Consider the following 57,671-nt stretch of genomic DNA (forward strand, 5'->3'; position numbering starts at 1 on the left):
GGTTGATAGGCCAGATGTGGAAGCCTAGTAATGGGTGAAGCTGACTGGTACTAATAGGCCGAGGGCTTGTCCTCAGTTGCTCGCGTCCACTGTGTTGGTTCTGAAACCACGAACAACCGTCGTAGCTATGCCACGGCTCCGGTTGAAAAGTTTCATAGTGTTTCGGTGGTCATAGCGTGAGGGAAACGCCCGGTTACATTCCGAACCCGGAAGCTAAGCCTCACAGCGCCGATGGTACTGCAGGGGGGACCCTGTGGGAGAGTAGGACGCCGCCGAACTAAACTTCAGAGAGCTGGTCCCCGAACTTCGGTTCGGGGACCAGCTCTTTTTTGTTTTGCGTCACTCGCAGTTCACGTTGCGCGACCACCATCCGAGGCATGGGTACTGCCGCAATGCTCAGGGCCGCGGGCGTCGGAGCCGGTGACGAGGTCATCGTGCCGGCGTTCGGGAACGCCGAGGTCGCCGAGGCCGCCTCCCAGGCCGGCGCGACCGTCGTGTTCGCCGACATCGACCCGATGACGTACTGCCTCGACGCCGACGCGGTCGAGTCCGTCGTGACCGCGCGGACGGCGGCCCTCGTCGTCGTACACCGCTTCGGGCGGTCGGCGGACGTGGCGCGACTACGGGAACTCGGGCAGCGACGCGGGCTCCTCGTACTGGAGCAGGGTGAGTCCGAGGCGCCGTACGACGAGATCGCGCAGCGCAGGACCCGGGCCGCCTACCTCGACGCGCGGCTGCGTGGGGTACGGACGCCGGACGGTGGTGCCGGGCACACGTATCAGCAGTACGTCGTGCGGGTGCCGGGCAATGGCAGGCCGGATCGCGATGCCTTCGCCCGCGCCGTACGGGCCAGGGGAGTTGAGTGCTGGGTGCCGGTGAAGACGCCCGTGCACCGCATGGCCGGATTCCGTCGGGACGTACGTCTGCCGGCGACCGAGCTGGCCGCGGACGACACTCTCGCGCTGCCCGTGGACGGGGAGTTGACCAAGCGGGAGATGCAGCGGATCGTGTCCGCGTGCAACGCGCTCGGCGGACTGCTTCAGCCCGCGTCCTGACCGAGGGCTGAATGACCGGGACTTGTTGGGCGCATCCCTCTGTTCGGGGTATGATCTATCTCGTTGCCGCGAGGGAAACCTCGAAAAGGTGACTGGCCCCCCTAGCTCAGTCGGTAGAGCGTCTCCATGGTAAGGAGAAGGTCAACGGTTCGATTCCGTTGGGGGGCTCGGCGAGACAAAGGCCTCCGCCCATACGGGCGGAGGCCCTTGTCGTATCCCGAAGCCGTGCCTCAGTCCTTCTGGAGTCCCGGAACCCGCATCGCCAGAATCGCCATGTCGTCGGACGGGGCGTCGGAGGCGAAGCGTTCGACCGCGCGCATGATGCGGGCGGCCACCGCGCCCGCGGTGAGGCCCGTGCAGGTGGTGAGGACGTCCGTGAGGCCGTCGTCGCCGAGCATGCGGGTGCCCTCGCGGCGTTCGGTGACGCCGTCCGTGACGCAGAGGAGGACGTCGCCCGGGTCGAGCGTGACCGTCTGCTCGTAGAGCTCCAGGTCGTCCATGACGCCGAGGAGGGGCTGCGGATCGGCGGCCGGTTCGACCGTGCCGTCCTGGCGCAGGCGGAGCGGGAGCGGATGGCCGGCGCAGACCACCTTCAGGAGCGCCGAGCCGTCCTCCTGGGGCCACAACTCGCCGTACAGGAGCGTGAGGAAGCGGCTGCGGGCGCCCTCATCGAGAATGGCGGAGTTCAGCCGCTCCAGGACAGCGGGGCCGGTGAATCCCTCGCGGGCCAGCAGCCTGAGTGCGTGCCGGGCCAGGCCGGTCACCGCCGCCGCCTCCGGACCCGTACCGCAGACGTCGCCGATGGCGAAGCCGTACGCGCCGTCGCGGATCGGGAAGAGGTCGTAGAAGTCGCCGCCGACTTCGTTGCCCTCGCCGGCCGCTCGGTAGATGACCTCGACCTCGACGCCGTCGATGTGGGGGAGTTCCGGGGGGAGAAGGCTGCGCTGGAGGGACTGGCTGATGGCCGTGCGCTCCGAGTACAGGCGGGCGTTGTCGAGGGCGAGGGCGGCCCTGCGGCTCAAGTCCTCGGCGAGTTCCAGGATCTCCTGGCGGAAGTGTTCGTCGGAGGGCTTGCCCAGCGTCAGCATGCCGATGACGCGGTTGCGGGCCACCAGGGGGAGAACGACCGTCTCGCCGCCAACAGCGGCCGCCGTGGCGAGAGTTGTGCCGATGCCCGAGCTGAGCATCGCGCGTTCGGCCATGCTGCGCACGGAGCTGCGCAGGGCTTCCGCGTGGGCCGCCTTGGCGGGCGCGGCCCAGACGCGGGCGCCAGGAGTGGGGACCGGGTCCGGTGGGGCGATCGTGGACAGCAGGGCCTTGAGGCCGTCGATGCGTTCCTCGTCCTCGTGCAGGACGTAGGAGAGATACGGCTCCGAGGCCTGGTCGGCGATCGTGTAGACGGCGCACCACGTGGCCAGGGTCGGGACCGTCATCTGGGCCATGAGGGCCAGTGTCTGGTCGCGGTCCAGGGTGCCGGCGAGGAGGTCGGAGGCCTCCACGAGGAAGGACAGCGAGCCGCGGCGCAGGCGTTCCAGCTCTCCCAGGCGGGCGGATTCCACGGCCAGCGCGATGCGGTCGGCGGCGAACTGGAGGCGCAGGGCCTCTTCGTTGGAGTACTTGCCCTGCGCCTCGGCGGCGACACCGAGGGAGCCGGTGAGGCGGCCCTCGACCTTCAGCGGGACGGTGACGACCGAGCGCATGCCGGTGCCGCTGAGGAGCGGTACGGCGCCGGGGACGACCGTCAGGTCCTCGTGGACGGCGGGCATGCGGGCCGAGCCGTAGCGCCCGGGGCCCGCCTCGACGGGGACGCGGGCGAAGCGCTGCCGGGCGGAGGGGAGGCCCGTCGAGGCTCGTACCTCCAACTCCGTTTCGTCGTCGGTCGCCAGGAGCAGGAAGGCGGAGTCGCCGTCGAGCATGTCGCGGGCGCGCTCCACCGTGCGCTGGAGGAGGCCGTCCAGGTCGTCGGGGGCCGGGGAGCCGATGAAGACCTCGAAGGGGTCGGAGGCCTGGCCCTCGGAACTGGTGGTCGTGTCGGTGGCCGAGACGCGCAACGGCGTCTGGAGAACGGCGCGTTCGTGGTCGCGTACGAGCAGGCAGACCGTGGAGGGTTCGCCGCCGGTGTCGCGGACCCGAAGGTGCGAGGCGTAGACGGGAGTTACCCGCCCGTTGGCGCCGCGAATGCCGTATGTGCCTTCCCAGCGCGAGAGTTGGAGGGCCTCGACGATGCCGGTGCTGGTACCCGGCGTGTGCGGCCAGGCGGCGAGGTCGGTGAGCGGCTTGCCGATGACCAGCTCGGCCGCGTATCCGAAGAGGTCCTCCGCGTCCTCGTTCCAGGCGTTGATCGCGCCGGTCCGGTCGATCTGGACGACCGCGACCCGAACGCGGCCGTCGGCGAGCGGGAGGAGGTCGGCCGGCAGGGCCGGGCCCGCGGTGCGCGTGCCCACCGGGCGCTCGGGGAGTTCGAGCTGGAACCAGACCTGCTTCCGCGTGGGTGTGTACTCGACGCCCCAGCGGCCTGCCAGGGCCGCGCAGAGCTGGAGGCCGCGGCCTCCCTCGCTGTCCGGGTTGCCCATGTTGACGGCCGTCGCCTGGAGTGGAATTCCACGTTCCGGATAGCGGTCCGCCACCTCGATGCGTACGCCGTCGTCGCTGCGCAGACACAACACGTCCGCGGAGGTGCCCGCGTGGACGACGGCATTGGTGACCAGCTCGCTCGTGAGGACCACGGCGTCGTCGACGATGTCGGCGAAGCCCCAGCCCTGGAGGGTGTCACGGACGAAGGAGCGGGCGGTCGCGACCGATCGCCCCAAGGGCTCGAAACTGGCGGCCGCGCGCGCGGTGATCACAGAACTCCTCGTCCGGTTGTCGGCATACGGGGCTCCATGGCCGCCCCGCTCCTGCCGGGGCAGAGCGTGGTTCCCAGTCGGTCGGGGATCCTGGGGCGGTCCCCCAGGATGCAGTCCGGTGGTCATGGTGCGGCGCCCCTCCGATGCCTGCCCGCTCGTGCTCGTGCCACCGCCCAGGCCGGACGGGACCGGCACGGCTGGACAGCCGCTTGCAAGGTTACTTACCTTCGCTGTCCATGCGGATGCAGGTCGCCCTGTTTCCGCCCGGAGGGTGTGCGGACGGTGTGCGAAGGTGCCGAACTGTTATGGCCGGGTTCAGGCATGGTGAAACACTGGGCAGGCTTCACGAGAAGGTCCTGGCAGGGTGAGCCCCTGTGGGCACGCGGAGTGGTAGTACCCGAGTACGCCAAGCAGTAACGGTCGACCCTTGTGGAGGGACACAGTGGAGTCTGGCGCAGCGACGCGGAGCACTGAGGCGCGCGCGAAGGGCGGACGGTCCCTGAACAGCCGGCGCCCATCGGGCAACGGCACCACCGAGGTGGACACGGCTGCCCTGAACCGGCTGATGGCAGCTCTGGTGTCGATGCGGGACGGGAACTTCCGCAAGCGGCTCACGGTCTCCGGCGACGGCGTGATGTCCGAGATCGCGGCGGTCTTCAACGAGGTGGCCGACCGGAACATGCATCTGACGGGCGAGCTGTCCCGGGTGCGGCGCGTGGTCGGACGTGAGGGAAAACTCACGGAGCGGCTGGAGGCCGGGGCCTCGGAGGGTTCCTGGGCGGCCGCGATCGACGCCTCGAACGCGCTCGTCGACGATCTCGTACGCCCTGTCTCCGAGGTCGGCCGGGTGCTCTCGGCGGTCGCGGAGGGCGATCTGTCGCCGCGTATGGACCTGCGGGCGCAGGCCGCGGACGGGAACGGGCATCCGCTGCGCGGTGAGTTCCTCAAGGTCGGGCGCACGGTCAACAACCTGGTCGACCAGTTGTCGACGTTCACCGACGAGGTCACGCGGGTGGCCAGCGAGGTGGGCACCGAGGGCAAGCTGGGCGGACAGGCCCGGGTGCGCGGCATGTCCGGATCGTGGAAGGACCTCACGGATTCGGTCAACACCATGGCGTACCGGCTGACGGCCCAGGTGCGTGACATCGCTCTCGTGACGACGGCGGTCGCCAAGGGTGACTTGTCGCGGAAGGTCACGGTTCACGTGGCCGGCGAGATGCTGGAGCTGAAGGAAACCGTCAACACGATGGTGGATCAGCTCTCTTCGTTCTCCTCCGAGGTGACGCGAGTCGCGCGTGAGGTGGGCACGGAGGGTGAGCTCGGCGGCCAGGCCAAGGTGCCGGGTGTGGCGGGTGTGTGGAAGGACCTCACCGATTCGGTGAATCTTATGGCCGGCAACCTCACGGCCCAGGTGCGCGGGATCGCGCAGGTGACGACCGCGGTCGCCAGTGGTGACCTGTCACAGAAGGTCACGGTCAGTGCGCGCGGTGAGGTGGCGCAGCTCGCCGAGACCATCAACCAGATGACCGAGACGCTGCGGACGTTCGCCGACGAGGTCACGCGGGTGGCCAACGAGGTCGGCGGCGAGGGGCGGCTCGGCGGGCAGGCGAACGTGCCGGGTGCGGCGGGGACCTGGAAGGACCTGACGGACTCCGTCAACACGGTCTTCCGGAACCTGACGACGCAGGTGCGCGACATCGCCGCGGTGACGACGGCCGTGGCCAACGGTGATCTCTCGCAGAAGGTCAGCGTCGAGGTCGCGGGCGAGATGCTGGAACTGAAGAACACCGTCAACACGATGGTCGACCAGCTGTCGTCGTTCGGTGCCGAGGTCACGCGGGTGGCGCGGGAGATCGGTGTCGAGGGTGAACTGGGCGGTCAGGCACAGGTGCCCGGCGCGGCCGGCACCTGGAAGGACCTGACGGACTCCGTCAACACGGCCTTCCGGAACCTGACCGGCCAGGTCCGCAACATCGCGCAGGTGACGACGGCGGTCGCCAACGGTGATCTGTCGCAGAAGGTCACCGTCGATGTCTCCGGCGAGATGCTTCAGCTGAAGAACACCGTGAACACGATGGTGGACCAGCTGTCGTCGTTCGCCGATCAGGTCACGCGGATGGCCCGGGACGTGGGTACGGAGGGCCGCCTCGGCGGTCAGGCCCGCGTGGACGGCGTATCCGGTACGTGGAAGGAACTCACCGACTCCGTCAACTTCATGGCGGGGAACCTGACATCGCAGGTACGGCAGATCGCGCAGGTCACCACCGCCGTGGCCCGGGGTGATCTCTCCCAGAAGATCGACGTGGACGCGCGCGGCGAGATCCTGGAGCTGAAGAACACCATCAACACGATGGTCGACCAGCTCTCCGCCTTCGCGGACCAGGTGACACGGGTCGCCCGTGACGTGGGTACGGAGGGGCGGCTCGGCGGGCAGGCGCAGGTGCCCGGTGTCGCCGGTGTGTGGCGTGACCTGACGGACTCCGTGAACGGCATGGCGGGCAACCTCACCGCCCAGGTGCGCAACATCGCGCAGGTCGCGACGGCGGTGGCCCGGGGTGATCTCTCCCAGAAGATCGACGTGGACGCGCGCGGCGAGATCCTGGAGCTGAAGAACACCCTCAACACGATGGTCGACCAGCTCTCGAACTTCGCGGAGCAGGTGACGCGGGTGGCCCGCGAGGTGGGCACCGAGGGGCAGTTGGGCGGTCAGGCCGAGGTGCAGGGTGTCTCCGGCACCTGGAAGGACCTCACCCAGTCGGTGAACTTCATGGCGAACAACCTGACCATTCAGGTGCGGAACATCGCCGAGGTCACCACGGCGGTCGCCAAGGGTGACCTGTCGAAGAAGATCACCGTCGACGCGAAGGGCGAGATCCTCGAACTCGTCACCACCGTCAACACGATGGTCGACCAGCTGTCCAACTTCGCCGAGCAGGTGACGCGGGTGGCCCGCGAGGTGGGCACCGAGGGCAACCTGGGCGGACAGGCGCGGGTGCCGGGTGTCACGGGCATCTGGAAGGACCTGAGTGACAACGTCAACGTCATGGCCAACAACCTGACCAACCAGGTGCGGAACATCTCGCAGGTCGCGGCCGCGGTGGCCAACGGGGACCTCACCAAGACGGTCACCGTCGAGGCGAGCGGCGAGGTCGCCCAGCTCGCCGACACCGTCAACACGATGGTGAAGACGCTGAGTTCGTTCGCCGACCAGGTCACCAAGGTGGCCCGCGAGGTGGGCACGGACGGCATCCTCGGCGGCCAGGCGCACGTACCGGGGGTCGCCGGCACGTGGAAGGACCTCACCGAGTCCGTGAACGGCATGGCGTCGAACCTCACCGGCCAGGTGCGCAACATCGCGATGGTCACCACGGCCATCGCGAAGGGCGATCTGACCAAGAAGATCGACATCGACGCGCGCGGCGAGATGCTGGAGCTCAAGACCACCATCAACACGATGGTCGACCAGCTCTCCTCGTTCGCCGAGGAGGTCACCCGGGTGGCCCGCGAGGTGGGCACGGAGGGCCAGCTGGGCGGCCAGGCGCGGGTGCGGGACGTCGACGGCACGTGGCGCGACCTGACGGAGTCCGTGAACGAGATGGCCGGGAACCTCACCCGGCAGGTGCGCGCCATGGCGCGGGTGGCGACCGCGGTGACCCGCGGCGACCTGAACCTGAAGATCGACGTGGACGCCTCCGGCGAGATGCAGGAGCTTCAGGACTACATCAACAAGATGATCGCCAACCTGCGCGACACCACCATCGCCAACAAGGAACAGGACTGGCTGAAGGGCAACCTCGCCCGCATCTCCGCGCTGATGCAGGGCCGCCGCGACCTCGAGGACGTGGCCTCGCTGATCATGAGCGAACTCACTCCCGTCGTCGCCGCGCAGCACGGCGCGTTCTTCCTGTCCATGCCGATGGTCGACGGCAAGGACACGGGCGTCGAGGACGCGTACGAGCTGCGCATGCTCGGGTCCTACGGCTACTCGATGGGTTCCATGCCGACGTCGTTCCGGCCCGGCGAGGCACTGATCGGGACCGCGGCCCAGGAGAAGCGCACGATCCTGGTGGAGAACGCCCCGAGCGGCTATCTGAAGATCTCCTCCGGGCTGGGGGAGGCGCCCCCGGCACAGGTGATCGTCCTTCCGGTGCTCTTCGAGGCGACCGTACTCGGCGTCATCGAGCTGGCGTCCTTCACGCCGTTCACGCAGATCCAGAAGGACTTCCTGAACCAGATCGCCGAGATGATCGCGACCAGCGTCAACACCATCTCCGTCAACACCAAGACGGAGGTGCTGCTGAAGCAGTCGCAGGAACTGACCGAGCAGCTCCAGGAGCGGTCGGCGGAGCTGGAGAGCAGGCAGAAGGCACTCCAGGACTCCAACGGCCAGTTGGAGGAGAAGGCCGAGCAACTCGCCCAGCAGAACCGCGACATCGAGGTGAAGAACACCGAGATCGAGGAGGCCAGGCAGGTACTGGAGGAACGCGCCGAGCAGCTCGCGGTCTCGATGCGCTACAAGAGCGAGTTCCTGGCGAACATGTCGCACGAGCTGCGCACACCGCTCAACTCCCTGCTGATCCTGGCCAAACTGCTCGCCGACAACGCGGACACGAACCTCACCCCCAAGCAGGTCGAGTTCGCCGAGACGATCCACGGCGCGGGCTCGGACCTGCTCCAGCTGATCAACGACATCCTCGACCTGTCGAAGGTCGAGGCGGGCAAGATGGACGTGTCGCCGACCCGCATCGCGCTGGTCCAACTCGTCGACTACGTAGAGGCCACCTTCCGCCCGCTGACCGCGGAGAAGGGCCTCGATTTCTCCGTACGCGTGTCGCCCGAACTGCCCGCCACGCTGCACACCGACGAACAGCGCCTCCTCCAGGTGCTGCGCAACCTGCTCTCCAACGCGGTGAAGTTCACCGACTCCGGAGCGGTCGAGCTGGTCATCCGGCCGGCCGGTGCGGAGGTTCCGGTGGCCATCCGGGAGCAGCTCCTGGAGGCGGGCTCGCTGCGGGACGCGGACGCCGATCTGATCGCGTTCTCCGTGACGGACACCGGCATCGGGATCGCGGCCAGCAAGATGCGGGTGATCTTCGAGGCCTTCAAGCAGGCGGACGGCACGACGAGCCGGAAGTACGGCGGTACGGGCCTTGGGCTCTCCATCTCGCGGGAGATCGCCCGGCTGTTGGGCGGTGAGATCCACGCGCAGAGCGAACCCGGACGTGGCTCCACGTTCACACTGTATTTGCCGCTGCACCCCAGTGAACTGCCTCCCCAGGGCTACGGGCAGCTCGCCCCGGCGCTGGAGGCCGGGGAGTTGCTCGCCTCCGAGGCGGAGCTGGCCGGGTCCGGCATCGAGATGCCGGCCGAGGTGAGGTCGTACCAGGACGCCCAGAACGGGCCCGCCGCGCTCTTCCGGCGGCGCCGCCGGACGGTGCCCGCGGACGAGCAGCGGACGCCGCAGGCGGGGCAGCCGGGCGGGACTCTGGATCAGTGGGCCCCGGGCCGGCCGGAGGCGACGCCGCAGCCGCGCCGCGGGATCCGCTTCGAGGGCGAGAAGGTGCTCATCGTCGACGACGACATCCGCAACGTGTTCGCGCTGACCAGCGTGCTGGAGCAGCACGGCCTCTCGGTGCTGTATGCCGAGAACGGCCGTGAGGGGATCGAAGTCCTGGAGCAGCACGACGATGTGACGGTCGTTCTGATGGACATCATGATGCCGGAGATGGACGGTTACGCGACGACGACGGCGATCCGGCGGATGCCTCAGTTCGCCGGGCTGCCGATCATCGCGCTCACGGCGAAGGCGATGAAGGGTGACCGCGAGAAGGCCATCGAGTCGGGTGCTTCCGACTATGTGACCAAGCCGGTCGATCCCGATCATCTGCTCACGGTGATGGAACAGTGGATGCGTGAGCAGTGACACTCTCTCGTCAGGGATCGTGTACGACGGCCCGCTCTCGCATAACTCACCGTGGCCGACGCCGTGTAGAAGGACGGGATTCGGGGAACCTTCTGGTCTCCCGCTGCGTTTCTGCTACGTGCACAGTGACATCGCGGTGACAGGGTGTGGCGACAGGCGGGGTGCGGCTACCATGACCGGCACAAGGACGGGCGACGCTACAGAGTCGTCCCCTGGGGCGGCGCCCGGTGCACTGCCGGGGCGAGGAGGGCGGGCCATGGTGCAGAAGGCCAAGATCCTCCTGGTCGATGACCGGCCGGAGAATCTGCTGGCGCTGGAGGCGATCCTCTCCGCGCTCGATCAGACACTGGTGCGGGCATCGTCCGGGGAGGAAGCGCTCAAAGCACTACTCACGGACGACTTCGCGGTCATTTTGCTGGACGTCCAGATGCCAGGCATGGACGGTTTCGAAACCGCCGCGCACATCAAGCGGCGAGAACGGACCCGGGACATCCCGATCATCTTCCTCACCGCCATCAACCATGGCCCGCATCACACCTTCCGGGGTTATGCGGCCGGCGCGGTGGACTACATCTCCAAGCCGTTCGACCCATGGGTGCTGCGCGCGAAGGTCTCGGTTTTCGTCGAGCTCTACATGAAGAACTGCCAACTCCGGGAGCAGGCGGCGCTGCTGCGGCTCCAGCTTGAGGGCGGCGGCGGCAAGGTGGCGCTGGGCGACGCGAAGGAGCCCGCCGGGCTGCTCGCCGAACTCTCCGCGCGGCTCGCGGCTGTTGAGGAGCAGGCCGAGGCGCTGTCCAAGCAACTCGACGACGACTCGGCGGACGCGGCGGCGGTAGCGACCGCGGCCCATCTCGAACGCAAACTCACGGGCTTGCGCAGAGCACTGGACGCGTTGGAGCCGGGCACGGGGAACGGGGCGGCCTCGGTGCCGTCGCAGAGCTGAGCGGGGCCCGCTGGCGCGGTTGAAGAACCCCTGTGCGGGGTCGGCGGACCTGTTCGGACCGGCCGCGAGCCGAGAGCGGGTTCGCTCGTGCCGCCGCGGAGCGGCCTGGTGCGCCAAGCAGGGCAAGGCCGGTGAGGCGTCGTCAGTTCCGCGTACGAGTCGGGCGACACGAACGGGTGAAGCAGTAGGCACACGTGTCCGCTGTCGTCTCCACCGGTAACCTCACACACATGGCCTCACGTCAGTCCGCAGCCAGGAAGCCGCCCGCGAAGAAGACGGCCGCTCCGACGAAGGCCCCCGCGAAAAAGGCCGTCGCCAGGAAGGCGCCTGCCAGGAAGGCCGTGGCGAAGAAGCCGGCACCCGCGCCGGCGCCCAATCCGACCGCGGGCGTGTACAGGCTCGTGCGCGCCCTCTGGCTGGGTGTCGCGCACGCCGTCGGGGCGACGTTCCGAGGCATAGGGCGGGGCGCCAAGGGGCTCGATCCGGCGCATCGCAAAGACGGTCTCGCGTTGCTGCTGATCGGCCTGGCCCTGATCACCGCCGCGGGCACCTGGTCCAACCTGCGGGGTCCGGTCGGCGACCTCGTCGAGATGCTCGTCACCGGCGCCTTCGGCCGCCTCGACCTGCTGGTCCCGATACTGCTCGGGGTCATCGCGGCCCGGCTCATCCGGCACCCCGAGAAGCCCGAGGCGAACGGCCGCATCGTGATCGGCCTGTCCGCGCTCGCCATCGGCGTGCTCGGCCAGGTGCACATCGCGTGCGGCGCGCCCGCGCGCAGCGACGGCATGCAGGCGATAAGGGACGCGGGCGGCCTCATCGGCTGGGGCGCGTCCACTCCACTGACGTACACCATGGGCGATGTCCTCGCCGTTCCGCTCCTGGTACTGCTCACGATCTTCGGCCTGCTCGTCGTCACGGCGACGCCGGTGAACGCGATTCCGCAGCGGTTGAGGCTGCTCGGCCAGAAGCTGGGCATCGTCCAGGCCGACGAGGAGGACTTCCTCGACACGGACGACGAGCGCTACGACGAGCAGTGGCGCGACGCGCTCCCCGCGCGCTCGAGGAGGGGCTCGCGCGCCCCTGAGGAGTTCGACCCCGACACCGCCGAGCAGGAGGCGCTGAGCAAGCGCCGTGGCCGCTCCAGGCGGCCCGCCGTGCGGCAGCCCGACATGAACAGGCCGATGGACGCGGTGGACGTCGCCGCGGCCGCCGCCGCGGCGCTCGACGGGGCCGTGCTGCACGGGATGCCGCCCTCGCCGCTGGTCGCCGACCTGACACAGGGCGTCGGTGTCGAGCGGGACGGGTTCGAGGAGACGACGCCGGTTCCGGCCGCGCGCGCCAAAGTCGTTCCCGGGGCCAAGCGGCCCACCAAGCAGGAGGCGCTCAAGGTCGAGTCCGTCGTGCCCGACCTCACGAAGGCCGCGCCCGCCGCGCCGCGCGAACTGCCCCCGCGCGCGGAGCAGCTCCAGCTCTCCGGAGACATCACCTACTCCCTGCCCTCGCTCGACCTCCTCGAGCGCGGCGGCCCCGGCAAGACGCGCAGCGCCGCCAACGACGCGGTGGTCGCCTCCCTCCAGAACGTCTTCATGGAGTTCAAGGTCGACGCCAAGGTCACCGGCTTCACGCGCGGGCCGACGGTCACGCGGTACGAGGTCGAGCTCGGCCCCGCCGTGAAGGTCGAGCGGATCACGGCACTCGCCAAGAACATCGCGTACGCCGTCGCCAGCCCCGACGTGCGGATCATCAGCCCGATCCCCGGAAAGTCGGCGGTCGGTATCGAGATCCCGAACTCCGACCGCGAGATGGTCAACCTGGGCGACGTACTGCGCCTCGCGGACGCCGCCGAGGACGACCACCCGATGCTCGTCGCCCTCGGCAAGAACGTCGAGGGCGGCTACGAGATGGCCAACCTCGCGAAGATGCCGCACGTCCTGGTGGCCGGAGCGACCGGCTCGGGTAAATCCTCGTGCATCAACTGCCTGATCACGTCCGTCATGGTCCGCGCGACCCCCGAGGACGTGCGCATGGTCCTCGTCGACCCCAAACGCGTCGAGCTGACCGCGTACGAGGGAATCCCGCACCTGATCACACCGATCATCACCAACCCGAAGCGGGCCGCCGAGGCGCTCCAGTGGGTCGTACGGGAGATGGATCTGCGCTACGACGACCTCGCGGCGTTCGGGTACCGGCACATCGACGACTTCAACGCGGCCATCAGGAGCGGGAAGGTGAAGCTGCCCGAGGGCAGCGAGCGCGAGCTGACGCCGTACCCGTATCTGCTGGTGATCGTCGACGAGCTCGCGGACCTGATGATGGTCGCGCCGCGGGACGTCGAGGACTCCATCGTGCGCATCACGCAGCTCGCGCGTGCGGCCGGCATCCACCTGGTGCTGGCCACACAGCGGCCGTCCGTCGACGTCGTCACCGGTCTGATCAAGGCGAACGTGCCGTCCCGGCTGGCCTTCGCCACCTCCTCGCTCGCCGACAGCCGGGTCATCCTCGACCAGCCGGGCGCCGAGAAGCTGATCGGCAAGGGCGACGGGCTCTTCCTGCCGATGGGGGCGAACAAGCCGGTCCGGCTCCAGGGCGCCTTCGTGACCGAGGACGAGATCGCGGCGGTCGTGCAGCACTGCAAGGACCAGATGGCGCCGATCTTCCGGGACGACGTCACGGTGGGCACCAAGCAGAAGAAGGAGATCGACGAGGACATCGGCGACGACCTCGACCTGCTGTGCCAGGCGGCGGAACTGGTCGTCTCCACCCAGTTCGGGTCCACCTCGATGCTCCAGCGCAAACTGCGCGTCGGCTTCGCCAAGGCCGGGCGCCTGATGGACCTCATGGAGTCCCGCGGCATCGTGGGTCCGAGCGAGGGCTCCAAGGCACGTGACGTTCTTGTTAAGGCCGATGAGATCGATGGCGTGCTCGCCGTGATCCGTGGGGAAGCTGAAGCATAGGAAACCAAGACGGGCCGGCCGCTCCGCGGATGAGACCGCGGCGGACGGGTATCCGAACGTGACTCACCCGTAAGGGAAAGGTGAGCAACCGTTTCCCTTCGTCGTGCGTCAAGTTGAGGGAGGGGACACGTACGTGTCCCAACATCAGGATGACCGGCCATTCTGATGGCGTAAGAAGTCCTACCGCCCGGTTGCCCCACCCTCTCGTACCCCCCCTAAACTGAACCTCCAGCACAGGTGGCTACACGCTCGAAAGGCGCCCCCGTGTCCATCGGCAACCCCCCCGACGGCAACTCTCCCGAAGACGAGCGTCCGTTCGAAGACGACCGCGAGGCAGCTCAGCCTTCGATCGGCCATGTCCTGCGGCAGGCCCGCGTCGAAGCCGGGCTGACCGTCGACGACGTCAGCAATGCCACCCGGGTCCGCATCGCCATCGTGCACTCGATCGAACAGGACGACTTCACCCCCTGTGGCGGCGACGTCTACGCGCGCGGTCACATCCGGACCCTGGCACGCGCCGTCCACATCGATCCCGGTCCGCTGCTCGCGCGCTACGACGCCGAGCACGGCGGGCGTCCCGCGCCGACGCCGGCCGCCCCGCTCTTCGAGGCGGAACGGATCCGTCCCGAGCGGCGCGGGCCGAACTGGACCGCCGCCATGGTCGCCGCGATCGTCGCGGTGATCGGCTTCGTCGGTTTCACCATGGTCAAGGGCGACGGCGGTGACGACTCGACGACGCAGGTCGCCGAGGGGTCCACGCCGACCGCCAGCAAGCCCGCGGCCAAGCCGACCGCGACCAAGCCCGCCGACCCGAAGCCGGACCCGTCCGAGAGCGCGATCGCGGCCGCCCCGCAGGACAAGGTGACCGTCCAGGTCAGCGCCCCCGACGGGCGCAGCTGGATCTCCGCCAAGGACCACAACGGACGGCTGCTCTTCGACGGACTCCTGGAGCAGGGCCAGTCCAAGACCTTCCAGGACCAGGAGAAGATCGATCTGGTCCTGGGCGACGCGGGCGCCATCCAGCTGCACGTCAACGGCAAGGAAATCGAAGACGAGTTCCAGCCCGGTCAGGTCGAGCGCCTCACCTACACGAAGGGCGACCCCGAGGTCGGATAACCGGCTCAAGGGGTATGCGGGTACGGGGTTGGCCAGGATCGGCCAACCCCGTCGACGTGGGCTGTCAGCGGGACGAAGTAGTCTTGAGCCCATGCCTGAACGCCGTACCGTCGCACTCGTCACCCTTGGCTGCGCCCGTAACGAGGTGGACTCGGAGGAGCTCGCAGGCCGCTTGGAGGCGGACGGCTGGCAACTCGTGGAGGACGCCGAGGAAGCGGACGTGGCCGTCGTCAACACCTGCGGCTTCGTGGAGGCCGCCAAGAAGGACTCCGTCGACGCTCTCCTGGAAGCCAATGATCTCAAGGGGCACGGGAGAACCCAGGCCGTCGTGGCCGTGGGCTGCATGGCCGAGCGGTACGGCAAGGAGCTCGCCGAGGCGCTGCCCGAGGCCGACGGCGTACTCGGCTTCGACGACTACGCGGACATCTCCGACCGCCTCCAGACCATCCTGAACGGCGGAATCCACGCGGCGCACACCCCGCGCGACCGTCGCAAGCTGCTGCCGATCAGTCCGGCCGAGCGGCAGAGCGCGGGCGAGGAGGTTGCCCTTCCCGGTCACGGCGCTCCTTCGGACCTTCCCGAGGGCGTCGCTCCGGAGTCCGGCCCCCGCGCGCCCCTGCGCCGCCGCCTCGACGGCTCGCCCGTCGCCTCGGTGAAGCTCGCCTCCGGCTGCGACCGGCGCTGCTCCTTCTGCGCCATCCCGTCCTTCCGCGGCTCGTTCATCTCGCGCCGCCCGAGCGACGTACTCAACGAGACCCGCTGGCTCGCCGAGCAGGGCGTCAAGGAGGTCATGCTGGTCTCCGAGAACAACACCTCGTACGGCAAGGACCTCGGCGACATCCGGCTCCTGGAGACGATGCTGCCCGAGCTCGCGGAGATCGAGGGCATCGAACGCGTGCGGGTCAGCTACCTCCAGCCGGCCGAGATGCGCCCCGGACTCATCGACGCGCTCACCTCGACGCCGAACGTGGTGCCCTACTTCGACCTCTCCTTCCAGCACTCCGCGCCCGACGTGCTGCGCGCGATGCGGCGCTTCGGCGACACCGACCGCTTCCTGGAGCTGCTCGACACGATCCGCGCCAAGGCCCCGCAGGCCGGAGTGAGGTCCAACTTCATCGTGGGGTTCCCGGGCGAGACCGAGGCCGATCTCGCCGAGCTGGAGCGGTTCCTCACGGGCGCGCGGCTCGACGCGATCGGTGTCTTCGGCTACTCCGACGAGGACGGCACGGAAGCGGCGACGTACGAGCACAAGCTCGACGAGGACGTCGTCGCGGAGCGGCTCGCGCGGGTCTCCCGGCTGGCCGAGGAGCTCGTCTCGCAGCGGGCCGAGGAACGCGTGGGGGAGACGGTGCGTGTCCTTGTCGAGTCGGTCGACTCGGAGGACGGCGCCTTCGGGCGTGCCGAGCACCAGGCGCCCGAGACGGACGGGCAGGTGCTGTTCACAAGCGGCGAAGGTCTGACCGTCGGCCTTATCGTCGAGGCCAAGGTGGTCGGTACGGAAGGTGTCGACCTGGTGGCCGAGCCGCTTCTGGGCTCGCTCCCGTGTACTGAGGAGGCGGGCAGATGACCGGAGCCCCGGCATCCGCGGCGGGCAGCTCTCCCAGCGCGAAAGGCGCGGCGGGCGCTCCCGGCGCCCCGGGGGGCGCGAAGCCGGTGCGGGCCGGGAAGCTGGGCGCTGCCGCCGTCAACCAGGCCAGCCTCTGGAACATCGCGAACATCCTGACCATGATCCGGCTCGTTCTCGTGCCCGGCTTCGTCGCCCTGATGCTGGCCGACGGCGGGTACGACCCCGCCATGCGCGCGTGGGCCTGGGCGGCCTTCGCGGTCGCCATGATCACCGACATCTTCGACGGCCATCTCGCGCGCACGTACAACCTCGTCACCGACTTCGGGAAGATCGCCGACCCCATCGCCGACAAGGCGATCATGGGTGCGGCGCTGATCTGTCTGTCCTACCTCGGCGATCTGCCGTGGTGGGTGACGGGGGTGATCCTCGGGCGTGAGCTCGGGATCACCCTGCTGCGTTTCGTGGTGATCCGGTACGGGGTCATCCCGGCGAGCCGCGGCGGCAAGATGAAGACGCTGGTCCAGGGCATGGCTGTCGGGATGTACGTCCTGGCACTGACGGGGCCGCTGGCAACCCTGAGGTTCTGGGTGATGGCCGCGGCGGTCGTCCTGACCGTGGTCACCGGGCTCGACTATGTGAGACAGGCCATTGTGCTGCGCAGGAGCGGGATCGCCGCGCGCCTGGCCGCCGCACAGGAGGCGGAACGGTGAATTCCCTGGCCGCTGAAGTGCTGAGACTACTCACGGTGAGGGGCGAGACGCTCGCCGTCGCCGAGTCCCTCACTGGTGGCCTGGTGGCCACGGAGATCACAGCGGTGCCTGGGGCGTCCAAGGCCTTCCGGGGTTCGGTGACCGCGTACGCCACCGAGCTCAAGCACGAACTGCTCGGCGTCGACGCCGCCCTGCTGGACGCGCGCGGTGCGGTGGATCCGCAGGTCGCGGCCCAGATGGCGGCAGGCGTGCGCAAGGCTCTCGGTGCGGACTGGGGGATCGCCACGACCGGTGTCGCCGGGCCCGATCCCCAGGACGGACAGCCCGTGGGCACGGTTTTCGTGGCCGTCGACGGCCCGTCGGAGGCCTCTTCCGGTGCCGCCGGTGGCGGGAAAGTCGTGCCACTGCGGTTGAACGGCTCCCGTACGGAAATCCGTATGGAGAGTGCACGGAGCGTACTCGCGCTGCTTCTGAAGGAGCTCGCGGGCGAACAGACCGGGAATGAGCGGGCACAGCATACGGAACAGAACGGGGGGTTTTGATGTTTGCAGCCCTGAGTGAACACGACATCGCTCCCCGCACGGCCGCGGCGCAAGGCGGTACGGTGGGGCGTGAAGGATGCGGTTACGTCCGAGGAGGGAGCCACCGATGATTCTGCTTCGTCGCCTGCTGGGTGACGTGCTGCGTCGGCAGCGCCAGCGCCAGGGCCGTACTCTGCGCGAAGTCTCCTCGTCCGCCCGAGTCTCACTCGGCTATCTCTCCGAGGTGGAGCGGGGGCAGAAGGAGGCATCCTCCGAGCTGCTCTCCGCGATCTGCGACGCGTTGGACGTACGGATGTCCGAGCTCATGCGGGAAGTGAGCGATGAGCTCGCTCTCGCCGAGCTGGCACGGTCGGCCGCGGCCACCGAGCCGGTGCCCGCACCGGTGCGTCGCCCGATGCTCAACTCCGTATCGGTGACCGGCGTGCCACCGGAACGGGTCACGATCAAGGCGCCCGCGGAGGCGGTCGACGTCGTCGCCGCCTGACGTCCATGGGCCGGCTCTCATGAGCTGAGAATGCGTGCGAAGCCCCGGTCGGGGCCTTCGGGGAAACCTGGAGGGACCGACCGGGGCTTTTGCGTGCGGTCCCCGCCTCCTTCGAACGCTCGTCTTCGGGTGACTTCTTCGGGTGACCCAAAATGCCCATATATGACATGGTTGGGGAGGTCAAGGAATCGGAGGATTTTGATGTACGTCGTCAAGAGCTCGTTGCCCGACGCGGACCTGAAGACCGTGGGTGAGGCCCTGCAGGGTGCGCTGGTCGACCTGGTCGACCTCTCCCTGGTGGCGAAGCAGATCCACTGGAACGTGGTCGGACCGCGCTTCCGTTCCGTCCATCTCCAGCTCGACGAGGTCGTGGACACCGCGCGGCTGCACTCCGACACCGTGGCGGAGCGCGCCTCGACGCTGGGCGTCTCACCCGACGGGCGGGCCGCGACCGTGGCCGCCAGCAGCGGCATCGGCCCGACGCCCGAGGGCTGGGTCAAGGACACCGACGCCGTGGCGGCTCTCGTGGACGCGCTGAGCGCGGTGATCGCTCGGATGCGGGAGCGGGTTGAGGCGACCGCGGACCCCGATCCGGTGAGCCAGGACATCTTCATCGGGATCACCGCCGATCTGGAGAAGCATCATTGGATGTTCCAGGCGGAGAACGTCCAGGTGGAGAAGCGGTGACCGGTCCGCTGCGGAGGATCGGCGTGCGCCCGTGTACCGCTGGTGCGTCCTGCCGGGCGTGAGACTGCTGTTCTGGCGTCCGGCTGGAGGTGGTGGCGGACATGACGGGTCGAATAGCGCGCTGGGGGGCGGCGCTGGGGCTTGGCGGGCTGTGGTGGTGGAGCGTGCTCCGGCTCGCGCTGGTTCCTGACGCGGGGGCGTTGGAGGGCGCGGTCGCGGCCGGCGGGTGGGGGCTGAGCCTGCTGCCGGTGCACTGTGTTCCCAGGGCACGGGCGTTGCGGGAGGTGCGGGGTCTGCGGAGGGCGCGGGGGGCTCGGGTGGTTCGGGGGGTGGAGGGTGCGGGGTCTGCGGGTGGGTCTCGCCGTGGTTTGGGGTGAGGGGCGTGGCGGGGGCGTGGGGGTGCTGAGGGCGTGAGCTTTGAGGCGGGGTTGGGCTGTGGGTCAAGGACGGGCGGGCCTTGGGATCTCCTGGGGTGAGTGAGGGGCCGCCTCCTCGTTGGATGCGGCGCGGGGCTACCAAGGCATCGCGACGCCGCCGTTTGGGCGGAGGATCTGGCCGGTGGTGAACGCCGAGGCGTTGGAGGCCAGGTGCAGTACGGCGTGGGCGATGTCCTGCGGTTCGCCGACGCGGCCCAGCGGGGACAGCCGGGCCATGAAGGCCTCGGTGTGCGCCTGCGCCTCCCCGTCGTGCCGGTCGGTCATCGGCGTCCGGATCCAGCCCGGCGCCACCGCGTTGACGCGGATGCCGTGCGGGCCGATCTCCGTCGCCAGGGTCTTCGTCAACTGGACGACCGCCGCCTTCGCCGCGCCGTAGCAGAGCAGGCCGGGCCCGCCCGTGTCGACCGCTCCGGACGCCATCGTGACGATGCTGCCGCGGGTGCCGCTCTCGATCATCGCCAGGGCCGCTTCCTGGCAGGCGTACAGCACACCCTTGAAGTTGACGCTCAGTACGCGGTCGAGGTCCTCGTCCCTGGTCTCCAGAACCGGGCTGCTGTGCATGATCCCGGCGACCGCCGCCATGACGTCGAGGCGCTCGCAGGACCTGACGGCCTGCCTGAGCCGCTCGCGGTCGGTCACGTCCAGCGGATGGGTGTGGGCGGTGCCGCCCTGCCCCTTGATCAGGGTCGCTGTCTCGTGCAGCCCCTGCGCGTCGCGATCCGCGCAGTGGACGGTGGCGCCCGCCTCGGCGAGCAGGAGGGCGGACGCGCGGCCGATGCCGCTGGCGGCGCCCGTGACGAAAGCGGTGCGTCCGGTGAGGTCGTACGCCTTGAGGGGCATGAAGGGACCGTACGAGGGTTTCTGACGGGTCGTCAATTAGCTGTTCGTCAGTTACTTCTACGTCGGTTGCTTCGATGCCGGTTGGCTGTGCGTGGGTTGGCCGTGCGTCGGTTGGTTGTGCGTCAGTTCGTTGTACGTCGGGGACCTGGGCGGGGTTTCGCGGCGCCCAGTGAGGGTGTGGGGCCGAACTGGCATGCCGGGCACCAGTAGGTGGGGCGCTCGCGGGAACCGTCGCCCTGGTTGGCCAGGCGGATCGGGGTGCGGCAGCGCAGGCAGGGGCGCGGTGTGCGGCCGTACACGTAGAGGTTCTGGTCGCGCCCCGTGATGCTTGGCCTCTGATTGAGAGGGCCTGTGGGGGTGCGGCCTGCGGTGGCGAGGTCCGTGGTGATGCGGGTCGGGCGGTCGCGGTTCGCCTCGAGGAGCTTCTTGGCGAGGACGGACAGCCAGGCGGCGCGGTCGGCGGGGAGCGCGCCGACGGGGAGCCAGGGGGTGACGCCGAGGAGGAAGCACAGCTCGCTCTTGTAGACGTTGCCGATGCCGGCGAGATTGCGCTGGTCGAGCAGCGCTTCGCCGAGCGGGCGGGCCGGATCACGCAGCAGGTTCTCCAAGGCCCTGTCCGGGTCCCAGTCAGGGCCCAGCAGATCGGGGCCGAGGTGGCCCACGGCGCGGTCCTCGTCGGTGGTGCGGAGCAGTTCCAGTACGGGGAGCCGGTAGCCGACGGCTGTGCGGTCCTCGGTGCCGAGGATGACCCGGATCTGATGGGCCGGGCCGCCGCTCCAGCGCTGCCCGTTCGCGTACACCTTCCACGAACCGTCCATCCGCAGATGCGAGTGCAGGGTCAGACCGCCCTCGATCCGGGTGAGGAGGTGCTTGCCGCGCGGGGTCACGTCCAGGACGGTGCGGCCGGTGAGGTCTGCGGTGGCGTACTTCGATACTCGCAGGTCGGAGCGGGTCAGCACTTTGCCGGCGAGGGCGGTGTGCAGCCGCCTCGCGGCCTGCCAGACGGTGTCTCCTTCGGGCATGGGTCCAGGGTGGCATGTCGGGGAGTGGAGGGCTTGGGGTGTCTCGGTGACGGACCTGGGAGTAGTCGGGTGGGCTTTATCGGGGTCTGTGGCCCTTGGCGCGTGCCTACGCGCGCAGGCGCAGTCCGCGGGGGGTCGCGATGAAGCCCGCTCCTTCCAGTAGGGCGCCGAAGGGGGAGGTCAGGGCGGACGTGCCGTTGACGCGTTCCACCGTGACCGTGCCCAGGGAGCCGACGCGGGCCGCCGCGGCGAGGGTCTCGGCGGCGGCGCGCAGGCGGGCGTCCTGCGTGATGGTGCCGTCCGGGTCGGAGGGCCAGGCCAGCAGCGTTTTGCCGCCACGCTCCATGTAGAGCGTCAGCTCGCCGTCCACGAGCACGACCAGGGAGCCTGCCTTCCTGCCGGGCTTGTGTCCTGCGCCGGTCGGGGGCTCGGGCCAGGGCAGGGCCGCTCCGTAGGCGTTGGCGGGGTCGGCGGCGGCCAGGACGACGGCTTGGGTGGTCGCGCGGGTGCGGGGGCGATTGCCCGAGGGGCCGGTGGGGGAGGTGAAGCGGGTTGGGAAGGCGGAGTCGGTCGAGTCGGCGGAGAAACCGTGGTCGTCGGCGAGGCCGGAGGTGCCCGGAGAACCGGACCAGCTTGGCGCGTCGAGGTCTCCTGGGCCGAGGCCGCCGGGCCCGCTCGGATCGCTGGAGGCGTTGGGGAAGCCGCGTGGGTCAGCGGGGTCGAGACTGTCGGGGAACCCGGAGTGATGGTCGGCGTCGCCGCCCGGGAAGCCGGGAGTTCGCGGGGAACCGGGATCGCCCGGGAAATCCGGGATGCCGGCCGAGGCATGGCGGCCGGGGAAGTCCAAGGTGCCTGCGGGACTGTGGGCGCCGGGGAAGCCCGGGGTGCCTGCGGAACCATTGGTGCTGGGGAAGCCCGGGGTGCCTGCGGAGCCGTGGGCACCGGGGAAATCCGGGGTACTTGTGGAGACGCCGTCCGCTGGGCGGCTCCAGGTACCCGCGGAGCGGGGGTCGCCGGGGAAGGCGTCCTGGGCGGGGAAGCCGTTCGCGAGGTCCGGCTCGGAGAGGGCTTCGCCCCGGTCCCGTGCGTTTGCCGCCGCGCGAAGGCGGTCCACCGCGCCGTCCATCGCGAACTGGGCCGCGCCGAGTCCTTCGACCACATATCCGCGGCGGGCCTGGCCGCTGTCCTCGAAGGCGGACAGGACGCGGTAGACCGCTGAGAAACCGCCCTCGACGCCCTCGGCCGCGACCGCGCCACGGGTCACCACGCCATGCCGGTCGAGCAGTGTGCGGGCCAGCGCGTGGGCGCGCATGGTGGCGTCGGGTTCATGGTCGGGGAGCAGGGACCAGCGGCCTGCCACGGTAGGCGGGCCTGTACGGGACTGGGGGCGTGCGGCGCCGGTGAGGGAGCCGTAGCGCCCGCGGGGGGCCGAGCGCTTGGCGCGGTGGGCGGTGGACCCGGCGGTGCGGCCCGAGCCCAGTAGGGAGCGCATCGGGGAGAGCGTGTCGTTCGTGAGCCGTCCCGACCAGGCCAGGTCCCAGACCGCGTCGGCCAGTTGGGGGTCGGTGACGTCGGGGTGCGTGGTCGCGCGGACCTGGTCGGCGATCTGGCGGAAGAAGAGGCCGTAGCCCCCGGAGAGCGCGTCCAGGATGGCCTGGTGGAGCGCGGCCAGCTCCAGGGGGTGCGGGGAGGCCAGGAGTAGTGGGGCCGCGTCCGCCAGGTACAGCGAGACCCAGCCGTCCTTACCCGGCAGTGACCCGGCCCCGGCCCAGATCACCTCTCCGGCGGCGGTGAGCTCGTCGAGCTGGGCGGGGGCGTAACCGGTGACCCGGGACGGCAGGACGAGCTTCTCCAGCGCGGACGCGGGAACGGACGCCCCCTGCAACTGCTCGACGGCACGCACCAGCCCGTCGATACCGCGCAGCCCGTGCCCGCTGCCGATGTGCTGCCACTGCGGCAGGAACTGCGCGAGCGCGGAGGGCGGCACGGGCTCCAGCTCATGCCGCAGGGCCGCGAGCGAACGCCGCCGCAGCCTGCGCAGGACCGCCGCGTCGCACCACTCCTGGCCGATCCCCGCCGGATGGAACTCCCCCTGTACGACGCGTCCGGCGGAGGCGAGCCGGTGCAGGGTGCCGTCCGTGACGGCGGTGCCGAGCCCGAAGCGGGCGGCGGCCGTGGCCGACGTGAACGGGCCGTGGGTGCGCGCGAACCGCGCGAGGAGGTCGCCGAGCGGGTCCTTGACCGGCTCGGTGAAGGCTTCCGGGACACCGACGGGCAGGGCCGTACCGAGCGCGTCGCGCAGCCGGCCCGCGTCCTCGATCGCGGCCCAGTGGTCGGCCCCGGCGATCCGGACGCGGATGGCGCGGCGCGAGGCGGCCAGCTCCTGGGCCCACGACGGCTCGGCGCCGCGCTCGGCCAACTCGGCTTCCGTGAGCGGGCCGAGCAGCCGCAGCCGGTCCGCGACGCCCTCGGCGTCCTTGACACGGCGGTCCTCGGTGAGCCACTGGAGCTCCCGCTCGAGCTCGGTCAGCACCTCGGCGTCGAGCAGCTCGCGCAGCTCCGCCTGTCCGAGGAGCTCGGCGAGGAGATGCGAGTCCAGCGACAGGGCGGCGGCGCGCCGCTCGGCGAGCGGTGAGTCGCCCTCGTACAGGAACTGAGCGACGTATCCGAAGAGCAGTGAGCGGGCGAACGGCGAGGGCTCCGGTGTGGTGACCTCGACCAGCCGCACCTTGCGGGACTCGATGTCGCCCATCAGCTCTGTCAGGCCGGGGACGTCGAAGACGTCCTGGAGGCATTCGCGAACGGCTTCCAGGACGATCGGGAACGAGCCGTACTCGCTTGCCACCTCGAGCAGTTGGGCGGCGCGCTGCCGTTGCTGCCACAGCGGGGTGCGCTTTCCCGGGCTGCGGCGCGGGAGCAGCAGTGCCCGGGCCGCGCACTCGCGGAAGCGGGACGCGAACAGTGCCGAGCCGCCCACCTGGTCGGTGACGATCTGGTTGACGTCGCTCTTGTCGAAGGCGACGTCCGCGGCGCCTACGGGCGCTTGGTCGGCGTCGTGCCCAGTGCCCGCCTTCGACGGTGCCTGGTCGAGGAGGTCGAGGCTCATCAGGTCGGCGTCGGGCAGCCGCAGCACGATGCCGTCGTCGGCGTGCATGACCTGGGCGTCCATGCCGTAGCGCTCGGAGAGCTTGGCGCCGAGTGCGAGGGCCCAGGGGGCGTGGACCTGGGCGCCGAAGGGGGAGTGCACGACGACCCGCCAGTCGCCCAGCTCGTCGCGGAACCGCTCCACGACGATGGTGCGGTCGTCCGGGATGTGACCGCAGGCCTCGCGCTGTTCGGCGAGGTAGGAGAGGACGTTGTCCGCCGCCCAGGCGTCCAGTCCCGCGGCGCGCAGCCGGAGCCGGGCGTCGTCCTTGGAGAGGGAGCCCACCTCGCGGAGGAACGCGCCGACCGCGCGGCCCAGTTCGAGCGGGCGGCCGAGCTGGTCGCCCTTCCAGAAGGGCAGCCTGCCGGGGACGCCGGGTGCGGGGGAGACCAGGACGCGGTCGCGGGTGATGTCCTCGATGCGCCAGGAGCTGGTGCCGAGCGTGAAGATGTCGCCGACACGGGACTCGTAGACCATCTCCTCGTCGAGCTCGCCGACCCGGCCGCCCCCCTTCTTCGGGTCGGCTCCCGCGAGGAAGACTCCGAAGAGCCCACGGTCGGGGATCGTGCCCCCGGAGGTGACGGCGAGGCGCTGCGCGCCGGGGCGGCCGGTGACCGTACCGGTGACGCGGTCCCACACCACTCGGGGCCGCAACTCCGCGAAGGCGTCGGACGGATAGCGGCCCGCGAGCATGTCGAGCACGGCCGTGAACGCCGACTCCGGGAGCGAGGCGAAGGGTGCCGCTCGGCGAACGGTGGTGAGCAGGTCGTCGACCTGCCAGGTGTCGAGGGCGGTCATCGCCACAATCTGCTGAGCGAGCACGTCCAGGGGGTTGGCCGGGACCCGGAGGGACTCGATGGAGCCGGTGCGCATCCGCTCGGTGACCACGGCGGCCTGCACGAGGTCGCCCCGGTACTTGGGGAAGACGACACCCGTGGAGACCGCGCCCACCTGGTGGCCCGCGCGGCCCACGCGCTGGAGCCCGGAGGCCACGGACGGCGGTGACTCGACCTGGATGACGAGATCCACCGCGCCCATGTCGATGCCCAGTTCAAGGCTGGAGGTGGCGACCACGGCGGGCAGGCGGCCCGCCTTCAGGTCCTCCTCGACGAGGGCCCGCTGCTCCTTGGAGACCGAACCGTGGTGGGCGCGGGCGAGCACCGGCGGCGCGCCCTGTGCCGCGCCCGAGCCGCCCATCAGCTGGGCCGGGGAGTGCGCCTCTTCGAAGGGCTCGCCGGTCGCCCTCTCGTACGCGATCTCGTTGAGCCGGTTGCAGAGCCGCTCCGCCAGGCGGCGGGAGTTGGCGAACACGATGGTGGACCTGTGGGACTGGACGAGGTCGGCGATCCGCTCCTCGACGTGCGGCCAGATGGAGGGTTTCTGCGCGCCTTCGTTGGCATCGGCGACCGGGGAGCCGCCCAATTCACCCAGGTCCTCGACCGGGACGACCACGGAGAGGTCGAACTGCTTGCCGGACGGCGGCTGGACGATCTCCACCTTGCGCTGGGGAGAGAGATAGCGCGCGACCTCGTCCACCGGGCGCACGGTGGCGGAGAGGCCGATGCGGCGGGCCGGCTTGGGCAGCAGTTCGTCGAGGCGCTCCAGGGTGAGCGCGAGATGGGCGCCGCGCTTGGTGCCCGCGACGGCGTGCACCTCGTCCAGGATCACTGTCTCGATGCCCGTCAGCGCGTCGCGCGTGGCCGACGTCAGCATCAGGAACAGCGACTCGGGGGTGGTGATCAGGATGTCCGGCGGACGGGTGGCGAGGGCGCGGCGCTCGGCGGGCGGCGTGTCGCCCGAGCGGATCCCCACCTTCACCTCGGGCTCGGGCAGCCCGAGCCGCACCGACTCCTGGCGGATGCCGGTCAGCGGGCTGCGCAGGTTCCGCTCCACGTCCACCGCCAGGGCCTTCAGCGGTGAGACGTACAGCACCCGGCAGCGCTTCCTGGGGTCGGCCGGTGGCGGGGTCGAGGCCAGCTGGTCGAGTGCGGCGAGGAACGCGGCCAGGGTCTTGCCGGAGCCGGTCGGGGCCACGACCAGGACGTCCGAGCCCGCACCGATGGCCGCCCACGCCCCGGCCTGGGCCGCGGTGGGCGCGGAGAACGCCCCCGTGAACCAGCCGCGGGTCGCGGGGGAGAAGCCGTCGAGGGCTCGGTGTGCGGAGCTGACCATGTGTCCATCCTGCACCCGACCACTGACAATCGCTCTGACCTGCGGCAATGTCGTCCGTTGGAGGCGCCGCCGGCTCGGGCCGCGCGGTTGCGGCGCCGACCGGCCGATCGGGCCGTCCCAGCCGGCGGGTGGCCGCGAGCACGTGCGCTGAGCGCGACCTCGGCCCGCGGGCCGCGCGCTGCCCGGCCTGCGACACGGGGTCCCCCACGCCGCTGACGCAGAATGGGGGCATGGCGGGTTCGGCGGAGAAGGCGCGGCACTGGCAGTACGCGGAACTGCCAGGCGTCGATCTGCTGCGGGCCCGATACGTCGAGAAGATCTTCGTGCGGCACACCCACGAGAACTTCGTCATCGCCGCCATCGCAGACGGGGTGGAGATCTTCCACCACGGTGGTGCCGATCAGTACGCGGGCCCGGGCTCCCTGGCGCTGGTCAACCCCGACACTCCGCACACCGGCCGGGCGGGCGTCCCCGAGGGCTGGCGGTACGGGGCGGTGTACCCGTCGCCGGAGCTGGTGGCCGAGATCGCCGCCGAGACCACCACGATCAGGGGCACCCCCGGATTCATCAGCCCCGTGCTCGACGACCCGTACGCCGTGAGCCTCGTCCACCAGGTGCTCAGGGCCGCGGAGGAGGGCAACGCGCTCGCCGCCGACACCCTGCTGCGGGTCGCCGTGACCCGGCTGCTGCGCCTGAACGGAGGTCCGCTGCCGCAGCGGGCCGTGCACACCGCCGGCGCCCGGATCGCGGCACGCGCGCGTACCGTGCTGGAAGAACGGATGGCCGAGCCGCCGTCCCTGGAGCGACTCGCCACCGACCTCGGCACGAGTCCGTTCGCGCTCCTGCGCGCGTTCCGCGACGCCTACGGCATGCCACCCCACACCTGGCTGACCGACGCCCGGGTACGCCGGGCCCGCCACCTCCTGGACACCGGTTCCGTGCCCGCCGAGGCTGCCGTGACCGTCGGCTTCACCGACCAGCCGCACCTCAACCGCCACTTCACCCGGATCGTGGGCGTGCCCCCGGGCGCCTACCAGCGGGAGCGCAAGAACGTACAAGACTCCGAGGGGCCGTTGCGCCTACCGTCCAGGGCGTGGCAGAACAGACAGCTCTCGAAGAGACACACCAAGAAGACGGCGGAAAACCCGACGCGGCGGTCGTCCGAGACGCCCTGGGAGTCGGGGTCGCCGTCGGACTGTCCGGTTTCGCCTTCGGGGTGACCTCGGCGGGCGGCGGACTCACCCTGCTCCAGACCTGCGCGCTCAGCCTGCTGGTGTTCACCGGTGCCTCACAGTTCGCGCTCGTGGGCGCGCTCGCGGCAGGCGGGAACCCGCTCACGGCGGCCGCGGGCGCCTTCTTCCTCGGAGTGCGCAACGCGTTCTACGGCCTGCGTCTGTCGCAGTTGCTGGCCCTCCCGCGCGCGGTGCGCCCGTTCGCCGCGCAGTGGGTCATCGACGAGACCACGGCCGTCGCCCTCGCCCAGCCCACCCGCCGTAGCGTCCGGATCGGCTTCACCGTCACCGGACTCAGCCTCTACGTGCTGTGGAACCTCACCACGCTGCTCGGCGCGCTCGGCGCGGAGGCCATCGGAGACACCGACGCCTGGGGACTGGACGCCGCGGGGCCGGCCGTCTTCCTCGCCCTGCTCGCACCCATGCTGAAGACCACTACGGAGCGTGCGGTCGCGGGCGTCGCGGTCCTTCTGGGCCTCGGTCTGCTGCCCGTGCTGCCCGCCGGAGTCCCCGTCCTGGTGGCGGCGCTCGCCGCTCCCGCCGCCCTCTACGTAGAGGGCCGCCGCGGTGCGAAGTCCGCCGGCGAAGCACCGGGGGAGGACCGATGAGCATCTGGATCGCGATCGGTGCGACCGCCGTCGGCTGTTATGTCGTCAAGCTCATCGGGCTGCTGGTCCCCGTCGGCGTACTGGAGCGGCCGCTCGTCCAGCGCCTCGCCGCCCTGCTGCCCGTCGCCCTCCTTGCCGCTCTCACGGCCCAGCAGACCTTCGCCGACGGACAGGTCCTGGTGGTGGACGCGAAAGCCGCGGGGCTCGCCGCGGCCGCCGTCGCACTGATCCTGCGCGCCCCTTTCCTGGTCGTGGTCGCCGCGGCCGTGGTGGTGACGGCGGGGGTGCGGGCGATGACGGGTTGACGCCGGCCGCACGGCCTCTCAGGGACACCCAGAACGTTCTCAGGGACACCAGGACACCCAGGACGCCCGGGGCACGCGCAGGCCGTACGCCCGTAGCCAGCAGCCCGGCACGCCGACCGCACGGTCAGCCGACGGACCGCCCGTACGCCCGCAGTGTGCGCAGCGCCTCGATGGTCACGATGGGGCGGCACTCCAGGGCGGTGCCCGGCGCCCACCGGCGCCAGTGGATCGGCCAGCCGCCGTCCTCCTCCTGCTCGCTCGCCAGGTGGTCCAGTGAACGCGCCATCTCCTCGTCGGTGAACCACGCGCGCGCGAGTGAGCCCGGCGTCTTCGCGTAGTCGTGGGGAAAATGGCGCTCATCGGGCGCGTAGCCGGGTGAGACGGGAAACGCCTCCGGGCGCTCCGGGTCCAGCACCGCGTGCCGGTGTTCGCGCACCAGGCGGCCCAGTCGGTCGGCGGCAGCCTCCGCGCGCGGGCGGTCGGGCGCGGAGTCCAGGAAGGCCACGGCGGCCTCGATCTCGTACGGATGGGACTTCGCCAGGGAGTCGACCGCCTGCCAGCAGAAGTCGGTCGCCCGGAACAGCCAGGCGTGCCACACCTCGTTTCGGTGCAGCAGACCCACCACGGGCCCGGTGGCGAGGAGTTCGCTCGGCGGGTTGTCGACGACCGGCACGAAGGGAGCCGCCGGATAGCCGCGCTGGCTGGGATGGACCGCCGGGAGCGCACCGTCCGGCGTCGAGACGGCGGTCAGATAGCGGCACACACGCTCCACACGCTGTCCGCCGCAGCGCCCGATCGAGTCGAGCACACGCAGCGCGTGTCCGGTGTGCAGCGGCTGGCTCACAGGACCGCGCAGATCGGGTTCCAGCGCGTGACCGTAGCCGTCGTCGTCGTTGCGGTAGGCGGCCAGCGCGGTCTCCACCGCGTCCGCGCCTCCGGCATCGCTGTTCAGGAAGTGGTACTCGAAGCGACGCTGTTCCAGCACGCGCGCGGTGAGCCAGACGAAGTGCTCGGCGCGCGCGAGCGGGGAGTGCGCCGGGGGCGTCGGGGGGAGTGGGGATGCTCCTGGTTCGGCCATGGGTCAGACCGTAGGACGGAAAGCGGTCTCGACAAGTGGTCCCGGCGAGGGCCCACCCCCAGGAGCGGGATACTGGAGGCATGCGGTTGACGGTCTTCTGGCAGCGGATGGCGGATCACTTCGGTGCGGGGTACGCCGACACCTTCGCGCGCGACCACGTGATGACGGAGCTCGGCGGGCGGACCGTCCACGAAGCGCTTGACGCCGGCTGGGAGGCCAAGGACGTGTGGCGCGCGGTGTGCGCGACCGTGGACGTTCCGTACGAAAACCGGTAACGGGGCACGAAGATCCCGGGGCGGTACTCGATTGTCGGTGGCGTGGGCCAGACTTGCTCCGTGGCCCCGACAGACGAACCCGCCCAGGTCGACCAGCAGGCATCACCGTTCGGCACGACGCCGCCCGAAGGCCCCCCGGCCGAGGGCGCCGCCGCGCGGGGCGGACGCATGCCGCGCTGGCTGCCGCGCGCCATGGTGCTCGCCCTGACGCTCATCGCCGTATTCCAGCTGGGCAGTTGGGCGTTCCACGAGCTCACCGGCCTGCTGATCAACATTCTGATCGCGTTCTTCCTGGCGCTCGCCATCGAACCGGCGGTGAGCCGGATGGCCTCGCGGGGCATGCGCAGGGGGCTGGCCACCTTCCTGGTCTTCATCGGCCTGCTGATCTTCGCCGCCGGGTTCGTCACGCTGCTCGGCTCCATGCTCGCGGGCCAGATCATCAAGATCGTCGAGGACTTCCCGAACTACCTCGACTCCGTCATCAACTGGATCAACGCGCACTTCAAGACCGACCTGAAGCGGGTCGACGTCCAGGAGGGCCTGCTCCGCTCCGACTGGCTGCGCAACTACGTCCAGAACAGCGCCACCGGTGTCCTGGATGTCTCCGCCCAGGTGCTCGGTGGCCTCTTCCAGTTGCTCACGATCACGCTGTTCTCGTTCTACTTCGCCGCGGACGGGCCGAGGCTGCGCCGCGCCCTGTGTTCCGTACTGCCGCCCGCCCGGCAGGCCGAGGTGCTGCGCGCCTGGGAGATCGCCGTGGACAAGACCGGCGGCTATCTGTACTCGCGCGGCCTGATGGCGCTCATTTCGGGGGTCGCGCACTACATCCTGCTGGAAGCCCTGAGCGTGCCCTACGCGCCTGTGCTCGCCGTCTGGGTGGGCCTGGTCTCGCAGTTCATCCCCACCATCGGTACCTACCTCGCGGGTGCCCTGCCGATGCTGATCGCCTTCACGGTCGATCCCTGGTACGCGCTGTGGGTGCTGATCTTCGTCGTGATCTACCAGCAGTTCGAGAACTACGTACTGCAGCCCAAGCTGACCGCCAAGACCGTCGACATCCACCCCGCGGTCGCCTTCGGGTCGGTCGTCGCGGGCACCGCGCTCCTCGGCGCGGTCGGCGCGCTGATCGCCATCCCCGCGGTCGCCACACTGCAGGCGTTCCTGGGCGCCTATGTGAAGCGGTACGACGTGACGGACGACCCCCGGGTGCACGGTCACCGGCGGGGAGGCTCGGAGCCGCTCTTCGCTCGCGTGCGGCGGCTGTTCAGCAGGTAACGGCTGCCGTCCGGTGAGGGCGGCCCGGACCGGAGCGGCATCTGGTGAACCGGTTGCCCGGGTGGGTCGTGAGGTCATGGGTTCAGCCGGTGCCGGAGCGCGAACACAGTCTCGGTGATGCCGCGTGGTGCGCTTGACACCAAAATCGAACATCCATTCTGATGGAGTCTCCGGCGAAGTTCTCGACGGGGATTTCGGCACGGTTTTCATGGAGATGTGCCCGAGTTATCCACAGGCCGGACGGGCGTCGGGACGCATTGTCAGTGGCAGGCGTTAGCGTCTTTGACGTGAAGCGATCGACTCAAGCAAATCGGGTGGAACCCATGGCAGGAACCGACCGCGAGAAGGCGCTGGACGCCGCACTCGCACAGATTGAACGGCAATTCGGCAAGGGCGCGGTGATGCGCCTGGGCGAGCGGCCGAACGAACCCATCGAGGTCATCCCCACCGGGTCGACCGCCCTCGACGTCGCCCTCGGCGTCGGCGGACTGCCGCGCGGCCGAGTGGTGGAGGTGTACGGCCCGGAGTCCTCCGGTAAGACGACGCTGACTCTGCACGCGGTGGCGAACGCGCAGAAGGCAGGCGGCCAGGTGGCCTTCGTGGACGCCGAGCACGCCCTCGACCCCGAGTACGCGAAGAAGCTCGGCGTCGACATCGACAACCTGATCCTGTCGCAGCCGGACAACGGCGAGCAGGCTCTGGAGATCGTGGACATGCTGATCCGCTCCGGCGCGCTCGACCTGATCGTCATCGACTCCGTCGCAGCCCTGGTGCCGCGCGCGGAGATCGAGGGCGAGATGGGCGACTCGCACGTGGGTCTGCAGGCCCGGCTGATGAGCCAGGCGCTCCGCAAGATCACCGGTGCGCTGAGCCAGTCCGGGACCACCGCGATCTTCATCAACCAGCTCCGCGAGAAGATCGGCGTGATGTTCGGCTCCCCGGAGACCACGACCGGTGGCCGGGCGCTGAAGTTCTACGCCTCGGTGCGGCTCGACATCCGGCGCATCGAGACACTGAAGGACGGCACCGACGCGGTCGGCAACCGCACCCGCGTCAAGGTCGTCAAGAACAAGGTCGCGCCGCCCTTCAAGCAGGCCGAGTTCGACATCCTCTACGGGCACGGCATCAGCCGTGAAGGCGGCCTGATCGACATGGGCGTGGAGAACGGCTTCGTCCGCAAGGCCGGCGCCTGGTACACGTACGAGGGCGACCAGCTCGGCCAGGGCAAGGAGAACGCGCGCAACTTCCTCAAGGACAACCCCGATCTCGCCAATGAGATCGAGAAGAAGATCCTGGAGAAGCTGGGCGTCGGTGTGAAGGCGGAGAAGCCCACCGCCGAGCCGGGTGCGGACGCGGCGGTCTCGGCCGCGTCGGACGAGGCCGCGAAGACGGTGCCCGCTCCGGCGGCCAAGGCCTCCAAGCCCAAGACCGCGGCGGTCAAGGGCTAGCCCATGACGCGACGAACCGACTGGGCCGAGTACGCCTACCCTGCCGCCCCGGAGGGGCAGGGACAGGCGTACGACGGGGGCGTGGGTGGCTCGGCCGGAGACGCTGACAGGGCGTACGGCGCTGGGGCGGCCGGCGTGGGCGGGTTCCACGGCGGCGATCCGGACGACAGAGGATCGTCGCCGGACAGCGGCTCGCGGGGCGGTGAGGAGCTGCCCTGGGGAGACGGTTCGCCCGGCGGCGGCTCGCGCCGGGGCGGTGGCCGGCGCGGTGACGGCGGGACGCGTGGTGGACGAGGGCGTCGGCGGCGTGGCGGTTTCGGTGAGCCGTCCGGCGACCCACAGGACGGAGGTGCCCCTTCCTCGTCGAGGGCCGAGAAGGGGGAGCCTCCAGCGGACCCGGTTGAGCGGGCGCGGGCGATCTGCCTTCGCCTGCTCACCGGGACCCCGCGCACGCGGAAACAGCTCGCGGACGCGCTGCACAAGCGCGAGATCCCCGACGACGCGGCGGAGCAGGTGCTGTCACGCTTCGAAGAGGTCGGCCTGATCAACGACGGCGCCTTCGCCGAGGCCTGGGTGGAGTCCCGGCATCACGGCCGGGGCCTGGCCAGACGGGCGCTCGTGCAGGAGCTGCGGACCAAGGGCGTGGACCCGACGCTGATCGACGAGGCGGTCGGACAGCTCGACTCCGAGCAGGAGGAGACGACCGCACGCGAGCTGGTCGCCCGCAAGCTGCGCTCCACGCGCGGCCTCGACCGGGACAAGCGGCTGCGGCGCCTCGCGGGGATGCTCGCCCGCAAGGGCTACCCCCAGGGCATGGCCCTGCGAGTGGTTCGCCGGGCGCTGGAGGAAGAGGGCGAGGACACGGAAGGGCTTGAGGACGAGGGGTTCTGACTCCGCGGGGCTCTGGAGCGGTGGAGCGCTCCTGTTGCCGCGGCGACCCGGATCGCCGCAGGGCAATCCGGGCCCGGCCAACTCCTGCACACCGAGCCTGCCTCAACATCCTTGACCCAAGGAGTAAGGGCCAGTACGCAATAGTGGGCGCCCCTTACGTCAGCGGGTGCCCACACCGACGTACGGCCTGGACCAACAGAGGCGCCCACGTCGGGCGTTCGGCCGAGATCAACAAGGGGCGCCCACATCGGCGTACGCCCTGGACCGCTACTCCGTCACCGGAAAACCGGCCGCCTTCCATGCCTGGAAGCCGCCGATCAGATCGGTCGCCCGGTGCAGTCCCAACTGCCGCAGGGACGCGGCCGCCAGGCTCGACGCGTACCCCTCGTTGCACACCACCACGACCCGCAGGTCATGACTCGTGGCCTCCGGGGCGCGGTGGCTGCCCTGGGGGTCGAGCCGCCACTCCAGTTCGTTGCGCTCGACGACGAGGGCGCCGGGGATCAGGCCGTCGCGCTCGCGCAGGGCGGCGTACCGGATGTCGACCAGGAGGGCCTCGCCGGTCCTGCCGGCGGCGTACGCCTCCTCGGCCTCCACACGGTCGAGTCCCTCGCGGACCTGGGCCAGCAACTCGTCGATGCCCAACGCACCTTGCTCCACCGGGCGTTGAGTCGTCACTGCCAGTCCTCCGGGCGCTCGACCTGCTCCAGGCGCAGCACCTGGCCGGTGCGGCTGTAGCGGCGGATCCGCGGCAGGGGCGGGTAGTAGGCGTGGACGGAGATCGCGTGCTCCTCGGTGGACTCGTTGAGCACCTCGTGCACGTGGTGGCGGCCGAAGGAGCGGCCCTTGCCGGCCGTCAACCGCCGCTCGCGGTCCACCCCTTCGGTGAGTTCGAGGGTCTTCCAGCCATCGGTGGGCAGCCGGGCGGCGAGCGAGTACTCCTTGAGTTCGCCCGACGCGGTGAGGAAGGCGCCGACCGAGTCGGCGTGGTCGTGCCAGCCGGTTCCCGTACCGGGCGGCCAGCCGATGAGCCAGGCCTCGCTGCCCCCGGGGCCTTCGAGACGTACCCAGGTGCGGCCCTCGGGATCGAGCGGCAACGAGGCGATCAGCTCGGTGTCGGCGGCGCTACGGCGCACGAAGTCGAGCAGCTCGGCCTGGGTGGGAGCTTGCGTGGGCGCGGAAACAGAAGATGACACAGACACACGTACCGTCCTGAGGGTTTCGCCTGGGAGCCCGCGGCCGTCGAGAGGCGGCTCACGCGGGAGGAAGGATGCGAATCAGCAGGACGGGTGACAGATGCAGCCCGCGTAGCGGACCAGGTCCATATGGACCCTCCGCCACAGGTGCACACAGGTATCGGTCACGATCCGGAGTACACCATGGTGGTGGAGAGGGGTCAACTGACAGTCACTATGTGGACCGCCAGGTCCGCGGTCGCTCGAGCCGGGCTCGCGCGACCGCATGATCAACCCGTGCTCGCCGTCGCCTCGGTCTTCGACGGTCCACCCACCGTCGCCTCGGCCGCGGCGTACAGATCGGCCGGGCGCACCCCGCTCAGCGCGGTCACCAGATGCCCGTCGGGGCGGATGAGCAGCACCGTGTGCGCGGCCGCCCCCGGGTAACTCTCCGCGACCAGAAGCTCGGCCGGATGCGGCAGCGCGGTCACGGCGGCCGCGAGCCGGGGCATGATTCCGGCCGTCACCCAGTGCTTGCGCTCCCACACGCCGGTACCGGGTGCGATGAGCACGACGAGCAGCACCCCGCGCCCGAGCCGCTCCCGCAGCGGCACGAACGAGCCGTCCTCCGCCGTCACCCGTACGTCGACGACCGGGGAGCCGGGCGCCGTGTCCACCGGAGCCTGCGCCTCGGCGTACGGAGGCGCGAGCGGCGAGTCGGCGTACGACCCCGGCGCGCCCAGCGGGCCTTGCCCCAGGTGACCGTCCGTGAGCAGTGCGTCGTGTCCGCGGGCCGTCCCGGGGACGTACGAACGCAGCCCTCCGCCGCCGCGCAGCAGGGGCAGTGACTGGTCGGCGGCGCGCAGCCGGGCCGCGACGACCGCGCGCCGCTCGGCCTGGTAGCTGTCGAGCAGCGCCTCGTGCGGTCCGTGGTGCCAGGCCAGCGCCAGTTTCCAGGCGAGGTTGTCGGCGTCCCGCAGTCCCTCGTCGAGGCCCTGGGTGCCGAGCGCGCCGAGCAGATGGGCGGCGTCCCCGGCGAGGAAGACACGGCCGGACCGCCACCGGCGGGCGAGGCGGTGATGGACGGTGTGGACTCCGGTGTCGAGCAGCTCGTACGGCGGGGTGGTTCCCCCGCTCCAGCCGCCGAGGGTCTCCCGGACGCGTGCCACCAGCAGATCGGGTGTGACCAGGTCCTTGCCCGGGGGCAGCAGCCAGTCCAGCCGCCACACGCCGTCGGCGAGGGGGCGGGCGGTCACCTCCCCTGCCGAGGGGCCCGATGTCCGCCACGGCGGCGTACGGTGCAACAACGCCTCGCCGGGCCAGGGAAGTTCCGTACGCAGTGCCGCGACGGCGTGTCGCTCGACGGCGGTACGGCCGGGGAAGCGGATGTCCTGGAGTTTGCGCACGGTGGAGCGCGGTCCGTCGCAGCCGACGAGGTAACTGCCGCGCCACCAGGTGCCCTTGGGGCCTCGGGTGTGCGCGGTGACGCCCGTCGTCTCCTGTTCGAGGGAGTCGAGGCGGCTGTCCGAGACGATTCTGACGAGCCGCTCGCCTGCCAGGGCCCCGCGCAGGGCGCTGGTCAGGACGTGCTGGGCGAGGTGCAGCGGGGCGCTGAACGGCTCGGCGTCACCCGGGAAGTCCGCGGCGGCGGGAGTTCCCGTACGGTCCGTGCCGTCCACGCTCTCCGCGTCCTCGGAACCCCCCGCACCGAACCTGATCTCGCGCATCACCTGCTTGCGCCGCATCGACCGCCATCCGGCCCAACGGAAACCGGCCTCGGAGATCGGGAAACCGGTAAGCCGCTCGATGAGCGCGGCGGTGTCCTCGCGCAGCACCACCGTTCGCGCGGGCCGCTGTTCTTCCTTGCCCGGTCCCTCGTCCAGGACCACGGAGGGGACCTCGTGGCGGGCGAGCGCAAGGGCGAGCGTGAGCCCTACGGGCCCCGCCCCGACGATGATCACCGGGTCCACGGCGCGGTGCCCCCTGCCCGGAGCGGTGTCCTGAGGGATGTTTGGGAACAGGCAGTTGGGGCGGGGTGCACGATCACAGAACGTATGCAACCCATTGCCGGTGCTTGCGTCAAGTGACGGAGGCAGTGGCGATCACGCCACTGCCTCCGGTTGCTCACATCTCGTCAGTTCTCAAGCCGACGAGCTCTTCGGGTCACGGCCCCTTGGTCATGCCCCCGTGCTCACCGGGTGCCGCGAGTTCGTCGACCGCGTCGACGCCGACGACCGCCCCGGTCGACTTCTTCCCCCGCCGCAGCCTCCGCTCCAGCCAGCTCGCGAAGGTCGTGAGGGTGAAGTTGAGAGCGATGTAGATCAGCGCGACGACCGTGAAGCTGGCGATGGTGTTCGCGCCGTAGTAGCCGCTCATCGGGCCCACCGAGGCAAGCAGCTCGGAGAACGTGAGAACGGCGCCCCCCAGGGCGGTGTCCTTCACGATCACGACCAGCTGGCTCACGATGGCCGGGAGCATCGCCGTGACCGCCTGTGGAAGCAGGATGAACCGCATCACCTGGTTCTTGCGCAGGCCGACCGCCATCCCGGCTTCGGACTGGCCTTTGGGCAGCGACAGAATGCCCGCCCGGACGATCTCCGCGAGCACCGAGGAGTTGTAGAGCACGAGTCCGGTGACAACCGCGTACAGCGGACGGTCCTCCGAGCTGACGTTCGTGTACTCGGAGTACAGGGCGACCCCGAAGATCATCAGGATCAGCACCGGGATGGCACGGAAGAACTCCACCACGGTGGAGACCGGGACCCGTACCCAGGCGTGGTCCGAGAGCCGGGCGATACCGAGGACCGCGCCGAGCGGCAGTGCGATGACCATGGCGAGGGCCGCGGCCTTGAGCGTGTTCTGCAGGCCGGGCCAGAGGTACGTGGTCCAGGCCTCGGTGTGGACGAAAGGCTTCCACTTCTCCCAGGCGAGCTGGTCCTTGTCGTTGAGGCTGGTGAACACCCACCACAGGACCGCCACGAACGCGGCCAGAAAGACCGCGGTGAAGAGAACGTTCCGCCGCTTGGCACGCGGGCCCTGGGCGTCGTAGAGGACCGAGCTCATCGCTTAACCGCCACCTTCTTGCCCACCCAGCCGAGCAACAGACCGGTCGGCAGCGTCAGGCACACGAATCCGAACGCGAAGACCGCGGAGATCAGGATGAGCTGTGCCTCGTTCTCGATCATCTCCTTCATCAGCGTCGCCGCTTCGGCGACACCGATCGCCGCGGCCACCGTGGTGTTCTTCGTCAGCGCGATCAGTACGTTCGTGAGCGGGCCGACGACCGAGCGGAACGCCTGCGGCAGCACGATCAGTGTCAGGACCTGGGTGAAGTTCAGGCCGATGGCGCGTGCCGCCTCGGCCTGGCCGACGGGCACCGTGTTGATGCCGGACCGCAGCGCCTCGCACACGAACGCCGCGGTGTAAGCGGTCAGGCCGAGCACGGCGAGCCGGAAGTTGATGGTCTCGAACGTGTCCGCGCCGAGATTGATACCGAGGGTCTGGCTGAGTCCCAGCGAGGTGAACAGGATGATCACGGTCAGCGGGATGTTCCGCACGATGTTGACGTAGGCGGTGCCGAAGCCACGCAGCAGTGGCACCGGGCCGACCCGCATGGCGGCCAGCAGAGTTCCCCAGATCAGGGAGCCGACGGCTGAGAAGACGGTGAGTTTCACCGTCACCCAGAAGGCCCCCAGCAGGTCGTAACCTTCAAGAAAGTCGAACACGATCTCCCGCGCTTCCGCGTGTGGCGATGCCCGGGTGCGCCGCCCTCGTGGGCGGCGCACCTCTCAGGCCCTACGTCATGCCTTGATGTCGCCGATCTTCGGGGCGGGCTCGTTCTTGTAGTTCGCCGGACCGAAGTTGTCCGTCACGGCCTTGTCCCAGGCCTTGTCCGACACCATCTTCTCCAGGGCGGTGTTGATCTTCGCCTTGAGGTCGCTGCCCTTCTTGACGCCGATGCCGTAGTTCTCGTTGGTCATCTTGAAGCCGCCGAGCTTGAACTTGCCCTTGAAGGCTTCCTGCGAGGCGTAGCCGGCGAGGATCGAGTCGTCCGTGGTCAGCGCGTCGATCGCACCGTTCTGGAGGCCGGTCAGGCAGGCGGAGTACGTCGGGTACTCCTGGAGCTGGGCCTTGGGGGCGAGCTTGTCCTTGACGTTCTGCGCCGAGGTCGAGCCCGTCACCGAACACAGCTTCTTCGAGTTGAGGTCCTCCGGCGACTTGATGCTGTCGTCGTCGGCGCGGACCAGGACGTCCTGGTGGGCGAGCAGGTACGGGCCGGCGAAGTCGACCTTCGCCTGACGCTCTTCGTTGATCGAGTAGGAGGCGGCGATGAAGTCGACGTCACCGCGCTGGAGCATGGTCTCGCGGTCGGCGCTCTTCGACTCCTTCCACTCGATCTGGTCCTCCGAGTAGCCGAGCTCCTTGGCGATGTACGTCGCCACGTCGACGTCGAAGCCCGCGTAGCCGTCCGGCGTTTTCTGGCCGATGCCGGGCTGGTCGAACTTGATACCGACGGTGATCTTCTTGCTGCCGCCGGAAGAGGAGGAGTCGGAGTCGTCCTTGTCGTCGGAGCCGCACGCCGTGGCGGTGAGGGCGAGTGCGAGAACGGCGGCCGAGGCGGCGGTGACCTTGCGGAGCTTCATGGTGAACATCCTTTGAGTGGTGAAGAGATGCAGGCCTTAGGAAAGGACCTTCAGTGGTGCAGTTCTTCGGTCGCGACCCTCGGTGGGGCGGGCCTTCAGCAGGTCAGGTCACGGGAAGTGGCCTTCGGTAACGAAGAAGTGCGGGACGTCAGTGGTGCAGGATCTTCGACAGGAAGTCCTTGGCCCGGTCGCTTCGGGGATTGCTGAAGAACTGGTCCGGCACAGCCTCTTCGACGATGCGTCCGTCGGCCATGAACACAACCCGGTTGGCAGCCGAACGAGCGAAACCCATTTCATGCGTGACGACGATCATCGTCATGCCGTCCCGCGCGAGCTGCTGCATGACCTCCAGCACCTCGTTGATCATCTCGGGGTCGAGCGCCGAGGTCGGCTCGTCGAAGAGCATGACCTTGGGGTCCATCGCCAACGCTCGGGCGATCGCCACGCGCTGCTGCTGACCGCCCGACAACTGTGCGGGGTACTTGTCCGCCTGCGTGGTCACGCCGACGCGGTCGAGCAGCGCGCGGGCCTTCTCCTCGGCCGCCTTCTTGTCGGCCTTGCGGACCTTGACCTGGCCCAGCATCACGTTCTCGAGCACCGTCTTGTGCGCGAAGAGGTTGAAGGACTGGAAGACCATCCCGACATCGGCCCGCAGCCGGGCCAGCGCCTTGCCCTCCTCGGGCAACGGCTTCCCGTCGATCGAGATGTCGCCGGAGTCGATCGTCTCCAGACGGTTGATGGTGCGGCACAGGGTGGACTTCCCGGACCCGGAGGGCCCGATGACCACGACGACCTCGCCACGGGCGATCGTCAGGTCGATGTCCTGGAGCACGTGCAACGCGCCGAAGTGCTTGTTGACGCTCTTCAGGACGACCAGTTCCTCGGTCGCGGCCACGGCGTCCTTGGCCACCGATACTTCGGTCATCGCTTTTTGGCTCCGTCCTCGCGGTTTGGGAGGACAGTAGTGACCCCGTACGACCAGCGTCATTACATCTGAGGGGAAATTGAGGATAACGATCCGATAGCGGGCCGCCACTTTGCGTAGCGAGCGTCGCCGGGGCGCGTACCGGCTGGATAACGGAAGACGCGCGCAACCCGAACCCTCTTGACGCCGTCCTTACCTATCAGCGTGACTGCCAGGGTGCACGCGCGCGTGCACCCTGGTTTTACAACCCGACACCGTACGACGGATGATCCGACACCGTACGACCGATGAACCCGAGGGGGCCGGAATGAGACTGCTCCTCGTCGAGGACGACAACCATGTCGCCGCCGCCCTCTCCGCGGTCCTGGCGCGGCACGGATTCCACGTCACGCACGCCCGCAGCGGCGAGGAGGCGCTCCAGGCGCTGGTACCGGAAAGCGACGGTTTCGGGGTCGTCCTGCTCGACCTGGGCCTTCCCGACCAGGACGGCTACGAGGTCTGCGGCAAGATCCGCAAGCGCACCAGCACCCCGGTGATCATGGTGACCGCGCGCGCGGACGTACGTTCCCGGATCCACGGCCTGAACCTTGGGGCCGACGACTACGTGGTGAAGCCGTACGACACGGGAGAGCTGCTCGCCCGTATCCATGCCGTGAGCCGGCGCAGTGTCCCCGATGACGCCTCGGCCTCCGGGGACAGCGCTCTGAGACTCGGCCCCGTGCGCATCGAACTTCCCACCCGCCAGGTCAGCGTGGACGGTTTGGTTGTCCAACTGACCCGCAAGGAGTTCGACCTGCTCGCCCTGCTGGCCCAGCGGCCCGGAGTGGTGTTCCGCAGGGAGCAGATCATCAGCGAGGTGTGGCGGACCAGCTGGGAGGGGACCGGGCGCACCCTTGAGGTGCACGTCGCGTCCCTGCGTTCCAAACTGCGCATGCCGGCGCTGATCGAGACCGTGCGCGGAGTCGGCTACCGGCTCGTCGCCCCCGCGGCGTAGCGGGGACCGTTGCGTACACGTCTCTTCCCGCTGCTCATCGTCCTGATGGCCGCCGTTCTGCTCGCGCTCGGCGTTCCGCTCGCGGTGAGCCTCGCGGCCGCACAGCAGCAGAAGGTGGTCGTCGACCGCATCGACGACACGGCTCGCTTCGCGGCCCTCGCGCAGTACGTCGCCGATCCGTCCACCAGTTCCGTGAGCGGCACCCCTGACGAACGCCGCGAGACCCTGAGCCAGGAACTCGCGCGGTACTTCAGCCTGTACGGCATCCGGGCCGGTGTCTTCTACCGCGACGACGTACCCATGGCCAACGCCCCCGAGAGCTGGCTGCTGCCCGAGACGGGCGAAGGGCGTGACGCCTTCAACGAGGCGCTCGGGAGCCGCCGCAGCCATGACCCCGAGCAGGTCTGGCCCTGGGACCGGCACCGGCTCATCGTCGCGTCCCCCGTCGTCAAGGACGGTGACGTCGTCGCCGTCGTGGTCACCGACTCGCCCACCGGACAGATGCGTTCGAAGACCCTGCACGGCTGGCTGATCATCGGCGCGGGCGAGATCGCCGCGATGCTCCTCGCCCTCGGCGCCGCGCTGCGCCTCACCGGCTGGGTGCTCAAGCCCGTGCGGGTTCTCGACGCCACCACCCACGACATCGCGACCGGACGCCTGAAGTCCCGGGTCGCGGCCGCCGGCGGTCCGCCGGAACTTCGGCGCCTGGCCCGGTCGTTCAACGAGATGGCGGACAACGTCGAGGACGTGCTGGAGCAGCAGCGTGCTTTCGTCGCGGACGCCTCGCACCAGCTGCGCAACCCCCTCTCGGCGCTTCTGCTGCGCATCGAGCTGCTCGCTCTCGAACTCCCCGAGGGCAATGAGGAGATCGCCTCGGTCCGCACCGAGGGCAAGCGCCTCGCCCATGTCCTCGACGACCTCCTCGACCTGGCGCTCGCCGAGCACGCCGAGGCGGACCTGTGTCTCACCGACATCGGCGAACTCACGGCCGAGCGGGTGGCGGCGTGGGGACCGGTCGCCGACAGCAAGGGCGTCCGGCTCGTCGGCACCTGCCCGGCCACCACCGCCTGGACCGATCCGGTCACCCTGTCCAGTGCGCTGGACGCGGTGATCGACAACGCACTGAAGTTCACGCCCGAGGGGGAGAGCGTCGAAGTGAAGGTCGCCTCGAACGGCGAGTCCTCGACCGTCGTGGTCACCGACGGCGGCCCCGGCCTCAGCGACGAGGACCTGGCCCGCATCGGCGACCGCTTCTGGCGCAGCGCCGGGCACCAGAACATCAAGGGTTCGGGCCTGGGCCTGTCCATCTCCCGCGCGCTGCTCACCGCCGCCGGGGGCTCCATCGCGTACGACCACCACGAGCCGCACGGCCTGAAGGTGACGGTGCGGGTGCCGAGGTCACGGACCGGCCTGTAGGACCGCGGCCGGCTCCACGGGTCCCCACACGGACGGTCTGCCGGCCGGCCGGAGACAGGCGGCTACGGCTTGACCGACCGGTAATACCGCCGCGCGCCCTCGTGCAGCTGGAGCGGATCCGTGTAGATGGCCGTCCGAAGGTCCACCAGTTGCGCCGCGTGCACCACGCCGCCGATGCGGTCGCGGCTGTCTATCACCGTGCGGGTGATCTCCTCGGTGAGTCTCGCGTCCGTGTCCTCCCGCGTGACCAGGAGGTTCGCCACCGCCACCGTCTGCACGGACGAGCCGAGCTGGGCCCTGGGATAGGCGTCGGCCGGCATCACCGCGGCCCGGTAGTAGCGGGAGGCGCCGCCCTGCTCGTGCAGCTTCGCGATCAGGCCGGTCCCTATCGGCACCAGCCTGATGTCGTAGGACTTGGAGAGCTCGAGCACGGCACTCGTCGGCAGACCGCCGGACCAGAAGAAGGCGTCGATCTGGTGGCGCTTGAGCTTCTCCGGCATGGTGCTGATGCCGTCGGCCAGTGGGTCGATGTCCTTCACCGGGTCGAGTCCGGCGGCCTGGAGGACATGGTTCGCGATCAGCCGGACCCCGGAACCGGTCGGCCCCACGGCGACCCGCTTGCCCCGCAGGTCGGCCACGGACCGAACGGACGACGTGCGCGGGACCACCAGGTGCACATAGTCGTCATAGAGCCGCGCGCAGCTCCGCAGCATGTCCGCTCCCGGCTTGCCCTGGAGCTTGTACGTCTCCACCGCGTCGGCCGCCGCGACGGTGAAGTCGGCCTGCCCCGTGGCCACCCGGCGGACGTTCTCCTGCGACCCGTCGCTGTTCTGGAGCCGTACGTCCAGACGCGGCATGTCCTTGCCGAGGGCGCCCTGGAGGAGCTCGCCGTACTTCTGGTAGACACCGGTCGGCGTACCGGTGCTGAACGTGATCCTTCCGCCGGGGGACTCCTCACCCACCGGCAGCAGCCACCACAGCAGCAGCCCGAAGACCGCGAAACCGGTGGCCGAGCCGAGCAGCGCGCGGCGCCTGCCGATGTGGGGGAGTGCCTGGAACATGCGCGCGATCCTGCCAGCCCGGACGCCGGTCTGACCAGGGCGGAGCCACGGACCGTGCGCGTGGGACGGTGCGAAACCGCACGCCGGGCCGCTGCCAGGGCACCGCAAAGCCGCGTCGGCCTGGACCGGGGCACCCCTCCCGCACGGCTGGTCTCCGCGCGCGGCGGAGGCTGTCCGAGGTACCGCCTACCCTTGTCACATGAGCAGCAGCGACCGGAGCCAGGCAGTGGACGTTCAGGAAACCAAGACGTACGAAGTACGCACCTACGGGTGCCAGATGAACGTCCACGACTCCGAACGGCTCTCGGGGCTCCTTGAGGGCGCCGGTTATGTGCGCGCGCCCAAGGACGCGGACGGCGACGCGGATGTCGTCGTCTTCAACACCTGCGCGGTGCGGGAGAACGCCGACAACCGGCTGTACGGCAACCTCGGCCGCCTCGCCCCGATGAAGACGAAGCGCCCCGGCATGCAGATCGCCGTCGGCGGCTGTCTCGCGCAGAAGGACCGCGACACCATCGTGAAGCGCGCCCCCTGGGTGGACGTCGTCTTCGGCACGCACAACATCGGCAAGCTGCCGGTTCTCCTGGAGCGCGCCCGCGTACAGGAAGAGGCGCAGGTCGAGATCGCCGAGTCCCTGGAGGCGTTCCCCTCCACGCTGCCGACCCGCCGCGAGAGCGCGTACGCCGCCTGGGTGTCCATCTCAGTCGGGTGCAACAACACCTGCACCTTCTGCATCGTCCCGGCGCTGCGCGGCAAGGAGAAGGACCGCAGGACCGGCGACATCCTCGCCGAGATCGAGGCCCTGGTCGGCGAGGGCGTTTCCGAGATCACACTGCTCGGGCAGAACGTGAACGCCTACGGCAGCGACATAGGCGACCGCGAGGCCTTCAGCAAGCTGCTCCGCGCCTGCGGCGCGATCGAGGGCCTGGAGCGCGTCCGCTTCACCTCGCCGCACCCGCGCGACTTCACCGACGACGTGATCGCCGCCATGGCCGAGACGCCGAACGTGATGCCGCAGCTACACATGCCGATGCAGTCCGGCTCGGACACGGTCCTCAAGGCGATGCGCCGCTCCTACCGCCAGGAGCGCTACCTGGGAATCATCGACAAGGTGCGGGCGGCCATCCCGCACGCGGCGATCACCACCGACATCATCGTGGGCTTCCCCGGCGAGACCGACGAGGACTTCGAGCAGACCCTGCACGCGATCCGCGAGGCCCGCTTCGCGCAGGCGTTCACGTTCCAGTACTCCAAGCGCCCCGGCACGCCGGCGGCCACCATGGAGGGGCAGATCCCCAAGGAGGTCGTCCAGGCGCGCTACGAGCGTCTCGTCGCCCTCCAGGAGGAGATCTCCTGGGACGAGAACAAGAAGCAGGTCGGCCGCACCCTGGAGCTGATGGTCGCCGAGGGCGAGGGCCGCAAGGACGGCGCCACGCACCGCCTCTCCGGCCGCGCCCCCGACAACCGCCTGGTCCACTTCACCAAGCCCGACGCGGACGTCCGCCCCGGCGACGTCGTCACCGTCGAGATCACCTACGCCGCCCCGCACCACCTCCTCGCCGAGGGCGCCACCCTGAACGTGCGCCGCACGCGCGCGGGGGACGCCTGGGAGAAGCGGAACGCCGCCGCGGCGGCGAAGCCGGCGGGCGTCATGCTCGGCCTGCCGAAGATCGGCGCCCCGGAGCCGCTGCCGGTCGCCGTGGGCAACGGCTGCGGCAGCGCCTGACCACGCCGCCCGCCCGGCAGCGGGTACGGGCCGGGACTGTGAGTGGCACGCGACGGGAAGGAGTTCCCCATGCCGTACAGCGTGGAATTCACCGAGCGCGCCGCACGCGTCCGGGACAGCCTCCCCGCCGAGCGCGGGGAGGTGCTGGAACGGGGCCTGGCCATACTGCTCGCCGATCCCCGGCACAAGCTCTCGCACGCGGTGGGCGGCGACGAGGCGACCCGCGAGGTGGCCCTGTCGCGCAGCCTGTTCATCGAGTACGTCATCAGCGACGGCAAGCTCGTGGTGCTCGTCCTCACGGCGATCGACCTCACGCACGTACTCATCGAGGAGTGACGTCCCGCTCGCCTCGCCGACGCGCGACGCGGCCCCGGCAACGAGCTGTGCGGCGCTCACCGACCAGCGGCGCGGCCCTCGCCGACGCGTGACGCGGCCCTCGCCGACGACGGACGTCCCGCCGCTGAGACGTTCACCGGCGCGCGGACTACGCTGCCGATCATGCTTGTAGCCGCCGCAGTCTGCCCCTGTCCGCCGCTGCTCGTGCCGGACGTCGCCGTCGGCGCGGCGCCCGAGCTCGACGTCGCGCGAGCCGCCTGCACGGACGCGCTGGGGCTGCTGGCCGCCTCCCGCCCCGACCTGCTGGTCGTCGTCGGCCCCGCCGAACAGCGCGGGCGCGGTCCGCACCCCGCGGGAACCAGGGGCTCCTTCCACGGCTTCGGCGTGGATCTCGACGTACGCCTGGGAAGGGCGGACCCGGCAAGTGACGCGTCGCGCCCACGGGAGTCCGGGCGTGAGCTGCCGCCCTCGCTCGCCGTCGCCGGGTGGCTCCTGGACCGTACGGGCTGGTCCGACGCCCCCGTCGAGGGTCTCGGCGTGGGGGAACCTCTCGCGGCCGAGCGGTGTATCGAAGTAGGGGAGGGAATCGGCGCCCGGGCCGGACGGGTGGCGCTGCTGGTGATGGGCGACGCCAGTGCGTGCCGGACGCTCAAGGCGCCCGGCTATCTCGACGAGCGCGCGGCGGGCTTCGACGCGGAGGCGGCGCGTGCGCTGGGGGCGGCGGATGTGGCCGCCCTCAAAGCGATGGACGCGGAGCTGGCGCAGGAGCTCAAGGTGTCCGGGCGGGCCCCCTGGCAGGTCCTCGCGGGCGCGGCGGAGGGTGCGGGCCTCGGCGGGGCGCTGCTGTACGAGGACGCGCCGTACGGGGTGGGCTACCTGGTGGCGGCCTGGTCGTAGGGCCGATCACCGGGGGCCTGTTGACGCGCCCCGGAGCCCTCGAGAGCAGCTCCCACGAACACGGCCCGACGGCCGGAGCCCTGGAGGCCTCCGGCCGTCCGCCGAGGTGTTCTGCTCAGGAAGCGGCGGGCGGAGACGGTGTGTCCGCCGGAGGTGTGGTGCCGCCCCCGTCCTTCTGCGCGAGGCGGTTCACGGCACCCTTCGCCTTGCCCGTGCCTGTCTCGATCTTGTCGCTGTACTTGTGCTTGGTCTTCTCGTCGACCACCTTGGCGGCCTTGTCGAGACCCTGACCGACCTTGTCCCCGTGCTGCTGTGCGAGGTCCGAGACCTTGTCCTTGGCAGGCGCCAGCTTGGCTTTGAGATTGTCCAGGAGACCCATCGTCCACCTTCCCTCGCGGGCAGTTACGTGCGGGCGCCCTCGCCGGCCTCGCTGTCGGCGGCCATTCCGGCGGTCTGCTGCTTGGGGATCTCGACGTCCTCCGTGTCCGCGGTTCCGGCGGTCTCCGCCGTCACCTCGGCCTCGGTCTCGGACGAACCCTTCGCCTCTTCCGCCACCCCCGCCGCGGTCTCGGCCGTCAGCGTGCCGGCCTGCGCCTCAGCGGTTGACGCCTCCTCCGTAGCCTTCGACCTCCGGAGAAACCGTGCAAAAACGCCCATATCCGCTCCATACGTTACTCGTGAGGGCGAAATCCCGCGTTGCCCGGTGCGTCCCATTGCGTCGCCCGGGTCACCGGTGCTGCAAAACCGGCGGCCGGAACCTCAGAACAGGGAACGACCTCGGAGTTTTACCGTTACGTAACTCGTTCGAGGATAGGTCTCCAGGTTTGCGAGACTGGGACGGTGAGAAGCGCACCCCCCACTCCCCGGGTCATCGCCGTCGTCGGACCGACCGCGGCGGGAAAGTCCGATCTGGGCGTTTTCCTCGCTCGCCGCCTCGGAGGCGAGATCGTCAACGCCGACTCCATGCAGTTGTACCGAGGGATGGACATCGGCACCGCCAAGCTGACGCCCGAGGAGCGCGGCGGGATCCCGCACCACCTCCTGGACATCTGGGACGTGACCGTCACGGCCAGCGTCGCCGAGTACCAGCGGCTCGCCCGCGACCGGATCGACGCCCTGCTCGCCGACGGCCGCTGGCCCGTCCTGGTGGGCGGTTCCGGGCTGTACGTCCGCGGAGCCGTGGACCATCTCGAGTTCCCCGGCACCGACCCCGAGGTGCGGGCCCGGCTGGAGGACGAACTCACCCTGCGCGGTTCCGGTGCGCTGCACGCGCGGCTGGCCGTGGCCGACCCCGAGGCCGCGCACGCGATCCTGCCCAGCAACGGCCGCCGTATCGTCCGCGCCCTGGAGGTCATCGAGATCACCGGCAAACCCTTCACAGCCAACCTGCCGGGCCACGACTCCGTGTACGACACCCTCCAGATCGGCGTCGACGTGGCGCGCCCCGAGCTGGACGAGCGCATCGCGTGCAGGGTCGACCGGATGTGGGGCGCGGGGCTCGTCGACGAGGTGCGGGTACTGGAGGCGCAGGGGTTGCGCGAAGGGCGCACGGCCGCGCGCGCACTCGGCTATCAGCAGGTACTCGCCGCGCTCGCGGGGGAGTGCACCGAAGCGGAGGCGCGCGCCGAGACCGTACGTGCCACCAAGCGCTTCGCGCGCCGCCAGGATTCATGGTTCCGGCGCGACCCACGGGTGCATTGGCTAAGTGGGGCGGCGGCGGATCTCACGGAACTCCCGCAGCTCGCAATGGCGTTGGTCGAACGACCGGTCACAGCCTGATCACGTCATGGCATCGGGACGCTCCGGCCGTCATCCCGGCCTCCGGCGCCGTGCCATCATCGAGCTTCGATCGACCAGTGAAAGTCCGAGTTGGGAGGGCGTGTGGCGATGGAGGCCGGCCCTCGTGACACCGCACGAGACACTGAGCACGGTATCGATCCGGACGGCGATCGCCTGAACCTGGACCCGGACGGAGAACCGCTGATTTCCGACGGCCCCGAGGACACCCCGGACGGTGTGATCGCCGACGGACCCGGGCCCGGCGAGATGTCACCCGAGCCCGAGGTCGAGGTCGAGCTGCGTCCGCAGCGCCGGCTGCGCATCTGGCAGCTCGCGCCCATCGTGGGCCTGGCCGCGATCGGCTCCCTGATGTTCGCCTTCCCGCTGGCCTTCGAGTTCGGCGACGGCGGCGCCGTGGTCGCCATGCTCGGACTGCTGATCTGCTCGTGCGCCGCCGGCTGGGGAATGATGGCCGCCCGCCGCGTCGGCCACACCTGGCCGGGCTTCCCGCAGCGCGGTTCGGGCCGCGGCCCCGACTGGCGTGTGGTGATCGCGTACGTGGTGCTGGTCGCGGCCGTGGTGGTGCTCGCCGTGGGGCGCGTGGCGCGGCTGCGCTGAGGTGTCCGCACGGGCGTGACTGTGACGGGGCTGACGTACCTGCACGGGCATGACCGCGGCTGGCCTGACGTAGCCGTACCGGCGTGGCCCTGGCAGTGCATCCCGTACCGGCGTTTCCGCGGCAGCGCACCCCGTACCGGCGTGACCCGGTGGCCCGCCGGTCGAGCGTGACCCGGCTGTTCGGGCGCCGTCGGCGTTGCGCTGGGCCCTGGCCGCACCGACGCCCCACGCGCGCCGGAGTGTCGGACCGAAGCCGTACGATCGGGGAATGAGCACGCCGATCGCCTTCCTCAAGGGCCACGGGACCGAGAACGACTTCGTGATCATCCCGGACCCGGAGAACACCCTCGAGCTGCCCCCGGCCGTCGCCGCCGCCCTGTGCGACCGCCGCGCGGGCATCGGCGGAGACGGTCTGCTGCATGTCGTACGGTCCGCCGCGCACCCCGAGGCCCGGGAGATGGCGGCCGAGGCGGAGTGGTTCATGGACTACCGCAACGGCGACGGGTCGGTCGCGGAGATGTGCGGCAACGGAGTGCGGGTGTTCGCGCGCTACCTCCAGCGGGCCGGACACGTGACCGAGGGCGAGATCGCGGTCGCCACCCGCGGGGGCGTGAAGGCGGTGCATCTCGCCAAGAACGGTGACGTGACCGTCGGCATGGGCAAGGCGCTCCTGCCCGAAGGGGACGTCACGGTGAGCGTCGGCGGGCACAGTTGGCCCGCGCGCAACGTCAACATGGGCAACCCCCACGCGGTCGCCTTCGTGGACGATCTCGCGGACGCCGGCGATCTGTACTCGCCGCCGCCGTTCAGCCCGGAGTCGGCGTACCCGGACGGGGTGAACGTCGAGTTCGTGGTCGACCGGGGCCCGCGGCACGTCGCCCTGCGCGTTCACGAGCGCGGCGCCGGGGAGACCCGCTCGTGCGGCACGGGGGCGTGTGCCGTGGCCGTCGCCGCCGCCCGCCGCGACGGCGCCGATCCGGCCGTGACCGGCACCCCCGTGACGTACACCGTCGACGTCCCGGGCGGACGCCTGGTGATCACCGAGAACCCGGACGGCGGGATCGAGATGACCGGACCTGCCGTGATCGTGGCCGAAGGTGAGCTTGATGGCGAATGGTTCGAAACCGTAAACCCCTGAACCTTCGCTCGAATGGGTGATCCGTTTCACGCTCGGCGAGAGGCGGTCGGCCGCACGTGGTGGGCTCGGTAGCATCAAGCACCGGCCCGGACGGGGGATCGACACCATCCCCTGAGCCGTGTACGCCATGGGGCACCCGTCCGCCGGTCTTACGCAGCCGGAGGTGCCCATGAGTGCGGAGGCGACGAATCCCGCGACGCCAGGCCCTGTAATGCCTTCCCCCAAGCTCTCGGCCCCGGTCGAGCAGGGGGGAGCCCCAGCGCACCGCAGGAAGGGCCTTCCGCGGATCGACCTGCGCCGACTGGGCCGGGCGGCGCTGCTCGGCCCCGCGGCCCGCGACCGGCTGCCGGACGCGATCGGTCATGTCGCCGAGGCACACCGCGCCCACCACCCCAGCGCCGACCTGGAACCGCTGCGCCGGGCGTGGGTGCTCGCCGAGTCCTCGCACCGCGGCCAGATGCGCAAGAGCGGCGAGCCGTACATCACGCATCCGCTCGCCGTGACCCTGATCCTCGCCGAACTCGGCGCGGAGACCACGACGTTGACCGCTTCCCTCCTCCACGACACGGTCGAGGACACGGAAGTGACCCTCGGTCAGGTGCGGGATGAGTTCGGCGAGGAGGTCCGTTACCTGGTCGACGGCGTCACCAAACTGGAGAAGGTCGACTACGGGGCCGCCGCCGAGCCCGAGACCTTCCGCAAGATGCTCGTCGCCACCGGCAACGACGTCCGCGTCATGTCGATCAAACTCGCCGACCGGCTGCACAACATGCGGACCCTCGGTGTCATGCGCCCCGAGAAGCAGGCGCGAATCGCCAAGGTCACCAGGGACGTTCTGATCCCGCTGGCCGAACGGCTGGGCGTCCAGGCGCTCAAGACGGAGCTGGAGGACCTCGTCTTCGCGATCCTGCGTCCCGAGGAGTACGAGCACACCAGGGGACTGATCGACGACAACGCGGCACGCGACGGCGATCCGCTGGCGGAGATCGCGGAAGAGGTGCGCGGGGTCCTGCGCGAGTCGGGTCTTCAGGCCGAAGTCGTCATCCGGCCACGGCACTTCGTGTCCGTGCACCGCAGGTCACGCAAACGCGGTCCGATGCGCGGAGCCGACTTCGGACGGATCCTGGTCCTGGTGAACGAGGACGCCGACTGCTACGGGGTCCTCGGCGAACTGCACACCTGTCTCACGCCGGTGGTCTCGGAGTTCAAGGACTTCATCGCCGTCCCCAAGTTCAACCTCTACCAGTCGCTGCACACGGCCGTCGCGCGCGGCGACGGCGAGATCGCCGAAGTCCTCATCCGCACCCACCAGATGCACAAGGTCGCCGAGGCCGGGGTCATCGCGCTCGGCAATCCGTACGCCGCTCCCGCCGAGGAGCAGGCGGAAGGTTCCGTGGACGGCGAACGCGCCGACCCCACCCGGCCCGGCTGGCTCTCCCGGCTCCTCGACTGGCAGGCGGGCGCCGCGGATCCGGACACCTTCTGGTCCACGTTGCGTGAAGACCTCGCCCAGGACCGGGAGATCACCGTGTTCCGCGCCGACGGCGGCTCGTTGGGCCTTCCGGAGGGCGCCAGTTGCGTGGACGCCGCGTACGCGCAGTACGGGGACGACGCGCACGCCTGCATGGGCGCCCGCGTCAACGGCCGCCTGGCGACGCTGAGTACGGTCCTGCGGGACGGCGACACCGTGCAGCTCCTCATGGGCCAGGACCCGGCCTCCGAGCCCTCCAGGGAGTGGCTGGAGCACGCGCACACGCCGGCCGCGCGGATCGCCATCCAGCGCTGGCTGGCCGCACACCCCTCGCCCCGCGACGCCGAGCCCCCCGAGGCTCCCGCGGCCGCTCCCCGCCCGACCGCGGAGGGGCCCTCCGTCCGCCCCGGTGCGGCGAACGCCGTCGTCGACCAGTCCGGCGCGTCCGTACGGCTCGCGGGCTGCTGTACGCCCGTACCGCCCGACGACGTGACCGGCTTCTCGGTACGCGGGGGAGTGGTCACCGTCCACCGGGTCGAATGCGCCGCCGTGGACACCATGAAGAGCGTGGGGCGCGCCGAGGTCGGGGTGAGCTGGGGCGACACCACCGAGTGCCGCGTCACGCTGGTGGCCGAGTCCTTCGGGCGCCCGCATCTGCTCGCCGATCTCACCGAAGCCATCGCCCTGGAGGGTGTCGCCATCGTCTCGGCGACCGTCGAGCCGCCCAGCCAGCAGCGGGTACGGCACACGTACACACTCCAACTTCCGGACGCGGCGCACCTTCCCGGGCTGATGCGGGCGATGCGGAACGTGGCGGGCGTGTACGACGTGAGCCGGGCGCGGCACCAGGCGGCGGCCGCGCAGTAGGGGGACCCTTTCGGGTGGACCGGGCGCGCGTCGTCACCGCGGGGCGGGTGCGCGCTGGTAGCGGTGGTCCATGCCGCTCACCCCCTGCCCCAGTCCTCCGCACGCCAGGACAGCCCTCCCCAGGACCCGTCGCGTCAAGGCGGCCCTGCTCGCCTCGGCTGTCTCCGTCTGCCTCATCGCCGCGAGCGCGCCCTCACCGGCCACCCCGCTCGGCGTCGGCGACCGGCTCTTCCCGCACCTGGGCAACCCCGGGTACGACGTCGCGTCGTACGACCTCGCCTTCACCTACCCCGGCACCAACAGCAAGCCGCTCGCGGCCGTCACCACGATCGACGCCCTGGCGTCCTCCCGGCTCGAGCAGGTCAATCTCGACTTCGCGCACGGAAGCGTGGAATCGGTCGACGTCAACGGGGCGCCCGCCGCCTTCACCGGCGCCGGCGAGGATCTGGTGGTGACGCCCGCCGAGCCGGTGGCCGCGGGCGGCCGGATGCGGATCACCGTGCGCCACACCAGCGATCCGGTCCCCGCCGCGAACCAGGACGGCGGCTGGGTGCGCACCAAGGACGGGCTCGCGATGGCCAACCAGGCCGATGCCGCGCACCTGGTCTTCCCGTGCAACGACCATCCCTCCGACAAGGCGATGTTCACCATCCACGTCACCGCGCCGGACGGGTTCACGGCCGTGGCGAACGGGCTGCCCGCCGGAACGGACCGGGCCGACAGGTCCACCACCTGGACGTACCGCACCGAGCACCCCATGGCGACCGAACTGGCCCAGGTGTCCATCGGCCGTTCCTCGGTGCTGCACCGCACCGGGCCGCACGGCCTGCCCGTACGCGATGTCGTACCCACCAAGGACCGTGAGCGGCTCGAACCGTGGCTCAAGAAGACCCCCGGCCAGATCGCCTGGATGGAGGGCAAGGTCGGCCGGTACCCCTTCGAGACGTACGGGCTGCTGATGGCCGACGCGCAGACCGGCTTCGAACTGGAGACACAGACGCTGTCCCTCTTCGAGCGGGGGCTCTTCACCGAGCCCGCGTACCCGAAGTGGTACGTCGAATCGATCATGGTGCACGAACTGTCGCACCAGTGGTTCGGCGACAGCGTCAGTCCGCGCACCTGGTCCGACCTGTGGCTGAACGAGGGGCACGCCACCTGGTACGAGGCCCTGTACGCCGAGGAGACGGCCGACAGGCCCATGGTGGCGCGCATGAAGGCCGCCTACCGGGCGTCCGACGGATGGCGGGCCGCGGGAGGGCCGCCCGCGGCGCCGAAGGGCCCGAAGCCCGGCCAGAAGATCAGCATCTTCCGGCCGAACGTCTACGACGGAGCCGCTCTGGTCCTGTACGCGCTGCGCGAGGAGATCGGGCGCGCGGCCTTCGAGCGGCTGGAGCGGCTCTGGGTGAACGTCCACCATGACGATGTCGCGTCGACGGAGGACTTCGAGGACCTGGCGTCCGGCCTCGCCGGCCGTGACCTGAGCGGCTTTTTCGAGGCGTGGCTCTACGGCCGGAAGACCCCGCCCATGCCGGGTCACCCGGACTGGAAGAGCGACGCCCCGAAGGCGGCGAAGAGCGCCGGACGAGCCGGATAACTCGCATGACGAGACGGGACGTGCCGTGCGACCATCCTTGAAGTCGGCGGCACGGCCCCTCCGGGCCGGTGACACGGGCCTGACAGGGCCGAAGGCTTGACGGGCCTTCCAGGGTCCGTGACTCGGTCCCGAGAGGGCCGTTGGCACGGTCCCCCGGGGTTGACCCGGCGGAATCCGGGAATCTCCTGGTGGCCCGGGACGTTCTTCTTCATGACGGACGATGTCCGTCGCCGAATCGGTGTCCCCATAGACGTAAGGATCCAATGACCTCCTCTTCTTCCCCTTCCCAGGACGCGCAGAGCCTCGCGCAGAACTACCCCGAAGGTCTTCGGGCCGATGCCCTGATGGAAGAGGACGTCGCCTGGAGCCACGAGATCGACGGAGAGCGGGACGGCGACCAGTTCGACCGCTCCGCGCGAGCGGGCCTGCGGCGCGTCGCCGGCCTCTCCACCGAGCTCGAGGACGTCACCGAGGTCGAGTACCGCCAGCTCCGCCTGGAGCGCGTCGTACTCGTCGGTGTGTGGACCTCGGGGACCGTGACCGACGCGGACAACTCGCTCGCCGAGCTGGCGGCCCTCGCGGAGACCGCGGGCGCCCTGGTGCTCGACGGCGTGGTCCAGCGCCGCGACAAGCCCGACGCGGCCACGTACATCGGTTCCGGCAAGGCCAACGAGCTGCGGGACATCGTCCTGGAGACCGGCGCCGACACCGTCATCTGCGACGGTGAGCTCAGCCCCGGTCAGCTGATCCACCTCGAAGACGTCGTCAAGGTCAAGGTCATCGACCGTACGGCCCTGATCCTCGACATCTTCGCCCAGCACGCCAAGTCCCGAGAGGGCAAGGCGCAGGTCGCGCTCGCGCAGATGCAGTACATGCTGCCGAGGCTGCGCGGCTGGGGTCAGTCGCTGTCCCGCCAGATGGGCGGCGGCTCGGGCGGCGGCCTCGCCACCCGTGGTCCCGGTGAGACCAAGATCGAGACGGACCGGCGCCGTATCCGCGAGAAGATGGCGAAGATGCGCCGGGAGATCGCGGACATGAAGACGGGCCGCGACATCAAGCGCCAGGAGCGGCGTCGCAACAAGGTGCCTTCCGTCGCCATCGCCGGTTACACCAACGCGGGCAAGTCCTCGCTGCTCAACCGCCTCACCGGCGCGGGCGTGCTCGTCGAGAACTCGCTGTTCGCGACCCTCGACCCGACCGTCCGCCGGGCGGAGACCCCGAGTGGCCGGCTGTACACGCTGGCCGACACGGTCGGTTTCGTACGGCACCTGCCGCACCACCTGGTCGAGGCCTTCCGCTCCACCATGGAGGAGGTCGGTGACGCCGACCTGATCCTGCACGTGGTGGACGGTTCGCACCCGGCCCCGGAGGAGCAGCTGGCGGCCGTGCGCGAGGTCATCCGTGACGTGGGCGCCACCAAGGTGCCCGAGATCGTGGTGATCAACAAGGCGGACGCGGCCGATCCGCTGGTGCTCCAGCGGCTGATGCGGATCGAGACGCGCTCCATCGCGGTCTCGGCCCGTACGGGACTTGGCATCGACGAACTGCTCGCGCTCATCGACAACGAACTGCCGCGCCCCTCGGTCGAGATCGAGGTACTCGTGCCGTACACGCACGGCCAGCTGGTCGCGCGTGCGCACAACGAGGGCGAGATCATCTCCGAGGAGCACACCCCGGAGGGCACGCTGCTCAAGGTGCGGGTGCACGAGGAACTGGCGGCGGAACTGGCGCCGTACGTTCCGGCGCCGACGGTCTAGTAGCCCGCCCCGGCTCCGCGGCTGCCTCGACGTGGTCGCGCCGCTGTACGGACATCTGTAGGCCCGCCCCTCTCGGAGGGGCGGGCCTTCGTCGTCCGTGTCCGCTCGCCGCTACGCCGGTTGTCTCCGTGCCCGGCGAAGCCGCACCGGTCGTGTCACTGCCCGGCGAAACCGGGACAGTTGCTTCACTGCCCGGCGAACTTCCCGCTCACCTGGTCGTACACGCCCTTGGCCACCGTGCCGAGATGCGGGCCCGCCAGCCAGCCCGAACTGACCGGGCCGATCGAGGTGTTGGACACCAGCGCGGGCTTGCCGTCGGCTCCCGCGGCCACCCAGCCGCCGCCGGACGAACCGCCGGTCATGGTGCACCCGATGCGGTACATCGTCGGGTCGGCCTCCACGATCGACAACCGCCCCGGCTCGTCCGTGCACTGGAGCATCTTCTCGCCGTCGAACGGCGCCGCCGCCGGATAGCCGGTCGCCGTGATGCTCTCCACCTTCGGTACGGCCGGAGCGCTGAAGTTCACCGGAAGCGCCGAACCGACCGTCTCCTCCAGGGACTTGCCGTCACCGCCCTCCTCCGGCGTCACATGCAGCACGGCGAAGTCGTACGGGGCTCCGTCGCCGCCCGTGGCACCGCCCCCCTCGATCCACTGGTCCGAGGTCTGCGCCCAGTCGCTCCACCAGACGCCGTACGGCGCGACGTCCGCCTTCGTGGCGGACTCCAACTCGGCCGCTGTGGCACCGTCGTTGTTGTACGAGGGAACGAACGCGATGTTGCGGTACCAGCCGCCCGTCTTGCCGGCGTGCACGCAGTGGCCCGCGGTCCACACCATGTTGGACTTGCCGGGGTTGGCGGGATCCTCCACCACCGTCGCCGAGCAGACCATCGTGCCCTCGGGAGCGTCGAAGAACACCTTCCCGGCCTCGGGGGCGTTGTCGTGGTACGGCGTCCCCACGGCCTGCGCGGTCACGGGATCCGGCGTCGGGTCGGTGACGCCCTGGTCACCGGAGATGTCGCTCTCGTCGACGCCCTTGTTCTCGTCCGGATCGTCGGCCTCCCGCATCCGGTCCGGGTCCCACAGGCCCTCGATGATCGGGTTGATGTAGTCCTCGGCCTCGCGCAGCCAGTCGTCCTTGTCCCAGTTCTTCCAGGCGCCGTTCTTCCACTTGTCGACATCGATCCCGCGCTCTTTGAGCCTGTCCCTGATGTCGTCGGGAATCGTGATCTTGCCGTCGCCGTCCTGGGCCGCGGACGAGGAGGTGTCTCCGCCGGCGCTGTCGTCGCCCGAGCCGCAGGCGGTGGCGGTCAGCGCGAGCGTCGCTGTGAGACAGACGGCGGCCAGCACGGGGGAGGTCCTGCGGCGCGCGCTCCTCCCTCGACTACCGGCGAAGGGCGGGCGTATGGATCGCATGGTGTAACTCCCCCTGGAGATGTGAGAACAGTGCGCTGCGGGTGCGGGTGCGGGTGCGGAGCGGTGCTTGTGGTGCGGCGTTCGTGGTGCGGCCTCGGCCGTTCCGCGTCACCGAACGGCATCACAGACTATGCGCTCGCTGTGGGAGACATCCGCCGGAACGGCAACGGTTTCGCTACGGGCTGTCCGGCCAGGCAATCGTCCGGAGTTTTCCCGAGTCGACCTCGCCGCGCGGCTGATCGTGTCGGGGCTGTCGTCCCCCGTTGAACGTTGCCCTGCGAGTGAGTCAATATCTGTGCTCGTG

The 57,671-nt window shown here is 70.1% G+C and carries 45 protein-coding genes, 1 tRNA gene and 1 rRNA gene; 30 read left to right on the forward strand and 17 right to left on the reverse strand.

All coding sequences use genetic code 11. The features are described from left to right. The first annotated feature begins 161 nt into the window (after nucleotides 1–161). From rrf to ACIBLC_RS00015, 3 genes are all read left to right on the forward strand, one after another. A 5S ribosomal RNA gene (gene rrf, locus ACIBLC_RS00005) occupies nucleotides 162–278 on the forward strand. A 114-nt stretch (nucleotides 279–392) separates the two neighbouring features. Next, nucleotides 393–1,055, forward strand: a complete 663-nt coding sequence (locus ACIBLC_RS00010) for a DegT/DnrJ/EryC1/StrS family aminotransferase (RefSeq protein ID WP_399209234.1) — start codon at nucleotides 393–395, stop codon at nucleotides 1,053–1,055. 95 nt (nucleotides 1,056–1,150) lie between these two features. After that, nucleotides 1,151–1,223, forward strand: a tRNA-Thr gene (locus ACIBLC_RS00015). Between the two features lie 62 nt (nucleotides 1,224–1,285). On the opposite strand, the gene ACIBLC_RS00020 is transcribed toward ACIBLC_RS00015, so the two are convergent. Beyond that, the gene (locus ACIBLC_RS00020) at nucleotides 1,286–4,027 is read right to left on the reverse strand and encodes a SpoIIE family protein phosphatase (RefSeq protein WP_399208261.1); all 2,742 of its coding nucleotides are present in this window, start codon (nucleotides 4,025–4,027) and stop codon (nucleotides 1,286–1,288) included. Nucleotides 4,028–4,343: 316 nt separating this feature from the next. Here ACIBLC_RS00020 and ACIBLC_RS00025 point away from each other — a divergent pair, with 316 nt between their 5' ends. The 9 genes from ACIBLC_RS00025 to ACIBLC_RS00065 all read left to right on the forward strand — a co-directional run bounded on the left by ACIBLC_RS00025 (nucleotide 4,344) and on the right by ACIBLC_RS00065 (nucleotide 18,827). Further along, nucleotides 4,344–9,824, forward strand: coding sequence for a HAMP domain-containing protein (locus ACIBLC_RS00025; RefSeq protein ID WP_399208262.1), 5,481 nt, complete (start codon nucleotides 4,344–4,346; stop codon nucleotides 9,822–9,824). A 256-nt stretch (nucleotides 9,825–10,080) separates the two neighbouring features. Then, nucleotides 10,081–10,767: a two-component system response regulator gene (locus ACIBLC_RS00030; protein ID WP_399208263.1), complete on the forward strand. Its 687-nt coding sequence runs from the start codon at nucleotides 10,081–10,083 to the stop codon at nucleotides 10,765–10,767. A gap of 230 nt (nucleotides 10,768–10,997) precedes the next feature. Further along, the gene (locus ACIBLC_RS00035) at nucleotides 10,998–13,721 is read left to right on the forward strand and encodes a DNA translocase FtsK (protein WP_399208264.1); all 2,724 of its coding nucleotides are present in this window, start codon (nucleotides 10,998–11,000) and stop codon (nucleotides 13,719–13,721) included. A gap of 264 nt (nucleotides 13,722–13,985) precedes the next feature. Continuing rightward, on the forward strand, nucleotides 13,986–14,837 hold the full coding sequence (locus ACIBLC_RS00040; protein WP_399208265.1) for a RodZ domain-containing protein: 852 nt from the start codon (nucleotides 13,986–13,988) through the stop codon (nucleotides 14,835–14,837). A 91-nt stretch (nucleotides 14,838–14,928) separates the two neighbouring features. Next, nucleotides 14,929–16,404: a 30S ribosomal protein S12 methylthiotransferase RimO gene (gene rimO / locus ACIBLC_RS00045; RefSeq protein WP_399208266.1), complete on the forward strand. Its 1,476-nt coding sequence runs from the start codon at nucleotides 14,929–14,931 to the stop codon at nucleotides 16,402–16,404. Further along, on the forward strand, nucleotides 16,401–17,114 hold the full coding sequence (gene pgsA, locus ACIBLC_RS00050) for a CDP-diacylglycerol--glycerol-3-phosphate 3-phosphatidyltransferase (protein WP_399208267.1): 714 nt from the start codon (nucleotides 16,401–16,403) through the stop codon (nucleotides 17,112–17,114). The genes rimO and pgsA overlap by 4 nt, the downstream gene beginning before the upstream one ends. Next, on the forward strand, nucleotides 17,111–17,656 hold the full coding sequence (locus ACIBLC_RS00055; protein ID WP_399208268.1) for a CinA family protein: 546 nt from the start codon (nucleotides 17,111–17,113) through the stop codon (nucleotides 17,654–17,656). Before pgsA ends, ACIBLC_RS00055 begins: the two co-directional genes overlap by 4 nt. 106 nt (nucleotides 17,657–17,762) lie before the next feature. Then, nucleotides 17,763–18,140, forward strand: a complete 378-nt coding sequence (locus ACIBLC_RS00060) for a helix-turn-helix domain-containing protein (RefSeq protein WP_266474405.1) — start codon at nucleotides 17,763–17,765, stop codon at nucleotides 18,138–18,140. A gap of 201 nt (nucleotides 18,141–18,341) precedes the next feature. After that, nucleotides 18,342–18,827, forward strand: a complete 486-nt coding sequence (locus ACIBLC_RS00065; protein WP_399208269.1) for a Dps family protein — start codon at nucleotides 18,342–18,344, stop codon at nucleotides 18,825–18,827. Between the two features lie 512 nt (nucleotides 18,828–19,339). Here ACIBLC_RS00065 and ACIBLC_RS00070 read toward each other — a convergent pair. The 3 genes from ACIBLC_RS00070 to ACIBLC_RS00080 form a co-directional block, all read right to left on the reverse strand. Then, nucleotides 19,340–20,104, reverse strand: coding sequence for an SDR family NAD(P)-dependent oxidoreductase (locus ACIBLC_RS00070; protein ID WP_399208270.1), 765 nt, complete (start codon nucleotides 20,102–20,104; stop codon nucleotides 19,340–19,342). 122 nt (nucleotides 20,105–20,226) lie between these two features. Beyond that, nucleotides 20,227–21,126 carry an Fpg/Nei family DNA glycosylase gene (locus ACIBLC_RS00075; protein WP_399208271.1) on the reverse strand — a complete coding sequence of 300 codons (900 nt, stop codon included), beginning with the start codon at nucleotides 21,124–21,126 and terminating at the stop codon, nucleotides 20,227–20,229. A 106-nt stretch (nucleotides 21,127–21,232) separates the two neighbouring features. Beyond that, the gene (locus tag ACIBLC_RS00080; RefSeq protein WP_399208273.1) at nucleotides 21,233–26,443 is read right to left on the reverse strand and encodes an ATP-dependent helicase; all 5,211 of its coding nucleotides are present in this window, start codon (nucleotides 26,441–26,443) and stop codon (nucleotides 21,233–21,235) included. Nucleotides 26,444–26,673: 230 nt separating this feature from the next. On the opposite strand from ACIBLC_RS00080, the gene ACIBLC_RS00085 reads away from it, so the two are divergent. Genes ACIBLC_RS00085 through ACIBLC_RS00095 form a run of 3 tightly spaced genes read left to right on the forward strand, consistent with a single transcriptional unit; the run spans nucleotide 26,674 to nucleotide 28,588 of the window. Beyond that, nucleotides 26,674–27,663, forward strand: a complete 990-nt coding sequence (locus ACIBLC_RS00085) for an AraC family transcriptional regulator (RefSeq protein WP_399208274.1) — start codon at nucleotides 26,674–26,676, stop codon at nucleotides 27,661–27,663. Then, nucleotides 27,615–28,283, forward strand: coding sequence for an AzlC family ABC transporter permease (locus tag ACIBLC_RS00090; protein WP_399209235.1), 669 nt, complete (start codon nucleotides 27,615–27,617; stop codon nucleotides 28,281–28,283). Before ACIBLC_RS00085 ends, ACIBLC_RS00090 begins: the two co-directional genes overlap by 49 nt. Further along, the gene (locus tag ACIBLC_RS00095) at nucleotides 28,280–28,588 is read left to right on the forward strand and encodes an AzlD domain-containing protein (protein ID WP_399208275.1); all 309 of its coding nucleotides are present in this window, start codon (nucleotides 28,280–28,282) and stop codon (nucleotides 28,586–28,588) included. Before ACIBLC_RS00090 ends, ACIBLC_RS00095 begins: the two co-directional genes overlap by 4 nt. 124 nt (nucleotides 28,589–28,712) lie before the next feature. Here the strand turns inward: ACIBLC_RS00095 and ACIBLC_RS00100 are convergent, their stop codons facing one another. Continuing rightward, a complete protein-coding gene (locus ACIBLC_RS00100) occupies nucleotides 28,713–29,666 on the reverse strand; it encodes a hypothetical protein (RefSeq protein WP_399208276.1) in 954 nt (317 codons plus the stop codon). An 80-nt stretch (nucleotides 29,667–29,746) separates the two neighbouring features. Here ACIBLC_RS00100 and ACIBLC_RS00105 point away from each other — a divergent pair, with 80 nt between their 5' ends. The 4 genes from ACIBLC_RS00105 to recX all read left to right on the forward strand — a co-directional run bounded on the left by ACIBLC_RS00105 (nucleotide 29,747) and on the right by recX (nucleotide 33,555). Continuing rightward, nucleotides 29,747–29,941, forward strand: coding sequence for a DUF3046 domain-containing protein (locus tag ACIBLC_RS00105; protein WP_399208277.1), 195 nt, complete (start codon nucleotides 29,747–29,749; stop codon nucleotides 29,939–29,941). A gap of 60 nt (nucleotides 29,942–30,001) precedes the next feature. Beyond that, nucleotides 30,002–31,216 (forward strand): AI-2E family transporter, encoded by a 1,215-nt coding sequence (locus ACIBLC_RS00110; RefSeq protein ID WP_399208278.1) that lies wholly within the window; start codon nucleotides 30,002–30,004, stop codon nucleotides 31,214–31,216. 323 nt (nucleotides 31,217–31,539) lie between these two features. Next, nucleotides 31,540–32,664 (forward strand): recombinase RecA, encoded by a 1,125-nt coding sequence (recA, locus tag ACIBLC_RS00115; protein WP_399208279.1) that lies wholly within the window; start codon nucleotides 31,540–31,542, stop codon nucleotides 32,662–32,664. Between the two features lie 3 nt (nucleotides 32,665–32,667). Further along, a complete protein-coding gene (gene recX / locus ACIBLC_RS00120; protein ID WP_399208280.1) occupies nucleotides 32,668–33,555 on the forward strand; it encodes a recombination regulator RecX in 888 nt (295 codons plus the stop codon). 267 nt (nucleotides 33,556–33,822) lie between these two features. Here the strand turns inward: recX and ACIBLC_RS00125 are convergent, their stop codons facing one another. From ACIBLC_RS00125 to ACIBLC_RS00160, 8 genes are all read right to left on the reverse strand, one after another. After that, entirely contained in the window at nucleotides 33,823–34,239 is a 417-nt protein-coding gene (locus ACIBLC_RS00125; protein WP_399209236.1) for a rhodanese-like domain-containing protein, read from the reverse strand. After that, nucleotides 34,230–34,757, reverse strand: coding sequence for a cysteine dioxygenase (locus tag ACIBLC_RS00130; protein WP_399208281.1), 528 nt, complete (start codon nucleotides 34,755–34,757; stop codon nucleotides 34,230–34,232). Before ACIBLC_RS00130 ends, ACIBLC_RS00125 begins: the two co-directional genes overlap by 10 nt. Before the next feature lie 75 nt (nucleotides 34,758–34,832). After that, complete coding sequence (locus tag ACIBLC_RS00135) at nucleotides 34,833–35,018, reverse strand: putative leader peptide (RefSeq protein WP_399208282.1); 186 nt, start codon at nucleotides 35,016–35,018, stop codon at nucleotides 34,833–34,835. Nucleotides 35,019–35,020: 2 nt separating this feature from the next. Beyond that, the gene (locus ACIBLC_RS00140; protein ID WP_399208283.1) at nucleotides 35,021–36,700 is read right to left on the reverse strand and encodes an FAD-dependent monooxygenase; all 1,680 of its coding nucleotides are present in this window, start codon (nucleotides 36,698–36,700) and stop codon (nucleotides 35,021–35,023) included. Between the two features lie 193 nt (nucleotides 36,701–36,893). Then, entirely contained in the window at nucleotides 36,894–37,793 is a 900-nt protein-coding gene (locus ACIBLC_RS00145; RefSeq protein ID WP_399208284.1) for an amino acid ABC transporter permease, read from the reverse strand. Continuing rightward, a complete protein-coding gene (locus ACIBLC_RS00150; protein ID WP_399208286.1) occupies nucleotides 37,790–38,455 on the reverse strand; it encodes an amino acid ABC transporter permease in 666 nt (221 codons plus the stop codon). The genes ACIBLC_RS00145 and ACIBLC_RS00150 overlap by 4 nt, the downstream gene beginning before the upstream one ends. A 75-nt stretch (nucleotides 38,456–38,530) precedes the next feature. Next, nucleotides 38,531–39,373, reverse strand: coding sequence for a glutamate ABC transporter substrate-binding protein (locus tag ACIBLC_RS00155; RefSeq protein ID WP_399208287.1), 843 nt, complete (start codon nucleotides 39,371–39,373; stop codon nucleotides 38,531–38,533). A 148-nt stretch (nucleotides 39,374–39,521) separates the two neighbouring features. Then, entirely contained in the window at nucleotides 39,522–40,298 is a 777-nt protein-coding gene (locus ACIBLC_RS00160; protein ID WP_383679314.1) for an amino acid ABC transporter ATP-binding protein, read from the reverse strand. Between the two features lie 307 nt (nucleotides 40,299–40,605). Here ACIBLC_RS00160 and ACIBLC_RS00165 point away from each other — a divergent pair, with 307 nt between their 5' ends. Beyond that, the gene (locus ACIBLC_RS00165) at nucleotides 40,606–41,292 is read left to right on the forward strand and encodes a response regulator transcription factor (protein ID WP_399208288.1); all 687 of its coding nucleotides are present in this window, start codon (nucleotides 40,606–40,608) and stop codon (nucleotides 41,290–41,292) included. A 9-nt stretch (nucleotides 41,293–41,301) separates the two neighbouring features. Continuing rightward, entirely contained in the window at nucleotides 41,302–42,708 is a 1,407-nt protein-coding gene (locus ACIBLC_RS00170) for an ATP-binding protein (RefSeq protein ID WP_399208289.1), read from the forward strand. Between the two features lie 62 nt (nucleotides 42,709–42,770). On the opposite strand, the gene ACIBLC_RS00175 is transcribed toward ACIBLC_RS00170, so the two are convergent. Then, the gene (locus tag ACIBLC_RS00175) at nucleotides 42,771–43,769 is read right to left on the reverse strand and encodes a TAXI family TRAP transporter solute-binding subunit (RefSeq protein WP_399208290.1); all 999 of its coding nucleotides are present in this window, start codon (nucleotides 43,767–43,769) and stop codon (nucleotides 42,771–42,773) included. 199 nt (nucleotides 43,770–43,968) lie between these two features. Between ACIBLC_RS00175 and miaB the strand changes: the two genes are divergently transcribed. The 3 genes from miaB (at nucleotide 43,969) to ACIBLC_RS00190 (ending at nucleotide 46,728) form a co-directional block, all read left to right on the forward strand. Beyond that, nucleotides 43,969–45,495 (forward strand): tRNA (N6-isopentenyl adenosine(37)-C2)-methylthiotransferase MiaB, encoded by a 1,527-nt coding sequence (miaB, locus tag ACIBLC_RS00180; protein WP_399208291.1) that lies wholly within the window; start codon nucleotides 43,969–43,971, stop codon nucleotides 45,493–45,495. 69 nt (nucleotides 45,496–45,564) lie between these two features. Continuing rightward, complete coding sequence (locus ACIBLC_RS00185) at nucleotides 45,565–45,831, forward strand: hypothetical protein (protein WP_383679329.1); 267 nt, start codon at nucleotides 45,565–45,567, stop codon at nucleotides 45,829–45,831. A 162-nt stretch (nucleotides 45,832–45,993) separates the two neighbouring features. Next, a complete protein-coding gene (locus ACIBLC_RS00190; RefSeq protein WP_399208292.1) occupies nucleotides 45,994–46,728 on the forward strand; it encodes a class III extradiol dioxygenase subunit B-like domain-containing protein in 735 nt (244 codons plus the stop codon). A gap of 115 nt (nucleotides 46,729–46,843) precedes the next feature. Here the strand turns inward: ACIBLC_RS00190 and ACIBLC_RS00195 are convergent, their stop codons facing one another. Then, on the reverse strand, nucleotides 46,844–47,107 hold the full coding sequence (locus tag ACIBLC_RS00195) for an antitoxin (RefSeq protein WP_399208293.1): 264 nt from the start codon (nucleotides 47,105–47,107) through the stop codon (nucleotides 46,844–46,846). Nucleotides 47,108–47,130: 23 nt separating this feature from the next. Next, nucleotides 47,131–47,385: a hypothetical protein gene (locus ACIBLC_RS00200; RefSeq protein ID WP_399208294.1), complete on the reverse strand. Its 255-nt coding sequence runs from the start codon at nucleotides 47,383–47,385 to the stop codon at nucleotides 47,131–47,133. Nucleotides 47,386–47,568: 183 nt separating this feature from the next. Here ACIBLC_RS00200 and miaA point away from each other — a divergent pair, with 183 nt between their 5' ends. The 6 genes from miaA (at nucleotide 47,569) to hflX (ending at nucleotide 55,952) form a co-directional block, all read left to right on the forward strand. After that, a complete protein-coding gene (gene miaA, locus ACIBLC_RS00205) occupies nucleotides 47,569–48,507 on the forward strand; it encodes a tRNA (adenosine(37)-N6)-dimethylallyltransferase MiaA (RefSeq protein ID WP_399208295.1) in 939 nt (312 codons plus the stop codon). A 108-nt stretch (nucleotides 48,508–48,615) separates the two neighbouring features. Beyond that, complete coding sequence (locus ACIBLC_RS00210) at nucleotides 48,616–49,125, forward strand: hypothetical protein (protein WP_399209237.1); 510 nt, start codon at nucleotides 48,616–48,618, stop codon at nucleotides 49,123–49,125. A 268-nt stretch (nucleotides 49,126–49,393) separates the two neighbouring features. Further along, on the forward strand, nucleotides 49,394–50,263 hold the full coding sequence (gene dapF / locus ACIBLC_RS00215; protein WP_399208296.1) for a diaminopimelate epimerase: 870 nt from the start codon (nucleotides 49,394–49,396) through the stop codon (nucleotides 50,261–50,263). A gap of 169 nt (nucleotides 50,264–50,432) precedes the next feature. Further along, nucleotides 50,433–52,601, forward strand: coding sequence for a RelA/SpoT family protein (locus tag ACIBLC_RS00220; RefSeq protein ID WP_399208297.1), 2,169 nt, complete (start codon nucleotides 50,433–50,435; stop codon nucleotides 52,599–52,601). Nucleotides 52,602–52,671: 70 nt separating this feature from the next. Next, nucleotides 52,672–54,195, forward strand: coding sequence for a M1 family metallopeptidase (locus ACIBLC_RS00225; protein WP_399208298.1), 1,524 nt, complete (start codon nucleotides 52,672–52,674; stop codon nucleotides 54,193–54,195). Between the two features lie 263 nt (nucleotides 54,196–54,458). Then, nucleotides 54,459–55,952: a GTPase HflX gene (gene hflX, locus ACIBLC_RS00230; RefSeq protein ID WP_399208299.1), complete on the forward strand. Its 1,494-nt coding sequence runs from the start codon at nucleotides 54,459–54,461 to the stop codon at nucleotides 55,950–55,952. Nucleotides 55,953–56,137: 185 nt separating this feature from the next. Here the strand turns inward: hflX and ACIBLC_RS00235 are convergent, their stop codons facing one another. After that, entirely contained in the window at nucleotides 56,138–57,367 is a 1,230-nt protein-coding gene (locus tag ACIBLC_RS00235) for a trypsin-like serine peptidase (RefSeq protein WP_399208300.1), read from the reverse strand. Nucleotides 57,368–57,671 lie beyond the last annotated feature (304 nt).

This window comes from Streptomyces sp. NPDC050535, from assembly GCF_044457665.1.
Taxonomy (GTDB): Bacteria; Actinomycetota; Actinomycetes; order Streptomycetales; family Streptomycetaceae; genus Streptomyces.

Coding starts and splice junctions, on each gene's coding strand:
- ACIBLC_RS00010 (WP_399209234.1), top strand. CDS start 393: ATGCTCAGGGCCGCGGGCGTCGGAGCCGGTGACGAGGTCATCGTGCCG.
- ACIBLC_RS00020 (WP_399208261.1), bottom strand. CDS start 4,027: ATGACCACCGGACTGCATCCTGGGGGACCGCCCCAGGATCCCCGACCG.
- ACIBLC_RS00030 (WP_399208263.1), top strand. CDS start 10,081: ATGGTGCAGAAGGCCAAGATCCTCCTGGTCGATGACCGGCCGGAGAAT.
- ACIBLC_RS00035 (WP_399208264.1), top strand. CDS start 10,998: ATGGCCTCACGTCAGTCCGCAGCCAGGAAGCCGCCCGCGAAGAAGACG.
- rimO (WP_399208266.1), top strand. CDS start 14,929: ATGCCTGAACGCCGTACCGTCGCACTCGTCACCCTTGGCTGCGCCCGT.
- pgsA (WP_399208267.1), top strand. CDS start 16,401: ATGACCGGAGCCCCGGCATCCGCGGCGGGCAGCTCTCCCAGCGCGAAA.
- ACIBLC_RS00060 (WP_266474405.1), top strand. CDS start 17,763: ATGATTCTGCTTCGTCGCCTGCTGGGTGACGTGCTGCGTCGGCAGCGC.
- ACIBLC_RS00065 (WP_399208269.1), top strand. CDS start 18,342: ATGTACGTCGTCAAGAGCTCGTTGCCCGACGCGGACCTGAAGACCGTG.
- ACIBLC_RS00070 (WP_399208270.1), bottom strand. CDS start 20,104: ATGCCCCTCAAGGCGTACGACCTCACCGGACGCACCGCTTTCGTCACG.
- ACIBLC_RS00075 (WP_399208271.1), bottom strand. CDS start 21,126: ATGCCCGAAGGAGACACCGTCTGGCAGGCCGCGAGGCGGCTGCACACC.
- ACIBLC_RS00080 (WP_399208273.1), bottom strand. CDS start 26,443: ATGGTCAGCTCCGCACACCGAGCCCTCGACGGCTTCTCCCCCGCGACC.
- ACIBLC_RS00085 (WP_399208274.1), top strand. CDS start 26,674: ATGGCGGGTTCGGCGGAGAAGGCGCGGCACTGGCAGTACGCGGAACTG.
- ACIBLC_RS00095 (WP_399208275.1), top strand. CDS start 28,280: ATGAGCATCTGGATCGCGATCGGTGCGACCGCCGTCGGCTGTTATGTC.
- ACIBLC_RS00100 (WP_399208276.1), bottom strand. CDS start 29,666: ATGGCCGAACCAGGAGCATCCCCACTCCCCCCGACGCCCCCGGCGCAC.
- ACIBLC_RS00105 (WP_399208277.1), top strand. CDS start 29,747: ATGCGGTTGACGGTCTTCTGGCAGCGGATGGCGGATCACTTCGGTGCG.
- recA (WP_399208279.1), top strand. CDS start 31,540: ATGGCAGGAACCGACCGCGAGAAGGCGCTGGACGCCGCACTCGCACAG.
- recX (WP_399208280.1), top strand. CDS start 32,668: ATGACGCGACGAACCGACTGGGCCGAGTACGCCTACCCTGCCGCCCCG.
- ACIBLC_RS00135 (WP_399208282.1), bottom strand. CDS start 35,018: ATGCGGTCGCGCGAGCCCGGCTCGAGCGACCGCGGACCTGGCGGTCCA.
- ACIBLC_RS00145 (WP_399208284.1), bottom strand. CDS start 37,793: ATGAGCTCGGTCCTCTACGACGCCCAGGGCCCGCGTGCCAAGCGGCGG.
- ACIBLC_RS00155 (WP_399208287.1), bottom strand. CDS start 39,373: ATGAAGCTCCGCAAGGTCACCGCCGCCTCGGCCGCCGTTCTCGCACTC.
- ACIBLC_RS00160 (WP_383679314.1), bottom strand. CDS start 40,298: ATGACCGAAGTATCGGTGGCCAAGGACGCCGTGGCCGCGACCGAGGAA.
- ACIBLC_RS00165 (WP_399208288.1), top strand. CDS start 40,606: ATGAGACTGCTCCTCGTCGAGGACGACAACCATGTCGCCGCCGCCCTC.
- ACIBLC_RS00175 (WP_399208290.1), bottom strand. CDS start 43,769: ATGTTCCAGGCACTCCCCCACATCGGCAGGCGCCGCGCGCTGCTCGGC.
- miaB (WP_399208291.1), top strand. CDS start 43,969: ATGAGCAGCAGCGACCGGAGCCAGGCAGTGGACGTTCAGGAAACCAAG.
- ACIBLC_RS00185 (WP_383679329.1), top strand. CDS start 45,565: ATGCCGTACAGCGTGGAATTCACCGAGCGCGCCGCACGCGTCCGGGAC.
- ACIBLC_RS00190 (WP_399208292.1), top strand. CDS start 45,994: ATGCTTGTAGCCGCCGCAGTCTGCCCCTGTCCGCCGCTGCTCGTGCCG.
- ACIBLC_RS00195 (WP_399208293.1), bottom strand. CDS start 47,107: ATGGGTCTCCTGGACAATCTCAAAGCCAAGCTGGCGCCTGCCAAGGAC.
- ACIBLC_RS00200 (WP_399208294.1), bottom strand. CDS start 47,385: ATGGGCGTTTTTGCACGGTTTCTCCGGAGGTCGAAGGCTACGGAGGAG.
- ACIBLC_RS00210 (WP_399209237.1), top strand. CDS start 48,616: ATGGAGGCCGGCCCTCGTGACACCGCACGAGACACTGAGCACGGTATC.
- dapF (WP_399208296.1), top strand. CDS start 49,394: ATGAGCACGCCGATCGCCTTCCTCAAGGGCCACGGGACCGAGAACGAC.
- ACIBLC_RS00220 (WP_399208297.1), top strand. CDS start 50,433: ATGAGTGCGGAGGCGACGAATCCCGCGACGCCAGGCCCTGTAATGCCT.
- ACIBLC_RS00225 (WP_399208298.1), top strand. CDS start 52,672: ATGCCGCTCACCCCCTGCCCCAGTCCTCCGCACGCCAGGACAGCCCTC.
- hflX (WP_399208299.1), top strand. CDS start 54,459: ATGACCTCCTCTTCTTCCCCTTCCCAGGACGCGCAGAGCCTCGCGCAG.
- ACIBLC_RS00235 (WP_399208300.1), bottom strand. CDS start 57,367: ATGCGATCCATACGCCCGCCCTTCGCCGGTAGTCGAGGGAGGAGCGCG.